Origin of the sequence: Rhodocaloribacter litoris (assembly GCF_011682235.2) — a bacterium.
GTDB classification, from domain to species: Bacteria; Bacteroidota; Rhodothermia; order Rhodothermales; family ISCAR-4553; genus Rhodocaloribacter; species Rhodocaloribacter litoris.
Genome location: NZ_CP076718.1, coordinates 2,953,786 through 3,011,456 on the forward strand (window position 1 = coordinate 2,953,786; position 57,671 = coordinate 3,011,456).

45 protein-coding genes and 1 tRNA gene (2 of these 46 only partly in view) are annotated in these 57,671 nt (G+C 68.4%); 23 read left to right on the plus strand and 23 right to left on the minus strand.

Annotation, left to right across the window (positions count from 1 at the left end):
• The 4 genes from GQ464_RS12290 to GQ464_RS12305 all read left to right on the plus strand — a co-directional run.
• A protein-coding gene (locus tag GQ464_RS12290; protein WP_166977919.1) for an alkaline phosphatase crosses the window boundary here: on the plus strand, positions 1-1,000 show its 3' portion. The gene continues 404 nt to the left of window position 1, outside the view; only the last 1,000 of its 1,404 coding nucleotides appear in the window; its start codon lies beyond the left edge, outside the window; its stop codon occupies positions 998-1,000.
• 104 nt (positions 1,001-1,104) lie between these two features.
• Positions 1,105-2,283: a lactate 2-monooxygenase gene (locus GQ464_RS12295; RefSeq protein ID WP_166977922.1), complete on the plus strand. Its 1,179-nt coding sequence runs from the start codon at positions 1,105-1,107 to the stop codon at positions 2,281-2,283.
• 69 nt (positions 2,284-2,352) lie between these two features.
• The gene (locus tag GQ464_RS12300) at positions 2,353-3,207 is read left to right on the plus strand and encodes an SDR family oxidoreductase (protein WP_166977924.1); all 855 of its coding nucleotides are present in this window, start codon (positions 2,353-2,355) and stop codon (positions 3,205-3,207) included.
• A gap of 104 nt (positions 3,208-3,311) precedes the next feature.
• The gene (locus tag GQ464_RS12305) at positions 3,312-4,718 is read left to right on the plus strand and encodes a nucleotide sugar dehydrogenase (protein WP_228350253.1); all 1,407 of its coding nucleotides are present in this window, start codon (positions 3,312-3,314) and stop codon (positions 4,716-4,718) included.
• 36 nt (positions 4,719-4,754) lie between these two features.
• On the opposite strand, the gene GQ464_RS12310 is transcribed toward GQ464_RS12305, so the two are convergent.
• The 4 genes from GQ464_RS12310 to GQ464_RS12325 form a co-directional block, all read right to left on the minus strand.
• Positions 4,755-6,230, minus strand: coding sequence for a capsule assembly Wzi family protein (locus tag GQ464_RS12310; RefSeq protein ID WP_166977399.1), 1,476 nt, complete (start codon positions 6,228-6,230; stop codon positions 4,755-4,757).
• An 89-nt stretch (positions 6,231-6,319) separates the two neighbouring features.
• A complete protein-coding gene (locus GQ464_RS12315; protein WP_166977397.1) occupies positions 6,320-8,038 on the minus strand; it encodes an Ig-like domain-containing domain in 1,719 nt (572 codons plus the stop codon).
• A gap of 115 nt (positions 8,039-8,153) precedes the next feature.
• Positions 8,154-8,714: a hypothetical protein gene (locus GQ464_RS12320; RefSeq protein ID WP_166977395.1), complete on the minus strand. Its 561-nt coding sequence runs from the start codon at positions 8,712-8,714 to the stop codon at positions 8,154-8,156.
• Positions 8,715-8,864: 150 nt separating this feature from the next.
• Complete coding sequence (locus GQ464_RS12325) at positions 8,865-10,172, minus strand: Glu/Leu/Phe/Val family dehydrogenase (protein ID WP_166977393.1); 1,308 nt, start codon at positions 10,170-10,172, stop codon at positions 8,865-8,867.
• A 381-nt stretch (positions 10,173-10,553) separates the two neighbouring features.
• Between GQ464_RS12325 and GQ464_RS12330 the strand changes: the two genes are divergently transcribed.
• The 3 genes from GQ464_RS12330 to GQ464_RS12340 all read left to right on the plus strand — a co-directional run bounded on the left by GQ464_RS12330 (position 10,554) and on the right by GQ464_RS12340 (position 14,092).
• Complete coding sequence (locus GQ464_RS12330) at positions 10,554-11,321, plus strand: TrmH family RNA methyltransferase (protein ID WP_166977391.1); 768 nt, start codon at positions 10,554-10,556, stop codon at positions 11,319-11,321.
• A 94-nt stretch (positions 11,322-11,415) separates the two neighbouring features.
• The gene (locus GQ464_RS12335) at positions 11,416-12,636 is read left to right on the plus strand and encodes an alanine dehydrogenase (protein ID WP_166977389.1); all 1,221 of its coding nucleotides are present in this window, start codon (positions 11,416-11,418) and stop codon (positions 12,634-12,636) included.
• An 85-nt stretch (positions 12,637-12,721) separates the two neighbouring features.
• Positions 12,722-14,092 (plus strand): Gfo/Idh/MocA family oxidoreductase, encoded by a 1,371-nt coding sequence (locus GQ464_RS12340; RefSeq protein ID WP_166977387.1) that lies wholly within the window; start codon positions 12,722-12,724, stop codon positions 14,090-14,092.
• 38 nt (positions 14,093-14,130) lie between these two features.
• Here GQ464_RS12340 and GQ464_RS12345 read toward each other — a convergent pair whose 3' ends face one another.
• From GQ464_RS12345 to GQ464_RS12355, 3 genes are all read right to left on the minus strand, one after another.
• A complete protein-coding gene (locus GQ464_RS12345) occupies positions 14,131-14,634 on the minus strand; it encodes an RDD family protein (protein ID WP_166977385.1) in 504 nt (167 codons plus the stop codon).
• Between the two features lie 106 nt (positions 14,635-14,740).
• Positions 14,741-15,688 carry a phytanoyl-CoA dioxygenase family protein gene (locus GQ464_RS12350; RefSeq protein ID WP_166977383.1) on the minus strand — a complete coding sequence of 316 codons (948 nt, stop codon included), beginning with the start codon at positions 15,686-15,688 and terminating at the stop codon, positions 14,741-14,743.
• 176 nt (positions 15,689-15,864) lie between these two features.
• Positions 15,865-16,797: an AraC family transcriptional regulator gene (locus tag GQ464_RS12355; protein WP_166977381.1), complete on the minus strand. Its 933-nt coding sequence runs from the start codon at positions 16,795-16,797 to the stop codon at positions 15,865-15,867.
• A gap of 250 nt (positions 16,798-17,047) precedes the next feature.
• On the opposite strand from GQ464_RS12355, the gene GQ464_RS12360 reads away from it, so the two are divergent.
• Together GQ464_RS12360 and GQ464_RS12365 are read left to right on the plus strand one after the other, a co-directional pair.
• Positions 17,048-18,088 (plus strand): zinc-dependent alcohol dehydrogenase family protein, encoded by a 1,041-nt coding sequence (locus GQ464_RS12360; RefSeq protein ID WP_166977379.1) that lies wholly within the window; start codon positions 17,048-17,050, stop codon positions 18,086-18,088.
• Positions 18,089-18,103: 15 nt separating this feature from the next.
• Complete coding sequence (locus GQ464_RS12365) at positions 18,104-18,859, plus strand: hypothetical protein (protein WP_166977377.1); 756 nt, start codon at positions 18,104-18,106, stop codon at positions 18,857-18,859.
• 356 nt (positions 18,860-19,215) lie between these two features.
• Here GQ464_RS12365 and GQ464_RS12370 read toward each other — a convergent pair whose 3' ends face one another.
• Together GQ464_RS12370 and GQ464_RS12375 are read right to left on the minus strand one after the other, a co-directional pair.
• Positions 19,216-21,234 (minus strand): ABC-F family ATP-binding cassette domain-containing protein, encoded by a 2,019-nt coding sequence (locus GQ464_RS12370; protein WP_166977375.1) that lies wholly within the window; start codon positions 21,232-21,234, stop codon positions 19,216-19,218.
• A complete protein-coding gene (locus tag GQ464_RS12375; RefSeq protein ID WP_166977373.1) occupies positions 21,231-22,178 on the minus strand; it encodes an SGNH/GDSL hydrolase family protein in 948 nt (315 codons plus the stop codon). The genes GQ464_RS12370 and GQ464_RS12375 overlap by 4 nt, the downstream gene beginning before the upstream one ends.
• Positions 22,179-22,310: 132 nt before the next feature.
• Between GQ464_RS12375 and GQ464_RS12380 the strand changes: the two genes are divergently transcribed.
• Positions 22,311-22,775, plus strand: a complete 465-nt coding sequence (locus tag GQ464_RS12380) for an META domain-containing protein (RefSeq protein ID WP_228350254.1) — start codon at positions 22,311-22,313, stop codon at positions 22,773-22,775.
• A gap of 96 nt (positions 22,776-22,871) precedes the next feature.
• Here the strand turns inward: GQ464_RS12380 and GQ464_RS12385 are convergent, their stop codons facing one another.
• Together GQ464_RS12385 and GQ464_RS12390 are read right to left on the minus strand one after the other, a co-directional pair.
• Positions 22,872-24,278, minus strand: coding sequence for an undecaprenyl-phosphate glucose phosphotransferase (locus GQ464_RS12385; RefSeq protein ID WP_166977369.1), 1,407 nt, complete (start codon positions 24,276-24,278; stop codon positions 22,872-22,874).
• Between the two features lie 151 nt (positions 24,279-24,429).
• Positions 24,430-25,332 (minus strand): ROK family protein, encoded by a 903-nt coding sequence (locus GQ464_RS12390; protein ID WP_166977367.1) that lies wholly within the window; start codon positions 25,330-25,332, stop codon positions 24,430-24,432.
• Positions 25,333-25,481: 149 nt separating this feature from the next.
• Between GQ464_RS12390 and GQ464_RS12395 the strand changes: the two genes are divergently transcribed.
• Both GQ464_RS12395 and GQ464_RS12400 read left to right on the plus strand, forming a co-directional pair.
• Positions 25,482-26,039 (plus strand): cyclic nucleotide-binding domain-containing protein, encoded by a 558-nt coding sequence (locus tag GQ464_RS12395; protein WP_228350255.1) that lies wholly within the window; start codon positions 25,482-25,484, stop codon positions 26,037-26,039.
• Positions 26,023-27,048: an AI-2E family transporter gene (locus tag GQ464_RS12400; protein ID WP_166977363.1), complete on the plus strand. Its 1,026-nt coding sequence runs from the start codon at positions 26,023-26,025 to the stop codon at positions 27,046-27,048. The genes GQ464_RS12395 and GQ464_RS12400 overlap by 17 nt, the downstream gene beginning before the upstream one ends.
• A 3-nt stretch (positions 27,049-27,051) precedes the next feature.
• Here the strand turns inward: GQ464_RS12400 and GQ464_RS12405 are convergent, their stop codons facing one another.
• Positions 27,052-27,714: a class I SAM-dependent methyltransferase gene (locus GQ464_RS12405; RefSeq protein WP_166977361.1), complete on the minus strand. Its 663-nt coding sequence runs from the start codon at positions 27,712-27,714 to the stop codon at positions 27,052-27,054.
• A 93-nt stretch (positions 27,715-27,807) separates the two neighbouring features.
• Entirely contained in the window at positions 27,808-28,980 is a 1,173-nt protein-coding gene (locus GQ464_RS12410) for a pyridoxal phosphate-dependent aminotransferase (protein WP_166977359.1), read from the minus strand.
• Positions 28,981-29,217: 237 nt separating this feature from the next.
• Here GQ464_RS12410 and GQ464_RS12415 point away from each other — a divergent pair, with 237 nt between their 5' ends.
• Positions 29,218-29,685, plus strand: coding sequence for a nucleoside deaminase (locus GQ464_RS12415; RefSeq protein WP_228350256.1), 468 nt, complete (start codon positions 29,218-29,220; stop codon positions 29,683-29,685).
• Positions 29,686-29,699: 14 nt separating this feature from the next.
• Here the strand turns inward: GQ464_RS12415 and GQ464_RS12420 are convergent, their stop codons facing one another.
• The 3 genes from GQ464_RS12420 to GQ464_RS12430 all read right to left on the minus strand — a co-directional run bounded on the left by GQ464_RS12420 (position 29,700) and on the right by GQ464_RS12430 (position 32,075).
• Positions 29,700-30,371: a metal-dependent transcriptional regulator gene (locus GQ464_RS12420; protein WP_228350257.1), complete on the minus strand. Its 672-nt coding sequence runs from the start codon at positions 30,369-30,371 to the stop codon at positions 29,700-29,702.
• Between the two features lie 157 nt (positions 30,372-30,528).
• The gene (gene xth, locus GQ464_RS12425) at positions 30,529-31,311 is read right to left on the minus strand and encodes an exodeoxyribonuclease III (protein WP_166977357.1); all 783 of its coding nucleotides are present in this window, start codon (positions 31,309-31,311) and stop codon (positions 30,529-30,531) included.
• On the minus strand, positions 31,308-32,075 hold the full coding sequence (locus tag GQ464_RS12430) for an aspartate/glutamate racemase family protein (protein WP_166977355.1): 768 nt from the start codon (positions 32,073-32,075) through the stop codon (positions 31,308-31,310). The genes xth and GQ464_RS12430 overlap by 4 nt, the downstream gene beginning before the upstream one ends.
• Positions 32,076-32,379: 304 nt before the next feature.
• Here GQ464_RS12430 and GQ464_RS12435 point away from each other — a divergent pair, with 304 nt between their 5' ends.
• The 9 genes from GQ464_RS12435 to GQ464_RS12475 all read left to right on the plus strand — a co-directional run bounded on the left by GQ464_RS12435 (position 32,380) and on the right by GQ464_RS12475 (position 43,063).
• Positions 32,380-33,450, plus strand: coding sequence for a DmpA family aminopeptidase (locus GQ464_RS12435; protein ID WP_166977353.1), 1,071 nt, complete (start codon positions 32,380-32,382; stop codon positions 33,448-33,450).
• Between the two features lie 139 nt (positions 33,451-33,589).
• Positions 33,590-33,663, plus strand: a tRNA-Gln gene (locus GQ464_RS12440).
• Positions 33,664-33,796: 133 nt separating this feature from the next.
• Positions 33,797-34,744: a ribose-phosphate pyrophosphokinase gene (locus tag GQ464_RS12445; protein WP_166977403.1), complete on the plus strand. Its 948-nt coding sequence runs from the start codon at positions 33,797-33,799 to the stop codon at positions 34,742-34,744.
• A gap of 42 nt (positions 34,745-34,786) precedes the next feature.
• Positions 34,787-35,431 carry a 50S ribosomal protein L25 gene (locus GQ464_RS12450; protein ID WP_166977351.1) on the plus strand — a complete coding sequence of 215 codons (645 nt, stop codon included), beginning with the start codon at positions 34,787-34,789 and terminating at the stop codon, positions 35,429-35,431.
• 115 nt (positions 35,432-35,546) lie between these two features.
• Positions 35,547-36,122 (plus strand): aminoacyl-tRNA hydrolase, encoded by a 576-nt coding sequence (pth, locus tag GQ464_RS12455; protein WP_166977339.1) that lies wholly within the window; start codon positions 35,547-35,549, stop codon positions 36,120-36,122.
• Between the two features lie 287 nt (positions 36,123-36,409).
• Entirely contained in the window at positions 36,410-38,518 is a 2,109-nt protein-coding gene (locus GQ464_RS12460; protein ID WP_166977335.1) for a sodium-translocating pyrophosphatase, read from the plus strand.
• A gap of 254 nt (positions 38,519-38,772) precedes the next feature.
• On the plus strand, positions 38,773-40,245 hold the full coding sequence (locus GQ464_RS12465) for an amidohydrolase family protein (protein WP_166977331.1): 1,473 nt from the start codon (positions 38,773-38,775) through the stop codon (positions 40,243-40,245).
• An 80-nt stretch (positions 40,246-40,325) separates the two neighbouring features.
• Complete coding sequence (locus GQ464_RS12470) at positions 40,326-41,696, plus strand: amidohydrolase (RefSeq protein ID WP_166977327.1); 1,371 nt, start codon at positions 40,326-40,328, stop codon at positions 41,694-41,696.
• A 32-nt stretch (positions 41,697-41,728) separates the two neighbouring features.
• Positions 41,729-43,063, plus strand: coding sequence for an amidohydrolase family protein (locus GQ464_RS12475; protein ID WP_166977323.1), 1,335 nt, complete (start codon positions 41,729-41,731; stop codon positions 43,061-43,063).
• Between the two features lie 7 nt (positions 43,064-43,070).
• On the opposite strand, the gene GQ464_RS12480 is transcribed toward GQ464_RS12475, so the two are convergent.
• From GQ464_RS12480 to GQ464_RS12510, 7 genes are all read right to left on the minus strand, one after another.
• Positions 43,071-44,462: a high affinity choline transporter 1 gene (locus GQ464_RS12480; protein WP_166977321.1), complete on the minus strand. Its 1,392-nt coding sequence runs from the start codon at positions 44,460-44,462 to the stop codon at positions 43,071-43,073.
• A complete protein-coding gene (locus tag GQ464_RS12485) occupies positions 44,459-45,793 on the minus strand; it encodes a type IX secretion system plug protein (protein ID WP_228350258.1) in 1,335 nt (444 codons plus the stop codon). The genes GQ464_RS12480 and GQ464_RS12485 overlap by 4 nt, the downstream gene beginning before the upstream one ends.
• On the minus strand, positions 45,790-48,102 hold the full coding sequence (locus tag GQ464_RS12490) for a hypothetical protein (RefSeq protein WP_166977319.1): 2,313 nt from the start codon (positions 48,100-48,102) through the stop codon (positions 45,790-45,792). The genes GQ464_RS12485 and GQ464_RS12490 overlap by 4 nt, the downstream gene beginning before the upstream one ends.
• 103 nt (positions 48,103-48,205) lie before the next feature.
• Positions 48,206-49,081: a DUF3078 domain-containing protein gene (locus GQ464_RS12495; protein WP_166977317.1), complete on the minus strand. Its 876-nt coding sequence runs from the start codon at positions 49,079-49,081 to the stop codon at positions 48,206-48,208.
• Positions 49,082-49,288: 207 nt separating this feature from the next.
• Entirely contained in the window at positions 49,289-49,468 is a 180-nt protein-coding gene (locus GQ464_RS12500) for a histone H1 (RefSeq protein WP_166977315.1), read from the minus strand.
• A gap of 151 nt (positions 49,469-49,619) precedes the next feature.
• Positions 49,620-50,318 (minus strand): amino acid kinase family protein, encoded by a 699-nt coding sequence (locus GQ464_RS12505; RefSeq protein WP_166977313.1) that lies wholly within the window; start codon positions 50,316-50,318, stop codon positions 49,620-49,622.
• Positions 50,319-50,417: 99 nt separating this feature from the next.
• Positions 50,418-55,223: a hybrid sensor histidine kinase/response regulator gene (locus GQ464_RS12510; RefSeq protein ID WP_166977311.1), complete on the minus strand. Its 4,806-nt coding sequence runs from the start codon at positions 55,221-55,223 to the stop codon at positions 50,418-50,420.
• Positions 55,224-55,543: 320 nt separating this feature from the next.
• On the opposite strand from GQ464_RS12510, the gene dnaE reads away from it, so the two are divergent.
• Positions 55,544-57,671: the 5' end (the start) of a DNA polymerase III subunit alpha gene (dnaE, locus tag GQ464_RS12515; protein WP_166977309.1), read on the plus strand. Its footprint extends 2,639 nt past the window's final position; 2,128 of the gene's 4,767 nt are visible here — the first part of the coding sequence; it begins with the start codon at positions 55,544-55,546; the stop codon falls past the right edge of the window.

Consider the following 57,671-nt stretch of genomic DNA (forward strand, 5'->3'; position numbering starts at 1 on the left):
GGCCACGAGCACCCTCACGCATGCCACCCCCGCCGCCTTCTCGGCCCACGTTCCGAACCGCGGCATGGCGGCGGAGATCGCGGCGCAGCAGATCACGAAAGGCATCGAGGTGCTTTTCGGCGGCGGGCGTGCCGACTTCCTGCCCGAAAGCGCGGGCGGGCGCCGCACCGACGGGCGCAACCTGCTCGAGGAGGCACGTGCCGCCGGCTATCACGTCGCCCTTACCCGGGCGGCTTTCGACAGCGTGACGGCCCCGCCCGTCCTCGGCCTCTTTGCCGGCAGCCACCTGGACTACGAACTCGACCGGGACCCGGCCGAACAACCCTCCCTGGCGGAGATGACCCGCAAGGCCCTCGACCTGCTCCGAAACGACCCCGACGGCTTCTTTCTCATGGTCGAAGGGAGCCGCATCGATCACGCCGGCCACGCCAACGACGCCGCCGCCCACCTGCACGACATCCTGGCTTTCGACGAGGCCGTCGCCGTCGCCCTCGACTTCGCCCGTCAGGAGGGCGAGACGCTCGTCGTCGTCACCTCCGATCACGAGACGGGCGGCCTCACGCTGGGCCGCAACCTCGATGGCCGGGGCGTCTATGCCTGGTATCCCGGGGTGCTGGCGCCCGTCCGGCACTCGAACGACGCCCTGGCCCGGATGCTGCGCGAGGGCGCGGACCCGGAAACGGTGCTCCGGGAGGCCGGCCTCGACCCCGCCACGCTCGATCCCGCAGACCGCCGGGCCCTGCTCGAAGCCGCCGAAGACGGGGACGCCCGCACCTTCCTCTCGCACTACAACGACCTCATCGCCCGGAGGGCCGTCATCGCCTGGACCACCGGAGGCCACACCGGCGTCGACGTGAACCTCTACGCCTTCGGGCCGGGCCACACCCGCTTCTTCGGCAACCACGACAATGCGGCCGTCGGCCGGCAGATCGCCGGGCTGCTCGGGTTGGACCTGCCCGCGCTCACGGAGAAGCTGCAGGCGCAAAGCGGGGCGGAATGAGCCCCGTTCCCGCCGGCCTTTTGTACTTGTAGCGGCCGTTTTGTAACCTCCCGGCGTGGGTCCGTCTCACCTGTGGCCGGCGCGTACACGCCGGGAGGAGCATCATGCCGGAGACTTCGCCCGCTTCGCCGGGGATGGAGCGACAGTTGCAGATCTACCTGGCCGGGATGCAGGGCCAGAAGCCGCCGCTTCCGGTTGCTTTCGAGGAACTGGAGCGGCTGGCCGCCGAGCGGATGAAGCCGGAGGCGTTTGCCTATGTGGCCGGCGGGGCCGGCGGGGAGGAGACGATGCGGGCGAACCGGGTGGCGTTCCGGCGATGGCGCCTGGTACCCCGGATGCTGCGGGACGTGGCCCGGCGCGACCTGAGCGTCGAACTGCTGGGGCGTCGCCTGCCGGCCCCCGTCCTGCTGGCCCCCGTCGGGGTACTCGGCATCGTTCACGAGGAAGGCGAGCTGGCGGTGGCCCGGGCCGCCCGCGACCTGGGCCTCCCTTTCCTCCTCAGCACCGTGGCCTCGAAGCCGATCGAGGCCGTGGCCGGGGTCATGGGCGAGGCCCCGCGCTGGTTCCAGCTCTACCCGGGCCGGCACCCCGAAGTTACGGCCAGCCTGCTCCGCCGGGCCGAAGCCGCCGGGTATGAGGCCGTCGTCGTCACGCTGGACACCCGGCTGCTGGCCTGGCGCGAGCGCGACCTCCAGCACGCCTACCTGCCTTTCCTCCACGGCGACGGGCTCGCCAACTACTTCACCGACCCGGTCTTTCGGGCCGCCCTCGAGGCGCCTCCCGAAGAGGACCCGGTTGCCGCCGTCCGCCTCTTTGCCGGCATCTTCTCGGACCCGGCCCTCACCTGGGGAGAGCTGGCCCGGCTCCGGGAGGTCACCCGCCTGCCGGTCCTGGTCAAAGGGCTCCTCCATCCGGACGATGCCCGCCAGGCCCTCGACCACGGGGTCGACGGCATCATCGTCTCGAACCACGGCGGGCGCCAGGTGGACGGCGCCGTGGCCGCCCTCGATGCCCTGCCGCCGGTCGTAGAGGCGGTACGGGGCCGCGTGCCCGTGCTCTTCGACAGCGGCATCCGCCGGGGCGCCGACGTGGTGAAGGCCCTGGCCCTCGGTGCGCAGGCCGTCCTGGTGGGGCGTCCCTACGTCTACGGCCTGGCCCTCGGCGGCGCAGACGGTGTCCGCGGGGTGCTGCTCAACCTGCTGGCCGACCTCGACCTGACGCTCGCGCTGTGCGGCTGCACGTCCGTCACCGAGCCGGGGCCGGATATCCTCGTCGAAGGCTGAGTTCTTTGCCCGGTGCCCACACCCCGACATCCCGGAACCGCCAACGCGCACCGTCAGCGCAGCCCGGACGTGCCTGCTTCCACCACCCGCTTCGTGCTCGTCACCGGAGCCTCCACCGGCATCGGCCGCGCCTGTGCCCTGGACCTGGCCGCACACGGCTTTTCCGTCTTCGCCACCGTGCGCCGCGCGGAGGACGCCCGCGCCCTGGAAGCCGAAGGCCTCCCGCATCTGCGGCCGCTTTTCCTCGATGTGACCGACGGCGCTGCCATCGCGGCTGCGGCCGGGACGGTGGGGACGGCCACCGGAGAGGCGGGATTGTGGGGGCTGGTCAACAACGCGGGCATCGTGCTGGCTGCACCGCTCGAAGCGATCCCGCTCGACGCCTTCCGCCGGCAGCTCGAAGTCAACGTCACGGGGCAGCTGGCCGTCACACAGGCTTTCCTGCCGCTCGTTCGCCGGGCCCGCGGGCGCATCGTGAACATGGGTTCCATCGGTGGAATCAGCGTGATTCCCTTCGTCGGGGCCTACTGTGCCTCCAAGTTTGCCCTGGAGGCGATCAGCGATGCGCTGCGCATGGAGCTGGCACCGTGGGGGATCGAGGTGGTGATCGTCGAGCCGGGTACGGTGACGACACCCATCTGGCGCAAAGGAGAAGAAGCCGCCGACGCGATCCTGTCCCGGATCGATCCGGGTGTGGTAAGCCTGTACCGGGAGGCGATGGAGCGTATGCGGCGGGTTGTCGCCGCCGCCGAGACGCGGGGCGCTCCCCCGGAGGTCGTGGCGGCCGCCGTACGCCACGCGCTGACGGCCCGGCGCCCGAAGACCCGCTATCTGGTCGGCCCGGTGGCCCGGATGCGCTGGGTGCTCCAGCGGCTCCTGCCCGATCGCCTTCGCGACCGCCTCCTGCGCCGGCTGCTCGCGTGAGGCCGGCAGGGAACATCGCCCATGCGAAAACGATTTGCCGCCGGGCATGACCCCCTCCTGCGAACCTTTCCCCGCAAGCTCAACCGGTACCGCCAATGACGCACATGGAACACCGGAACCCCCCGCTCGACGTCGCCGAAGCCCCCCCGCTTCCCGAGGCGGCGGTGGCCCTGCAACAGCGGCTCTCGGAGAAAACGGCCGTCATCGGGGTGATTGGTCTGGGGTATGTGGGGCTCCCGCTGGCGGTGGAATACGCCGGCCGCGGCTTCCGGACCCTGGGGATCGATCTCGATTCGGAACGCGTCCTGCGTCTCAATGCGGGACAGAACTACAACCCGGACCTCGACGACGCCCTGGTGCGCCGTCTCGTCGAGACGGGCTGCCTGCGGGCGGCGGACCACGTCGAGGGGCTCGCCGGGGCCGACGTGGTCTTCATCTGCGTGCCCACGCCGGTGACCGAGCACAAGGACCCGGACACGTCCTACATCCGCAGGGCGACCGAAGCGCTGGCACCGCACCTGCACCGGGGGCAACTCGTCGTGCTGAAGTCGACCACGTACCCGAACACGACCGAGGGGCTGGTGCAGCCGATCCTGGAGCGGGTCGCCCGGGAGCGGGGGCTGGTGCTGGGCCGGGATTACTTCCTGGCCTTCAGCCCGGAGCGCATCGACCCGGGCAACCGGCAGTTCACGACGGCCAACACGCCGGTGGTCGTGGGCGGGGTGACGGCCGCCTGTACGGAGGTGGCGGCGACGGCGCTGGCGCAGATCGTGGCGCACGTGCACCGGGTCTCGAGCCCGAAGGTGGCCGAGATGGAGAAGCTGCTGGAGAACATTTTCCGGAGCGTGAACATTGCGCTGGTGAACGAGCTGGCRCGGCTGTGCGACCGGATGGGGGGGGTGTCGGTGTGGGAGGTGATCGAGGCGGCCTCGACGAAGCCGTTCGGGTTCATGCCGTTCTACCCGGGTCCGGGGCTGGGGGGGCACTGCATTCCGATCGACCCGTACTATTTGTCGTGGCTGGCGCGGCGGTACGATTTCGAGACGAGTTTCATCACGTTGTCGGCGCGCGTGAACGAGGAGATGCCGTTTTACGTGGTGGAGAAGGTGGTCGAGGCGCTGGCGCGTCAGGGGGTTCGGCTCGCGGAGGCGCGCGTGCTCCTTCTGGGGGCGGCCTTCAAGAAGAACGTGGACGACACCCGTCACAGTCCTTCGGAGAAGGTGCTGGCGCTGCTTTGCCGGAAGGGGGTCGGGGAGGTGGCCTACAGCGACCCGCACGTGCCGGTGTTCCGGGTGCCGCTGGCCGAGGGGGTGCGTACGTTTGAGGGGATCGCGCTGACGGCGGAGGCGGTCGCGTCCTTCGATGTGGTGGTGCTGTTGACGGACCACGACGCGTTTCCGTATGATGAGATCGCCCGGCAGGCCCGCTACATCATCGACACCCGCAATGCGTTTGCCCGCGTCGCCAACCCGGCGGCGACGATCAAGGTGCTCGGCGGCGGGGCGTTCTGAGCGTTGCGGGGTGTTGCGGCCCGGTCTTTTGCGGTCTTAACGCGCCTGCGGGGGCCCGGGGCGCCACGAAAGACCGAGCAGGAGGCCGGCGCGTGTGGGGTAGACGTCCCCTGCATCGACGGCGACGGCCGCGAGCAGGTCGAGGGTCGGGGAGAGGGGCCCGCGTAGCTCGAAGAGCCAGGAGACCTGGTCGCGGCGGGGCGTCAGCAGGGTGGGCTCGCCGAAGCAGCCGTCATCGCCGCAGTTGTCCCGGGCGCCGTAGTTGCGGCTGTAGGTGAACAGGCTTCGGTAGGCAAAGCGCCGGGCGATCCGGCCTTCGAGGCCCAGGTGGTGGGCCACGACGATGTTGTTGACGACGCCGGGGCGTTCGCCGGCAGGATCGGGGAAGAACAGCGGCAGCCCGAGTGTGCGCCCGTAGTACGTCCACCCGCCCCGGTACAGAAAGTTGTTGTAGTAATTGTCGGCACCGTCGGGTTCGCCCGCATCGTACCGGGAGCCCTGGCGTTTGGAGCTGACGTGTTCCCACAGCAGCTTCCGTATGAGCCGGTCGCGTCCGGGCCATTGCAGGCTCAGGCCCCAGAGGCCGTCCCAGGGGTTCCGGAAGCGGGCGGCGGTGCTGGTGTCGATGAAGAACTGGCGGTAGGCCGTCAGGTGGAGGTGGGGCAGGCGCACGGTGAGGCCGAAGTCGTAGGAGGCGACGGTGTTGCCGAGGGCATTGACCACCTCGCCCCCCGGTGCCCGGCCGCGGTCGCCGGCACGGGCGAGCACGACGTCGACGAAGTCGCGGAAGCCGGAGGGCAGGCGGCCGAGGTCGGGATGCGTGCCGCCCCAGATGACGTAGTGGTTGATGCCGGCATAGGCGAGCACGGGGAAGTCCGCCGGGCCGAGGCCCCGCAGATAGAGGTACTTGCCGTGAAGGAACGCGCCGCGCACGAACCGGTCTCCTTCGAGCCAGCCGTGGCTGAAATAGCCTTTGGCGTGGATCAACTCGGTTTTGCCGGGCAGGACCAGGATGGGGATGTAGTCGAAGGCCAGGCTGACGGCGGGCACGGGGGTGGCGTTGGGCGAGAGGACCATCGAGCCGAGCGAGAGGGTGGAGTCCACGAGGCCGGCGGTGTGTGGGAGGCGCCCCGCCGTGAGCGTGAATGCGCCGTAACGGGCTTGCCCGTAGAGCCGGTGGAAGTGGAGCGTCTCGCCGGTGCCGCCGGCCCGGGCGGCGAGTTCGGCGCCGGCGGCGAACCGAAGGCGGGGTCCGGGAGCCGTGGCGTACCGTGCGTGAAGACGGGCCAGTCCCGAGGGCATCGTGCCGGTTCCCCGCCCGAGCAGACCCTGCCGGTTGGCGTGGAGCCAGAACGGCAGGCCGTCTTCGTAGGCCCCCACGCCCTCTACGATGAGGCCGTATTCGAGCGCCTGTGCCTGTCCCTGTTTCCCGCCCACCACCCATCCCGTGACGACGATCCAGGCGGCGAGGAAGGAACGTAGGCCTGGGACGAGCGGGGCTGTACCGTGCATGGGTGCGCAGGGGGTGGGGCCTGATCGTGTATTTCGGGAGGCGTTTCCCGGCATCGCAGCGAGGGGTTGTTCCCGGCGTTCGGGCGGGGTCATCGCACGCGGAGGGTGTCGCCGGCGACGGTTTCCCAGCGGGGGCGGACGGGGGGGAGAACGTCGGACCAGGTTACGGGTTCGGCGGGAAGGTAGGGATGGATCCGGCCGCCGTCCCACCGGCCGTTGCCGTTCCGGTCGAGAAAGGCACGGAAGCGGTAGGTCCTGTCGCCGGGCAATTCGCGGAAGATGAAGTAGCCGGTTCGGTCGGGGCGGGTGGTGCCTGCGGGTTCGGTCTGGGTGCATGCGGAGGTGCCGCCGGCCTCGTGGAGTTCGACGACGAGCGGGGCGGTGGTATCGGGTGTGACGTGGCCGCTGAGCTCGCCGAGTTCGTCGGGTTGCAGGGGGCGGAAGCGCCGGGAGAAGACCGTATCGGCGCCGAGGGGGCGGACGTCGACACGCACCTCGGCGCCTTCGGGGGGCCAGGCGGCCGGGTGGAGGTGGTAGGTGACGCCATCGCGGGTGGTGCGGGTGAAGGCGAGCGGCCGGCCGGCGGTGTCCTCCAGGGTCACCAGGGTGTGGAAGCGCGCGCTGTCGACGGGCTGGTTGAACCGGATGGCGGGGCTGTGCCCTGGAGGGAACGGGACGGCACCGTCCGGATCGGCATCGGCCGTGTCCGGCACGAAGCCCCGGAAGCGGAGGGTGACCGTGTCCGGAGACGTAGAGGGGACGAAGCGCAGGGGGGATTTGCGGGCGGGGTTGCCGCTGGTGTCGACGACGGCGCCCGTGTACAGCGTGTGGGGGCCGGGAGCGAGCGGGTCTGTGAGCACGATCACCTGGAGCGGGTCCTCCGGCACCTGGTACACGGCCCGGACGGCGCGGCGGGCGGCGGCGACCGAGTCGCGGACGATCCATCCTGCCGTGTCTGGCTGTGTCACGCGGCCCGCGTGGGCCAGGCGGACGGGCTCGGAGAAGAGAACGGCCAGGCGCCGGTTCGAGCGGGGACGGATGAGGCGGGGGACGGGGGGGATCGTGTCCAGCGTGGCGAGGCGCCACACCGCCGGCCCGGTACCGGCGTCGCTCGTATCCGGGATCAGGGCCGGCGCCGGCGGGACGGCAAACGGTTCGGACGGGTCGGGGCGCCGGTTGCGGTTCCGGTCCGCCAGTGCCACGACGAAGAGGGGTTCGGTGCTCAGGTATTCGAAGCGGAAGCGGCCCTCGCTGTCGGTCTGGGTGCGGTAGGCCGGGCGGTCCGGCAGGGGGGCCGGGGCCACCCCGCCCGGTGCCGGGTAAGCGTAGACGTCGAGGCCCGGCACGCCTTCGTCCCGGCAGGCGGCCAGCACGCGGCCGGTGAGCTGTCCCCGGTTGATGCGGGGACCCGTCGAAAAGGCCAGGGTGATCGGTGCCCGGAGGGCCACCCCGCGCAGATCCCGCAGGCTGTTGTCGATCGTCAGGACGTAGGTTGTGTTGGCCCGCAGCGGTTCGGGGAAGCGGATCTCGACGCGGCGGCCGTGCCAGGCGAGGTCGGGCGGCCGGTCGAAGTCTGGAGTGAGGGAGAAAGCCCGGGCGAAGGAGGCCTCGTCGACGTGTTCGGAGAACGTGATCTCGATCCGGTCCGCCGTCACGTTCACGGCACCGGCGGGCGGGTTCGCCGCCACGACGGCGGGCGGGGTCTGGTCCGGTGGACCGCCGGAGGGCGGCACCGGGGTGGCACATCCGGCCGGGGCCAGCAGGAGGAGCAGGCAGGCAAGGCCGAGCAGACCGGTTTTCCCCACCATGTTGGTTCCGTTTCGATGATTTCCGGCCGCGGGTTTTTCGTAGGACACGTTCCTGGCCGCTTTGCTTCCCGTGTACCCTCTTTTCGTTGTGGCGCGGGCAGGGCGTGCCGGTGGCTCAGCCCCCGTCGTCGGCCCGTTCGCTGCGGAGCGTGAAGAAGAGGTAGATGCCCACGGCGGTAGCGGCGGTGATGACGACCGGCTCCAGGTAGCGGCGGAGCCATCCCGGGGCGGGCGGTTCGGCGCGGGTTTCGGGAAAAGCTTCCGTTTCCACGCGGGGCAGGGCCTCGCGCGGGATGACGTCGGTCCGGGTGTCCTGGCACCGGGCTTCGCGGAGGAGCCGGCCGTCGGCGCCGGAGAAGGTGTAGCGGAGCGCCAGCGTTACGGAGCGGGCCAGGCGGCCGCCGTTCGCTTTCTGGTACGCCACGCGGGCCGTTTCGACGGTGTACCGGAGCCCGGGCAGCCCGCCGGCGCCCGGGGCTCCGGGCAGGAAGACGGTGCGCCCCTCCGCCTGCCAGCGGTTGACGAGCGCCGTGCGCAGGTAGGGCATCGTCTCCGGCGCCTCCAGCACGAAGGCGCGGGCCGTGTCCGGCACGGCGGCCAGGCATTGCAGGGCGACGGCCTCATACAGCGCCAGGTTGGTTTCCTGTGCGCGGGCCGATCCCCCCCATCCCAGCACGAGCGCCAGGCCCCATGCTATGCACAGTCGTCGACGGATGGGTTTCGCGGAAGCTGGAGAGGGAAACGGAGGAGCCGGACGCGGGCTGCGTCCGGGTGGATCCCTTTCGGGCCGGGTCAAAATCCGAATCCAGCGTCGAAAATCCAACCGTCAGGCATAGATGCCGCGCAGGCGCAGGGCCGTGGCGACCTTGTCGATGGCCAGCACGTAGGCTCCGATGCGGAGTGTGACGCCGTACTTCTCGGCGGCCTGGTAGACGTTGTCGAAGGCCGCACGCATCATCCGGTCGAGCCGGCGGTTGACGCGGTCGAGCGTCCAGAAGTAGCCCTGGCGGTCCTGGACCCATTCGAAGTAGGAGACCGTGACGCCGCCGGCGTTGGCCAGGATGTCCGGGATGACAAGGCAGCCGTTCTCCTTGAGGATGTCGTCGGCGGCGGGCGTCGTCGGGCCGTTGGCCCCTTCGACGATGATTTTGGCCTTGACCTGTGGGGCGTTGTGCCGGGTGATCTGGTCCTCCTTGGCGCAGGGTGCCAGCACGTCGACCTCGAGCGTGAGCAGCTCCTCGTTCGAGATCGGCTGGGCTTCAGGGTAGCCCTGGAGCGATCCCTTGTTCCGGGACGCGTATTCGATCATCGCATTGATGTCCAGGCCGTTCTCGTTATAGTAGCCGCCGGAGAGGTCGCTGACGGCCACGACCTTGCAGCCCTGCTCGGCCAGGAGCTGGGCCGCGATGGAGCCGACGTTGCCGAAGCCCTGCACGGCCACGGTGCAGTCGGCCGGGCGCAGGCCGAGCCGCTCCAGCGCCGCGAGCGTGACGGTCATCACCCCGCGGCCGGTGGCTTCGCGCCGGCCCAGCGAGCCGCCGAGGATGATCGGCTTACCCGTGACGACGGCGTTCTCGGTGCGGCGCACGTGCATCGAGTACGTGTCCAGAATCCACGCCATGATCTGCGCGTTCGTGTTCATGTCCGGCGCGGGGATGTCACGGTCCGGGCCGAAGACGTCGAGCAGGTTGGCCGTGTAGCGGCGGGTGAGGCGTTCGAGCTCGCCCGGGCTCATCTTGCTCGGGTCGCAGACCACCCCGCCCTTGCCACCACCGAAGGGGACCCCGACGACGGCGCACTTCCACGTCATCCAGGCCGCCAGCGCCTTCACCTCGTCGACAGTCACGTCCGGCGCATAGCGAATGCCGCCCTTGGAAGGCCCCAGGACTTCGTTGTGGATCACGCGGATACCCTCGAAGACCTTGATGCGCCCGTCGTCCATGATGACCGGGACGGCGGTGATGTGCACGCGCGAGGGCGTCGTGAGGTATTCGTAGAAACCGGGATCGAGCTCGAGGATCTGCGCGGCCACGTCGAAGCGTTTGACCATCGACTCGAACGGGTTCTCGCGGTCGCGGATCGGCGCGGGCTCTTTGTAGATCGCCCGCTCGTATACGTTGCGGTTAAAGGGCATGGGAGGAGAAAGACTGTGGGTTGGGTTGGAAGGGAAGCCGAAAGGTTTGCGGTGCGCGCTGAAGGTTAAACGTTGCGCGTTGCGTGTTGTCGTGTCGGGTGAAGGAGGGGCCGGCGCGACGGCGGGGGCGAGGCCGGAGGGGTGGCTTCGGGAGGGCCGGTGCTCCGGAGGTACGCCGTGCAGCCGGCCGGGTCTCGGGAAACGTTGCTGGCTCGTGAATGGGAATCGGAAGGGCTTCCGGTGGGTTTTTACGTCAATCTACGCACGGAAGCCGACAGGCGGATGCGAAAAGCATTCGAATCTTTGCGCGCGGCACGGCCCCCGGCCCGTCGCCCCGCCTATCTTTGTTTCGCACGAACGAACCCGACAGGATGGGAGACGATGACGAACCGCCGCCGGAAGGAGATCGCGTCGCTGGTCCACCGGAAATACCGGGAGCGGCTGGGACAGTTTTGCGTGGAGGGGGTGCGCTCGGTGGAGGCGGCCGTGGCGGCGGGGGCGCCGCTCGTCGAGCTGGTCGTCGGGGAGGCGGCCCGGGCGGACGACCGCGTCCGGGCGCTCCTGGAGCAGGCCGGCGTGCCCGTGCACGTCCTGCCGGACCGCGAGGTGGCCCGCCTCTCCGACGTGCAGGCGAGCCAGGGGGTGCTGGCCGTGGCCCGCACGGTGCTCGTGCCCGAGACGACGCTCCACACGCACCGGACCGTCCTCGTGCTCGACGGCCTGCAGGATCCCGGCAACGTGGGGACGAACCTGCGCACGGCGGCCTGGTTCGGCGTCGAGGCCGTGCTCGCCGGGCCCGGCACCGCCGACTTTTTCAACCCGAAGGCCGTCCGTGCCGCCATGGGCGGGTTGTGGGACGTGCGCCTGGCCCGCACCGCCGACCTGCCCGCCGCACTGGAGCGCCTCCGCCGGGCCGGCTTCGCTCTTTACGGCGCCGATCTCGACGGCATCGAGGTGCACGCCTGGACGCCCCCCTTCCCCTCGGCCCTCGTGCTCGGCAGCGAGGCGCACGGCCTCACGCCCGGCGTGGCCGCCTGCCTGGACGCCCGCGTGACCGTCCCCGGCCACACGGCCCGCCGCGGCGCCGAGTCGCTCAACGTGGCCGTGGCCGCCGGGATCCTGATGGCGCAATGGTTTAAGTCCTCATAAGAAATGACCCGATTCCATGGCAGGGCGCTGCCCATTGCCCGGAAAACCTTATATTCACAGAACTGCACCTGCCTTGCAATTCGAGTGGAGGCGTATGGAGGTTCCAGCCCTGCAGAGTTTTGCCCTCGAAGGAGGGCTGCTGACCATGGAGAAGCCGCTGCGGGTGGGGGAGCGGCATACCTCGCTGCGCATCGGCATTCCCCGGGAGATCTCGAACGAGGAGCGACGCGTCTCCCTGGCGCCCAGTGGGGTCAGTACCCTCGTGGCGAACCGGCACGAGGTCTACGTGGAAAAGGGCGCGGGCGAGCAGGCCCACTTCAGCGACGAGCGCTATGCCGAAGCCGGTGCCGAGCTCGTTGAAAACTCCGCCGACCTGTACAGCAAGTGCGAGCTGATCGTGAAGGTGGGACCGCCGTGCGAGGAGGAGCTGAGCCTGCTGCAGGAGAAGCAGATCCTCATCTCGGCGCTGCACCTGGGCGACACCTCGCCGGCCTTCCTGCGCCGCCTGATGGAACTCAACATCACCGGCATCGGGTTCGAGTTCATCCGCGAGGCGGACGGCACGCTGCCCATCGTCCGGATGATGCACGAGATCATGGGCTCGATGGCGGTGCAGATCGCCGCGCACTACCTGGAAAGCGGGGGCGGCGGCAAGGGGGTCATGCTCGGCGGCATCTCGGGCGTGCCGCCCTCGACGGTGGTCATCCTCGGTGCGGGCGTCGTGGGCGAGTGGGCCGCCCGCACGGCCCTGGGCTTCGGGGCCCACGTCATCGTGCTGGACAACGACCTGAGCGCCCTGCGCGTGATGGAGCATTACCTGGACCGCCGCATCACCACGGCCATGGCCACCGAGCAGTACATCCGGCAGGCCGTCGCCCGTGCCGACGTGGTCATCGGCGCCATGATGGCCGTCGGGCAGCGGGCGCCGGTCGTCGTCACCGAGGACATGGTGGCCGCCATGCGCCCCGGCTCGGTCATCGTCGACGCCGTCATCGATCAGGGCGGGTGCATCGAGACGAGCCGACCGACGACCCACTCGGAGCCCGTCTTCGTCAAGCACGGGGTCATCCACTACTGCATCCCCAACATGCCGTCGAACGCCGCCCGCACGGCCACCTATGCGCTGACGAACGTGCTCGTCCCCTACCTCCTGAAGATCGGCGAGGCCGGCTCGATCAACGAGGCGCTCTGGCGCGACGTGGGCCTGCGCAACGGCACCTACGTCTACCGCCGCCACCTCACCAAGAAGAGCCTGGCCAACATGTTCGGCATGCCCCACCGGGACATCGAACTGCTCATCGCCTCAGGTATTTGAGGCGCCTCGCTCCGGCCGGTGTCCCCGCCCGGGTGGCGCCGGCGGCCCGGAGCGGAACGGACCACCCGCGAACACAGCGAGACACATGGACCGACGAACGTTCCTCAAGGCCGGTGCCGTGGCCGGCGTCGGGGCTTCCGTGGGCGGGGCGCGGGCCTTCGGGCAGGAGGCCCCCGCCGTACTGCGCCGCCGGAGCGACCAGACGGTGCGGCTGGGCTTCATCGGCGTGGGGCTGCGCGGCCGCGAGCACCTGCGCCTGGCCCTGCACCGCGACGACGTGCACGTCGCCGCCCTGTGCGACATCGACCCGGACGCCCTCGCCCGGGCACAGGCCCTCGTCGCCGAAGCCGGCCGGCCCGCGCCACCCGTCTTCACCGGCGACGACTACGCCTTCCTCGACCTGCTGGCGATGGACGCCCTCGACGCCGTCATCATTGCCACCCCCTGGCTGTGGCACGTGCCGATGGCCGTGGCCGCCATGCGAGCCGGCAAATACGCCGGCCTGGAAGTCCCCGCCGCCGTCACCCTCGACGAATGCTGGGACCTGGTCGACACCTACGAGGCGACGGGCGTGCCGTGCATGATCCTCGAAAACGTCTGCTACCGCCGCGACGTGATGGCCGTGCTCAACATGGTGCGGCAGGGGCTCTTCGGCGAGCTGGTCCACCTCGAATGCGGCTACCAGCACGACCTGCGCCACGTCAAGTTCAACGACGGCCGGCAACCCTACGGCGGCGGCGTCGAGTTCGGCGAGAAGGGGTTCTCCGAGGCGAAGTGGCGCACGCTGCATTCGGTCCACCGCAACGGCGACCTCTATCCCACGCACGGCGTCGGCCCGGTGGCTACGATGCTCGACATCAACCGGGGCAACCGCTTCGTCTCCCTCACCTCCACCGCCACCAAGAGCCGGGGATTGCACGACTACATCGTCAAACAGGCGGGCCCGGACCATCCCAATGCGAAGGTGCGCTTCAAACTCGGCGACGTCGTCACGACGGTCATCCGAACGCAAAACGAGGAGACGATCGTCGTCCGGCACGATACGAACCTGCCCCGTCCCTACTCCCTCGGCTTCCGTGTCCAGGGGACCCGGGGGCTGTGGATGGACCTGAACCGGTCGATCTACCTGGAGGGCGAAAGCCCGGCGCATCAATGGGAGCCGGCGCAGCCCTACCTGGAGCGCTACGACCATCCGCTCTGGCAGCGATATGCCGCCCGGGCCGAAGGAGCCGGGCATGGCGGGATGGATTTCTTCGTGCTCCACGCCTTTGTCGAGGCCGTCAGGCAGGAGGCCCCGCCTCCCCTCGACGTTTACGACGCGGCGGCCTGGAGCGCCGTCAGCCCGCTCTCGGAGCAGTCGATCGCCGCCGGCGGTGCCCCCTGCTTCTTCCCCGACTTCACGCGCGGGCAGTGGATGAAACGCCGCCCTGCCTTCGCCCTCGACGGGATGGGCTGAGGCCGGTGCGGGGTACGCGCCCGGCCCGCCGTCGCACCTCATCCCGTCGCGTCGATGACCTGGGTGCCGGCCAGTTCGTCGCCCCAGCGACGGCCGCCGGGGTCGGTGACGACCCGGTAGGCTTCGTAGACGAGCAGGGTGAGGCCGGCCACGCCCAGCACCCAGGCCAGCCCGGCGAACGAAATGGAGCCCAGATAGCCGAGCGTCCACATCCAGTTGCGCCGGACCGAGGTTTCCAGGTCCACCGGGGCGCCGTCGAGGCGGATCGGGCGGAGCTTCATGAGCCGCTTGCCGATCGAGCGCCGGTCCATCCAGTCGAGGGTGAGGCCGTCGCGGACGAGGAAGTAGAGGGCGCCGACCAGGCCGCCCAGGGATGCGGAGACGAGGCCGACGAGGGCCACGCCCAGCCCGGCCAGCACGGCGTCGATGAGGTGAGCCAGAAAGCGCCGGCCCAGGTTTGCCTTCGGATAGGGCGTGGCCTCGCGTAACGGTCCGTCGTCGAAGACGGGCTCTTGCTCGGCGGAAAGGTCTCTGGGTTCCATCGGACAGGGGAGAATGAGGCAGGGTGTTCGGGTAGCCGGTACGAGGGCGCGAGACTTTCGTTGCGATTCCGTCCTGGCGCCCGGGACGATCGCCGTGCCCGCGGCCTCAATCGTTCCAGGAACGGAGGCCGAGCAAACGCTCGCCGAGTTCGCTCAGTCGTGCGGGTTCGTAGCGCGTCTTCTCCCATCCCCGTGGATCGCCCGGAAAGGCCACCCCTTTCGGTGGCTCACGCTCCCGCCATGAATGGATCCGCCAGGCCCTTCTCTCCGCATTGCTTTCGTCGGCCGGATACATCGAGATGTACTGTGCCATGCGAACCCGGTTTTTGGAGGTGTTCGGCCTGATCCCGTGGGGCAGCAGCGAGTTGAAGATCAGCAGATCCCCCGCCTTCATCGGGATGAACTTCGTTTCGAAGCCGGTCGTGTCGGGTTTGTAGGGGTCCCGGCCCGGGGGCTGGGCGGCGAGCCACGTCTCCAGCGTGCGGAACAGTTCCGGCACACACTGAAAGCCGCCGACCTCGGGATCGGTGTCGACGAGGGAGAGCACGCCCTGGACGTTGACGGGAAGGGGATCGGCGGAGGTGTCGACGTCCCAGTGGATGAACCCCTCGAAGGGCCGATGGCTGTGGTTGGGGGGGTTGAGGTTGGCCCGGTCGATGGTGACCCAGAGGTCTTCCCGGTCCCAGATGTCGACGAAGGCGTCGTAGACGCGCGGGTATTGCCGGTTGTCCCAGAGGTACTGGTGATGGTAGATCTCCACCATCCCGCTGTTGTTGAGCTCCTGCATCCGGTGGGCTCTCCGATCCGTTCGGTCCCACGTCGACGGATCTCCGGGGTCCATCTCCTGGAACGCCCACAGGAGGTTCTTGAGTCGCTCCACGTGATCGGGGGGGACGGCGTCGGGGATCACCACGTAGCCCCACGTCGTCCAGGTTTCCCAGTCCGATTCGGACAGCACGCGCCGCGGCAGTTTCTTGCGGATGTCTTTGAGGGGCACGTCGAGCACCTGCGACGGATTCCCCTCGTGACCGATGGCAGGGAGCGGTTTTTTCATGGCAGGCCGGGGGAGTATGGATGCACCGTCTTGGCCTGCGCGTGACGTATGGCACCGTCGAAAGCGCAGGTGTTTGGATAATAAGCATTTCTTTCGAAGATGTCTGCCATGCCCGGTGGGATTCACGGGGCGTGTGCATCGGCGGGAGGGCCGGTGCGACCCGGCCATGCTCGTCCTCACCGTGAGGCGGTCGCAAGGCGCCGGCGCATCCGCTCGACGTCGCGCATGGGCGGGGCGCTGAAGAGCCGCTTGTAGTCCCGGCTGAAGTGGGCGGCGTCGTTATAGCCGACGCGGTAGCCGGCCGTCGTGGCGTCGAGGCCCTCCATGAGCATCAGCCGCCGGGCCTCCTGCAGCCGCAGCTGTTTCTGGAACTGGAGCGGGCTCATGCCGGTGGCGGCTTTGAAATGCTGGTAGAGGGCCGAGGTGCTCATGCCCAGCTCGTCGGCCAGCTCCGGGATCTCCAGCGGCCGGTCGAAGCGCGTGCGGATCAGGTCGATGGCGCGGGCCATGCGGTGGTACTGGCCGTTGAGCATCACCAGGTGGCGGAGCCGCACGCCCTGCGCCCCCTGGAGCAGGCGGAAGATGATCTCGCGCGTGATGAGCGGCATCAGCACGGGCGCGTCCTCCGGTGCCTCCACCAGCCGCACCAGCCGGAGGACGGCCTCCAGCAGCGGCAGCCCGAGCGGGCTCACGTCGAACGCCGACGCCCCGGCGCCCTCCTGCGCCGGCAGGTAGCCGGCCTCGACCATGACCGCGCTGATCGTGCGGGGGTCGAGCGGCAAGCGCAGGCTCAGGTACGGCGCCTCGGCCGTGGCCTCGACGACGTGGCTGGCCACGGGCAGTTCCAGCGTGGCGATCAGGTAATGGTGGGGATCGTAGCGGTAGCGGCGGCTGCCGACGAGCACCTCCTTGGCGCCCTGCGCGATGACGCAGAACGCCGGCTCGAACAGGCTGTGATACAGCTCGGTGGGGGCCGATATCCGGAAGAGGCCCAGCCCCGGGACCGGCTCGCGTCGCCCGTCTTCCGGGACGGCCCGCAGGAGCCGCTCCACGATTTCCTGCCGGTAGGCCTCCGCCAGCTCCTCGGCCCGTGTGTCGTTCGATGGCATGATAGGGTTCGGGTTGAATGGATCGTTGCGGCAAGGATAACGATGCCCGCCCACAAAGGCACGTCGTTTGGAGGATCATACAATAATCAGCGAGAATCGTTCTACCGGGCACGCCTCCGTGCGGGTTATACTGAAACACCTTGAGAGGGCCGCTGAGCGGAGGGGTTTTTCCGCTGTGCCCGCTACGGGCGGGCCGGAAGACCCGGGCTGAAGCCTGCGGCCGCACGTGTTTCGGAAAAAAACGACGACGATGCGCGCGACGATTCTGCACGGAGCGAAGGACGTTCAACTGGAACGGCTCCCCGACCCGAAGATCCAGGAGCCCACGGATGCGATCATCCGGGTGCTTGTCTCCTGCATCTGCGGCTCGGACCTCTGGCCCTACCGGGGCTACGACCCCGTCCCCGACGAGGGCCGGCCGATGGGCCACGAGGCCGTGGGTGTGGTGGAAGACTTGGGCAGGGACGTGCGCACGGTGAAGCCGGGCGACGTGGTCCTCATGCCGTTCGCCTTCTCCGACGGCTCCTGCCCCTTCTGCCACGAAGGACTGACCACGGCCTGCATCCACGCGGGCTTCTTTGGCTACTCGCCGGAGGTGGGCGGGGCGCAGGCCGAGGCGGTGCGCATCCCGCTGGCGGACGGCACGCTCTACCCGGTGCCCGTCTCCGAGGGCGACCGCGCGCTGCTGCCGCACCTGCTCACGCTCACCGACGTCCTGGGTACCGGCCACCACGCCGCCGTGACGGCGCGGGTCGGCCCGGGCAAGACCGCCGCGGTGATCGGCGACGGCGCCGTGGGGCTCTGCGGCGTGCTGGCGGCGAAGCGCCTGGGCGCCGAGCGCATCCTCCTGCTCGGCCACCACGACGACCGCATCGCGCTGGGGCGGGCCTTCGGCGCCACGGACGTGGTGACCGAGCGCGGCGAGGCGGCCGTCGAGCGGGTGCGGGAACTCACCGGCGGGTTCGGAGCGCACGCGGTGCTGGAGTGCGTGGGCACGGAGGAAGCGGTGGAGACGGCGGTGCAGATCGCGCGGCCGGGTGGGGCCGTCGGACGCGTCGGCGTGCCGCACCACGCGGGCATCCCGGCCGGCGTCACCTTTTTCAAGAACGTGACTGTGGCCGGCGGCCCGGCCCCCACACGCGCCTACATGCCGGACCTGCTGCCCGACGTGCTCGAGGGCCGCATCGACCCCGGCCGGGTCTTCGACGTGACGCTGCCGCTGGACCAGGTGGCCGAGGGCTACCGGGCCATGGACGAGCGCCGCGCCCTCAAGGTGATGCTGACGCCCTGAACCAGGAACCGAATCATGGCCACACGACGCCGACTTGTCGGAATGCTGGCGATGTGCGTGCTCGCCGGCCCGGTGCTCCGTGCGGGGGCGCAGGAGGCCCCGGCCGGGCTACCGGTGCACGGGGCCGTGAGCGTCACCAACAAGGGCATTTCGTTCGTCCCGGCGTTCTCGCTGGGACGTCCGGCGGTCGTCTTCAACGGGTCGGCCGGGCGCCGGCTGCGGTTCGAGCCGGAGCTGCGGTTTGCCCTGGAGGACGGGACGCCGTGGTCCTTCCTTTTCTGGTGGCGGTACGACCTGCACCGGGCCGGGCGGTGGCAGGTCCGCCTGGGCATGCATCCGGCGCTGTCCTTCACGAACCGGACGGTGGAGACGGGGAGCGGCACCGAGGAGATGATCGTGGCCCGGCGGTTTCTGGCGGGCGAGCTGGCGACCCGGTACGCGATCGGCCCGCACCTCACGGCCGGGGTGTACTACCTGTATGCCTACGGATTCGAACCGACGGTGCCCACCCACAACCATTTTCTGTCGTTTCAGCCCGGCCTGAACGGGGCGTTGTTCGGCGGCCGGCTGCGCGCCGGGGTGAACCCGCAGGTGTACTACCTGCGGCTGGACGATGAGGACGGCGTCTACGTGGCCTCGACCCTCTCGCTGGGCACCCCCGCCCTGCCGGTCTCGCTGGGCGTGCTGGTCAACAAGATCATCGACACCCGCATCGCCGGGAGCGAGGACTGGCTCTGGAACGTCAGTCTGGTGTATGCCTGGCGGTTCTGAAGGAGGGTATATAGCGTTGGTCCATGTTATTGAGGGCGTCATGGCGCAGCGCGCTGTAGCCGCACCCTTCACGGGTGCGCCCCCTGGCCCACAGGAGAGCCCGGGCCGACGGGGCACGCAACGCGTCCAGACATGCGGGCAGCCCGGGCTAAAGCCCGCGGCTACGTGTGGGCAGCCCGGGTTAACGCCTCCGGCTACAAGCAACAGCGCTGTAGCCGCACCCTTCACGGGTGCGCCCCCTGGTCCACAGGAGAGCCCGGGCTAAAGCCCGCGGCTACGTGTGGGCCGTTCGCTCGGGGCAGCCATGCCCTGCATGCCCCTGACCTCTGCTAGACCATCGAGACAACGGGCGAGCGCTATCCTTCCCGCATCGCCACGGCCTCGGCGACGGCTTCCCACTTCGCGTAGAGCGCCTCCAGTTCGGCGGTGACGGCGTGGAGCGCCTCGGTGGTGAGCCGGGCGCGGTCGGCGTCGGTGTAGAGGGCCGGGTCGGCCAGCGTGGCTTCCAGTTCAGCCTTGCGTTCCTCTTTCTCCAGGATGGCGGCCTCGGTCTCCTCGTAGGCCCGGCGGAGCTGGTAGTCGTTCAGCAGCGTGTAGTCCACCTGCCCGTTGCGCGGCCTCGCCTCGGCACGGCGGCGGCGTTCCTCGGCCTCGCGGCGTTTCTGCTCCTTCGTCTTCGGCCCCGAGCCGCCCGGCGTGGACGCGGCCTTGCCGGCGGAGGGGGCCGGCTCCCGCTCGAACCGGCTCGCCGTGCCGTGGGTGACCTGCCACTGGTATTCCGAATAGTTGCCGAGGTAGGCGCGCACGGTCCCGTCTTCCACCCGCCACACCTTGTTGATCACCTGGTCGAGAAAGTGGCGGTCGTGGCTGACGACGACGAACGTGCCGGTGTACTGGCGCAGGGCCTCGATGAGCACGTTGATCGACTGGATGTCGAGGTGGTTCGTCGGCTCGTCGAGGATGAGGAAGTTGGCGGGGGTGAGGAGGGTGCGGGCCAGGGCCACGCGGCTCTTCTCGCCGCCCGAGAGGACGCCCACGGGCTTGAAGACGTCGTCGCCGTGGAAGAGGAAGGCGCCCAGGAGGGTGCGCAGTTCCGTCTCGCTCTGCCCCCGGGCGTGCTCGCGGAGGGCGTCGAGCACGGTGTGGTTCGGGTTGAGCGTCTCGGCCTGGTGCTGCGCGAAGAATGTGAGGGTGACGTTGTGGCCGAGCGTGCGCGTGCCCGCGAACGGCTCGGTGCCGTTGAGGATGCGGGCCAGCGTCGACTTGCCCGCGCCGTTGCGGCCGATGAGGGCGATCTTGTCGCCCCGCTCGATGGTCAGCGGGCCGGCGTCGTCGAAGACGCGGAGGGGGCCGTCGGGCGTCGCGTACGTCTTCGAGAAGCGGGAGAGTTCGAGCACCACCCGCCCCGAGCGCGGCGGCTCGGGGAAGCGCAGGTGCATGGCAGCCTCGTCGCTCGGCGGCGGGGGCACGCGCTCCAGCTTCTCCAGCATTTTGATGCGGCTCTGCACCTGCCGGGCCTTCGTGGCCTTGTACCGGAACCGCTCGATGAACCGCTCCGTCTCGGCGATCATCTTCTGCTGGTTCTCGTAGGCGGCCCGCTGGCGCTCGCGCTCCTGCTCGCGCTCCCGGAGGTAGAACGTATAGTTGCCCGCATACTCGGTGATGCGCCCCCGCGAGAGCTCGGCGATGGTGGTCACCATGCGGTCGAGGAAGTAGCGGTCGTGCGAGACGATGACGACCGTGCCGGGGTAGCTCTTGAGGTAGCCTTCGAGCCAGTCGATGCTGTCGATGTCGAGGTGGTTCGTTGGCTCGTCGAGCAGGAGGACGTCGGGGCGGCGGAGCAGGAGGCGGGCCAGGGCCACGCGCATGCGCCAGCCGCCGGAGAAGGTAGCCAGGGGGCGGTCGAGGTCGTCCGGGGCGAAGCCGAGACCGGCCAGGACGGCTTCGGTGCGGGGGACGATCAGGTGGGCCTCCCGGGCCGTGAGCTCGGCGTGGACGCGGTCGAAGGCGTGGAGCAGCCGGGTGTAGGCCTCGCTCGTGTGGTCCGCCTCGGCCTCCATGGCCCGCATCAGCCGCTCCTCCTCGGCCTGCAGGGCCAGTACCTCGTCGAAGGCCGTCAGGGCTTCCTCGCGCACACTGCGCCCGCTGCCGCCCTCCTCGGCGTCCTGGGCCAGGTAGCCGATCGTCGTACCGCCGGTCACGACCGTGCCCTCGTCCGGTGCCTGCACCCCGGCGATGACGCGCAGCAGGGTGGACTTGCCCGCGCCGTTGGGCCCGATGAGGCCGATGCGCCGGTCGAGGCGGATCGTCCACGTCAGCCCGTCGAGCACGCGCTGCCCGCCGAAGGAGAGGGAGACGTTGTGGAGCTGGATCATGGTATCGTTTCGAGGAAACGGGCCAGGAGGGCGTGGCCGCGTTCGGAAAAATGGATGCCGTCGCCGTAGAGGTAGAGGGTTTCCGGCTTCCGGGTGTGTGCCAGGAGGAAGGGCGCGGCGTCGTACACCGGGATGTCGCGGAGATGTTTCTTCAAGACGTCCTGCGGGTGGAAGAGGCCGGGCTCGCCGGCGCGGCGAAGCTGGTATTCGTAGGGGAGCAGGACGATCTCGAGGCGGAGACCCCGGGTATCAGCGAGCCGGTGCAGGGTGTCCAGGCCGGCCAGGGCGGCTTCGAGGGCGGGGCCGTCGTAGAGGCGGCGGTCGTGTTCGAAGTAGGTACGGGGGCGGTCGGCGAGGTGGGCCTTGAGCCAGGCATAGGTGCGGACGTGACGCCGGAGGAAGGTGAGGACGGGCCCGGCCAGCCGGCGCACTCCGGCGTTCGGGTCGGTGGTGGCGGGGGCATAGGCATCGTTCAGGCACCAGAAGACCGTCACCCGGTGGAGGTTCAGGTCGTCGCGGGCGAGGAGGGTGCGGAGCACGGCCCCGTAGTCGTGCACGTCGTACCCGATGAGGGAGGGGTTGAGGACGTTCAGCGTGTCGAGGCGGGCGGCCAGGCGGCCGGCGAAGGTGCTGTCCGGATCGACGCCGGGCCCCATCGTCACCGAGTCGCCCAGCAGCAGCCAGCCGGGGCGGCCCGGCGCGATGCCGGCGGTGTAGTGCCAGAACCCCTGCCCGTTCACGCGGAAGCGGGCCCCGTTGCTCGTGCCCTCGGCATGGGGACGCAGGCCGGGCGTTGCGCCGTAGACGCTGTCGGCCAGCAGGCGCCGGTCCGTGCCGTTCGGGCGCACCTCCGGCACGGCGAGGCGGACGGCTCCCTCCACGGCCGCCAGCAACAGCAGCAGCACGGCCAGGTTGATCGTGAGAATCCGAAGCGTCCGTGCCATCCGGTAACCGAGACGAGGGGTCGATGCGGGGGCGCCTACGCCGGGTGCCGGAGCGGGGATCCGGGAAGAAAACGGGAAACGGGGTGTCTATAAGGGGAAGGCCTTCCTCGCTCGAATCCGCTTTCCCGTGCCATGCACCGGCCATGCGCTCGCCTGCTTCTGATGTTGCTCCTTCTGACGGCCACGCTCCTGCCCGCCTGTGACAACCTCGAGCCGAGGGTGCGCGGTGCGTCGAAAGACCTCGAAGGCACCACGTGGCGACTCGTCGTGTTCCAGGACCCCGCGGGCTCGAAGCGTGCCTTCCGGGACGGCGAAGTCTATACGCTCTTCTTCGACGCCGGCGCACGGTTCGGCGGCCGGGCCGACTGCAACAGCTACGGCGGAACGTACGAGGCCGGAGACGGCACGCTGAAGATCCGCGAGCTCTGGACGACGAAAGTGCTCTGTCCACCCGGCTCCCACGGGGAGGATTATTACGCGGCCCTGAGGAATGTGCAGGCCTGTGAGGTGAGGGGCGGGCGGCTGCGCCTGGGCTTCGGGGGCTTCGGCGTGCTGGTCTTCGAACCACAGCCGGTTCGCTTCGAGGGCGAGGATTGAAGGGTTCCGCTCGGAAGGGCTTCGCGCGGCGCGTTATGGCCGTATGGCGTCGACCGGCCGGTCGACGCGAACCCCGCCCGGAACCCGAACCGTCCGTCAGTACGCGTTCTCGTTGACGAAGCCTTTCCAGAGCGTCATCAGCATGATCTTGAAGTCGAACTTGAGCGACCAGTGCTGGATGTAGTAGAGGTCGTACTCGATGCGCTTTTCGAGGGAGGTGTCGCCGCGCCAGCCGTTGACCTGGGCCCACCCGGTGATGCCGGCCTTCACCTTGTGGCGGAGCATGTAGCCGGGCACGCGCTCGCGAAACTGCTCGATGAAGACGGGCCGCTCCGGGCGGGGGCCGACGACCGACATGTCGCCCTTGAGCACGTTGATGAACTGGGGAAGTTCGTCGAGCGAGGTGCGGCGGAGGAACTTGCCCACGGGGGTGGCGCGGTCTTCACCGGGCCGGGCCCAGACGGCCCCCGTCTTCGCCTCGGCGTCGACCGGCATCGAGCGGAACTTGAGCATCTGGAAGGTGTGGCCGTTGAGGCCCATCCGCTCCTGCCTGTAAAAGACCGGTCCGGGTGAGGAGAGCTTCACCGCCACGGCGATCACGAGCATCAGCGGGGCCGCGAGCACGAGCACGGTCGCCGAGAAGACCACGTCCACGACGCGCTTGAGGAAGCGGCGGAACTCCATCGGGGCCTCGTCGATGAGGTGGATCACCGGCAGGCCGTCCACGTCCGTGACGCGGCTGTTGAGGATGTTGAACTGGAACAGGTCGGGGACGAGGCAGACGTGGGCCAGGCGCGTCGAGAGGGCGTTCGTGAGGTGTTCGATGCGGGCGGCGGCCGTCAGGGGCAGGGCCAGGTAGACGTAGTGGATGGGCGTCCCCGCCGCCTCGTACCGGTCGACGAGGGCGGCGGCCTCCCCGGTGGTGCCGAGGATGTCGGGGCCGGTCTTGTGATCGTCCAGAAAGCCGACGACCTCGAAGCCCATCCAGGGATACTGGCGGAAGGCCTGTTCCAGGCGGCGCCCCACCTTGCCCGCCCCGACGATGAGCACGCGCCGCCGGTACTTGCCCCGTTGCCGGGCCCGTCGCAGCGCCGCGTAGAGGGCGATGCGAAGCGCCACCATCAGCGACGGCGTGATCATCCCGAACAGGATCATGTGGAGCCGGGAGAAATACAGGTCCCGGTAGAACGAGAGCGTGGCCGCCAGCACCAGCAGGCCCAGGCCGACCGCCTTGGCGACGCTGTAGATGAGCCGCGTCAGCCGCTGGGCGCGGTCCGGTGCGTAGAGGCCCGAGGCCCAGAAGACGAACGATGAGACCAGAAGCACCCACGGCAGAAAGCCCAGGTAACGCGAGAACGGGGGTACCTCCGGCGGGGGAAGCACCCCCAGCACGCGCAGCAGGTCGAAGCGGATGAAGAAGGCGGCGATCCAGCCGACCGCGACGAGGACGAAATCCGCGAAGAAAAGCAGGCGCTGAAACAGCCGGCTCTGCTCTTGCAGCATGGCGCTGTATCCACAGGTGAAACACGACTCGGACGCGTGTGCGTCCCGGACAGGGGTCGTAGCCTACTTCATACGCGCCGGAAAGCCGTTTTGCCTCTGAAGGATGTGCGAAAACCGGGGACCGGTCTTTCGGAAGATAAGACATTTTTCGTCACGCCGCCTCCCGTGCCAGCGCCAGGGCGCCCAGCACACCGGCCCGGTCTCCCAGGGCCGGGGGGACGATGTAGGCGTCGATTCCGTCGGCGAGGGCGTCGTGGGCGACGTAGCCGTTCAGGATCTGCCGTACCCGGTGCCGGATCATCGGGAAAAGCTGCCGCTGGTGCATGACGCCGCCTCCCAGGATGATCCGCTGCGGGGAGAGGGTGACGATGAAGTTGACCAGGCCGTAGGCAAGGTAGTGGGCCTCGATCTCCCAGGCCGGGTGGTCGGGGGGCAGCTCCGCACCGGCACGTCCCCAGCGGGCCTGAAGCGCCGGGCCGCTGGCCATCCCTTCGAGGCAGGTCCCGTGGAAGGGACAGTGCCCCGCGAAGTCGTCGCCCGGGGCGCGGGGGACGAACACGTGCCCCATCTCTGGATGGACCAGCCCGTGCAGGCGCTGCCCGCCCACGAGCCCGCCCCCGCCGATGCCGGTGCCGACGGTAAGGTAGATGAAGGTGTCGAGGCCGCGGGCGGCACCCCACCGGTGCTCTCCCAGCCCCGCGGCGTTCACGTCGGTGTCGAAGACGACGGGCACGCCGAGGGCACGGCGGAGCACGCCGGCCACGTCGGTGCCCGACCAGTTCGGCTTCGGCGTGCGCGTGATGAAGCCGTAGGACGGGGAGGCCGGATCGGGATCGACCGGGCCGAAAGACCCCACCCCCACGGCAACGGGCCGTTCCGGCTGTTCCTGAAAGAAGGCGACGGTGCGGGCCAGGGTTTCCTCCGGGGTCGTCGTGGGAAAGCGGGTCAGGGCGCGTACGTCGTCCGGGCCGGTGCCGATGGCGCAGACGAACTTGGTGCCCCCTGCCTCGACTGCACCGTAGACCGGGGAGGAAGGGGATGCCGTGTCGGTCATCGGATCGGTTTACGTTGCCGTGTGGGTGTCGTATGTTCCGGTAAAGGGCGGTACGGGGAAAACGGGCATCTTGCCGCCGTGACCGCGCCGCGTCGGCCCCTGAATATAAGGACCAGCATCCGGAAAGGATGTAACGGGCAGCCTTCGTGATGAACAGTATCTGGGACAATTTCTTCCGGCGCGGGCCGGGCAGGCCGTCCATGCACGACCTGCTCCGGGGCATTCCCCTTTTTGCCGATCTCAACCGGAAAGAGCTGGATGCCGTCGAACGGATCCTGTATCGCCGGGAGTATGCACCGGGCGAGGTGGTCTTCCGGCAGGGAGAGCCCGGGGTGGGCATGTATATCATCGAGCAGGGGCGCGTGTGCATCATCCGGGAACCGTCGGGGCACGTGCTCGCCACGCTCGGCGCGGGCGACTTCTTCGGCGAGATCGCGCTCCTGAACGAGACGCCGCGTTCGGCCACGGCGCGGGCCGAGACGGCCGCCACGCTCTGGGGGTTCTTTCAGCCGGAGCTACTCGACCTGCTCGAACGCAACCCCCGGCTCGGGGTGAAGGTGCTCCTGCCGCTGGCTCGCATCACCGGGCAACGGCTCGTGCGGGCAGACGAGGAGCTGGCCGCGCTGGAGGATCGGCGGTTCATGCCGGAGGGGGGCGAGGTGCCGGCCGCGGCGCCGGAAGGAGGACCGCATGCATCCGTGGGTTAAGGGCGGGCTCGCCCTGCTGGCCGCTGCGACGGTGGTCTTCGTGCTGGTCGCCGCCGGCGAGGTCATCGAGCTGGTGGTGATCGCGTCGCTGCTGGCCTACCTGCTCAACCCGCTGGTGCGCCGGCTGGAGGCCGCCGGGCTGGGCCGCACCCCGGCGACCTCGCTCGTGTTTGCCGGCGTGCTGGGCGTGGCGGGGCTGCTGCTCGCCGGGGTATGGCCGGCCGTGCTGGCGCAGGTGCAGGCCGTCCGGGGCATGCTCACCCCCGAGCGGGTGGCGGCGCTCGTCGGCGAAGCGGAGCGGTTTCTGGAGGCCCGGCTGGCTTTTGCCGGCATCGGCAAGGGCAGCCTGACAGGCCCGCTCCGGGAAGCCGTCGTCGACTATGCCCGCAGCGCGGTGACCTACGTCCCGGGCCTGCTCGGCCTGCTGGCCGACCTGGTGATCATCCCGTTCCTCCTCTTTTTCCTGCTCAAAGACGGGCGGACCCTGCGCAAAAGCCTCATCGCCTCGGTACCGAACCGGTATTTCGAGTTCGCCCTGAACCTGCTTCACCGGATGGACCGGCAGCTCGGCAACTACCTTCGCGGCAAGCTGGTGGCCTCGCTGGTGGTGGCCGTGCTCTCGACGGTGGCGCTGTGGGGGCTCGGCGTCGAGGCCTACCTGATCCTGGGCCCCCTCAACGGGCTGGCGAACCTGATCCCGTACGTCGGCCCGCTGGCGGCGGCGGCGCTCACGGTGGTCGTGGCCCTGCTCGGCGGTGCCACGCCGGGGACCGTCGCCGGCATCGTGGTGGCCCTGACCCTCGTCCAGGTCGTCGACAACGTGCTGCTGAACCCGCTGGTGGTGGCGCGGAACGTGGCGCTGCACCCGGTGACGGTGCTCCTGGCCGTCATCGTCGGTGGCCAGTTCTTCGGGGTGCTGGGCCTGCTGCTGGCGGTTCCGGCGGCCGCCGTCGTCAAGGTGACGCTGCAGGAGGTGGTGCGGAACGCACGGCGCTACGGCTTCTGGTGAGGCTCAGCGCTTGCGGGCCAGCGTCACGCCGTCGGCCAGGGGAAGCAGGCTCAGGTCGATCCGCTCGTCGTGGTGCAGCTTGTCGTTGAAGGCCCGCATCCGCTCCGTGACCGGGTCGGTGACGGAGGGGTCGGCGACGCGCCCGTCGCGCAGCGTGTTGTCGATGACGGCCAGGCCGCCGGGTCGCAGCAGCCGGAGCGTGCGCTCGTAGTAGGCGTCGTAGCTTTCTTTGTCGGCATCGATGAAGGCGAAGTCGAACGTGCCGGCCTGCCCGTCGTCGAGCAGGGCGTCGAGCGTCTGCAGGGCCGGCGCCAGGCGCAGGTCGATCTTGTGCGCGACGCCGGCGGCCTCCCAGTACTTCCGGGCGATGGCGGTATAGGTTTCGCTGATGTCGCACGCGAGCAGGGTACCGTCTTCGGGCAGGGCCCGTGCCACGGCGAGTGCGCTGTAGCCGGTGAAGGTGCCGATCTCGAGTGCCCGCCGCGCACCCATCAGGCGGACGAGGAGGGCCATGAACTGTCCCTGCTCCGGCGCAATCTGCATCTCGGCTTCGGGCAGCCGGGCCGTCTCGGCCCGCAGCCGCCGCATCACCTCGGGCTCCCGGAGCGAGTGGTCGAGCAGGTAGTCGTACAGGGTGTCGGTGAGGGGCAGGGTGCGGTTGGACATGACCGGTGGGGTTTCGGGTGGCGGGTTGCGGGGGAGGCTCGGGAAAGTGGTGGCGTGCAAACGTTCGAGGAGCGAAGTGGAACGCTCCCCGTTTCAACCGAAGGCGTCCCGGAGGCGGCGGCAGGCTTCTTCGAGGACGGGCAGCTCTTTGGCGAAGCAGAAGCGCAGGTAGTAGCGCCCGTCTTCGGGGTTGGCGAAGAAGGCCCGGCCGGGCACGGTGCCGATGCCGGCTTCCCGGATGAGCGTCTCGTACGCCTGCAGGTCGTCGGCGAAGCCGGGGCGGGTGCGTGCCAGCGGGGCAAAGCCGGCGAGCACGTAGTAGGCGCCCTGCGGCCACGGCACGTCGAAGCCGATGGCTTCCAGCGTCTCACACAGGAGCCGGCGCCGGGTTTCGTAGGCGGCCTGCATCTCCGCGAAATACGTTGCCCGCATCGAAAACGCCTCGGCCACGCCGTGTTGCAGCGGCGTCGGGGCACAGATGTAGAGCAGATCGCCCAGCAGCCCCATCCGGGCTGCAAGAGGAGCCGGGGCCACGGCGTAGCCCAGCCGCCAGCCCGTCATGTTGTACGTTTTCGAGAAGCCCGAGAGGGTGATCGTCCGCTCGTAGGCCCCCGGCAGGGCCGCCAGCGACACGTGCTCGCGCCCGTCATAGAGCATGTATTCGTAGATCTCGTCCGTGATGGCGAAGAGGTCGTATTGCCGGAGCACGGCGAGCAGGCGTTCGAGCTCCTGCTGCGTCCACACCTTGCCGCTCGGGTTGGCCGGGGTGTTGACGACGACGGCCTTCGTGCGGGGTGTGATGGCCCGTTCGAGCGCGTCGAAGTCGAGCGTCCAGTCCGGTGCATGCATGGTGACATAGACCGGCACGGCGTCGATCAGGCGGAGCAGCCCCCGGTGGTAGCCGTAGAACGGCTCGATCAGGATCACCTCGTCGCCGGGGTTGAGCAGGGCCAGGATCGCCGTCATGTAGGCCCCCGTCGAGCCGACACTGACGACGACCTCGTCCACGGAGGTGGCGGGCAGGCGGTTGTAGGAACGTACCTTCTCCAGGATGGCCGCGCGCAACGGCTCGATACCGGCAAAATGCGAATAGGTGGAGGCGCCGGCCTCGATGGCCTCGCGGGCGCCGCGCCGGATCGGCTCGGGTGTGGGCAGGTCGCAGATGCCCTGGCCCAGGTTGATGCCGCCCGTGGCCTCGATCATCTTCGAGACGGCGCGGATGAAGCTCTGTTCGAGGTTCTCGGTGCGTGCGGCAAGGGGCTTCATGCAGGGAGGGAGGCGGCTGGTTCGGTGGAGGATCCAATATACGCCAGGATCGGGAGGAGCGCGTTAACGATGAGGAGCCGCTCGGTGCGGGGCGCACGCCGGCCGGAAAGAACCGGAGCGCCCGGCGTACAAACGTTCCCTGAAACCTGAACGGGCTTGCACGTTGAAGGAAGGCACGCCGTTACACGGAGCCGCGGGACGCGGCCTGACGCAACACGCAACACGCTACGAGGCAAGATGAACGAGGCTTTCATGCGCGAGGCCATCGCGATGGCCGTGGAGAACGTCCGGACGGGGCGAGGCGGGCCGTTCGCCGCGCTCGTGGTGCGCGACGGCGAGGTCGTCGGGCGCGGGACGAACCGGGTCACCACCACGCACGATCCCACGGCGCACGCCGAGATCGTCGCCCTCCGGGAGGCCTGCCGCCGGCTCGGCGTCTTTCATCTGACCGGCTGCGAGCTGTACACCTCGTGCGAGCCGTGCCCGATGTGCCTGGGGGCGGCCTACTGGGCTCGCCTCGAACGCATCTACTATGCCGCCACACGCCGGGAGGCCGAAGCCGTGGGGTTCATCGATGCGCAGCTGTACGAGGAGCTCTGCCGTGCGCCCGGCGAGCGCCGCCTGCCGATGGTGCCGCTCCTGGCGGAGGAAGGCCGCCGCCCCTTCGAGGCCTGGCAGGCCTGTGAAAACCGGGTGGATTATTGACGGCCCGCCAGGGCCTATTCGGCCGGCACGGCAAAGACCTGCCCGGCGACTTCGTGCCCGATGATCTCTTGCCGTCCTTCCACGCGCACCGTGATCGGCCCGTTGAAAGGGGCCTTTTCGACGATCTCGACCCGGGCGTGCGGCAGGAGTCCCAGCGTTTCGAGATAGGTGAGCAGCTCCGGGTCGCCGTCGGCCACGCGGCGGACGACGACGGTGCGGCCCGCCTCGAACCCGGCCAGCGGGTGGCCCGGCGGCTCGGCGATCCGGCCGTCCCGTGTGGGGATCGGGTCTCCGTGCGGGTCGTGCGTGGGGTAGCCGAGCATCTCCTCGATACGGCTTTCGAACTCCTCGGAGATGTGGTGTTCGAGGTGCTCGGCTTCCTCGTGCATCTTGTCCCACGAATAGCCCAGGATCTCTTTAAGATAGGTTTCCAGCAGGCGGTGGTGCCGGATGATCTCGAGCGCGATCTTTTCGCCCGCTCGCGTCAGCGTGACGCCTTTGTACGACTGGTATTCGGCCAGCCCCATCTGGGCCAGTCGCTTGATCATGTTCGTGACCGAGGCCGAGGAGACCTCCAGCGCGCGGGCGATGTCGGTGGTGCTGGCGGCCCCGTCGCCCTGGAGTTTGTAGATCGTCTTCAGGTAGTCTTCGACGGCCTGGCTGAGCAGCGGCGGACGATCGGGCATGATGGCGGCGTGTGGGCTGGCTTCTGAGCGGGCCGGTGTGCGGATAGGCCTCCGGCCTCGACAAAAAACCCCCGGTTCCTGCATTTGATCCGGTGTTCGTGGGGTGTGTACGCGCGGGCGTTGCCTTCGTGCCGGGGCGGTGGGGGCCTTGCCGGTCTCAGGCGAAGACGGCCACGACCGGTGCGTGGTCGGAAGGTTTGGGCCCCTTGCGGGCGTCGCGGTCGATGGAGGCACCGGTGCAGCGTGCGGCCAGCGGGTCGGTGGCGAAGAGGTGGTCGATGCGCAGGCCGTCGTTCTTCGGAAAGGCGAGGTTGCGGTAGTCCCACCAGGAGAACGGTCCGGGTCCGTCGTGGTGGAGACGCACGAGGTCGACGAGGCCCCAGGCGGTCAGGTCGGCGAGGGCGGCGCGGGCTTCCGGGTGAAAGAGCACGCTGTCGCGCCACCGGTCCGGCCGGGCCACGTCCCGCTCCTCGGGAGCCACGTTGAAGTCGCCGGCCAGGAGCAGGGGCCGGCGGGGGGTGGCGTGTCGTTCGAGGAAGGTGCGGAGCCGGCGGAGCCAGGCGAGCTTGTGCGCCCACTGGTCGCTGCCGACGACGGCGCCATTGGGCACGTAGACGTTGAGGACGTGCAGGTCGCCGAAGCGGGCGGCGAGGAAGCGGGCTTCCCGGTGGGTGCGCGCCGAGGCGTCGTCCTCGTCGTCGAGGTGGTCGATCACCGCGTCGGCCGGGGTGCGGCTCAGGATGGCGACGCCGTTGTAGGTCTTCTGCCCGCGCACCGCCGCCGCATAGCCGGCCGCTTCGACGGCTTCGTACGGGAAGGCGTCGGTCGGCGTCTTGATTTCCTGGAGGCAGACGATGTCCGGTTCGTGGTCGCGCAGCCAGGCCAGCACCCGGTCCAGCCGGGCCCGGATGGAGTTGACGTTCCAGGTGGCGATCTTCACAGGGGTTTCAGTTTTTCGGGGTAGGTTTCTCGGATGAGGGCGCGGGCCAGCGCCAGCGTCGGGTCGATCAGCGGCGTGCCGTCGAGCTCGGGTTCGGGAAGCGCCAGCGGCAGTTCGGTGCAGGCCAGCAGGACCGCCTCGGCGCCCTGTTCCCGCAGGTGCTCGACGGCGCTGACGAGGCTCTGCCGTGCGATCATCGAGACGGGGTTCATGTGGGCCTTCAACCCGTAGGACGGGTCATAGATGGTCCGGTGTACGATGGTTTCCTGCACGTTTTCGTCGGGCAGGATGGCTTCCAGGCCGGCGGCTTCGAGGGCGTCGGCGTGGAGGCGGGTGCGGTAGGCGCCGAGCGTGGCCAGGACGCCGATGCGGGTGCAGTTGCCGTGCTCTTCGCGCAGGAACCGGATCGTCTCGTCGATCATGTTCAGCAAGCGGAGCCGGGGGGCTTCCTCGCGGAGCCGGGCCAGCACGGCGTCGAAGATGCGAGGGGCATGGGCGGTGTTGCAGGGCATCCCGGCGACGACGGCCCCCAGCCGGTCGAGTGCCACGGCCATGGCGGCGATGGCCTCGGCCGGGTTCTCGTCGGAGCGGCCGAGCAGGAACGCGGTGCGGTCCGGGACGCGGGCCGGATACGAGAGCAGGGCTACGGGAAGGTGGTCGGCGTCGGCACCGGCCTCGGTATGGTCGAAGATCTTTCGGACGAGGTCGAGGCCGGCGTACGGTCCCATGCCGCCGACGACCCCGATGATCTTTTCATTTTCCATGGTCACGGGTGGGGAAACGGGCGCCGCCCCCGGAAAGGAAGGCCGCCCTTCCGGCGAGGCCCGGGGTGGAGGCACGGCGGCCCGTGTGGAAAGAAAGCCCGTTAAGTATATTGAAGTCCCGTTCCCGCGTCAAATTGGAGGGCGGGTCCCGGAACATCGTTCGACGTTGCCTGTGAAGATGCGTTTGCTTTTCCTTCTGCTGTGTCTGATTGTCTGGGGATGCGTGCAGCCGCCGGCCGTGCGGGCCCAGGTGTCCGTTTCCTGGAACAACGTGCAAGGCGGCACGCATACGCCGCTTCATGACATGGAGCCTGTAGACCGACCCCGTGCCCGCGAGGTGGGCGTGGCGCCCGGCATCCTGCCTCCCGGCCCGTTGAATGCCATCACCGACGTGGCCGGGGTGCGGGTGGGCCACGTGACGCTCGTCGAGGGCGCGGACGTCCGGACCGGGGCCACGGTCGTTCTGCCGCACGGGGGGAACCTGTACCAGGACAAGGTGCCGGCCGGGGTGGCCGTCGGCAACGGCTTCGGCAAGCTCATGGGGGTGACGCAGATCATGGAGCTGGGAGAGATCGAGACGCCGATCGTGCTGACGAACACCCTGTCGGTGCCCCAGGGGGCCGAGGCGGTGCTCGACTACACGCTGGCCCGGCCGGGCAACGAGGCCGTGCGTTCGGTGAATGCCGTCGTGGGGGAGACGAACGACGGCTTCCTGAACAACATCCGGCGGCGGGCACTCCGGGCCGAGCACATCCGGCAGGCCCTCGCACGGGCCGACACGGGCGCGGTGGCCGAAGGCAGCGTCGGCGCGGGCACGGGGACCGTCGCCTTCGGGTGGAAGGGCGGCATCGGCACCAGCTCCCGTCGCCTGCCCGAATCCCTCGGGGGCTATACCGTCGGCGTGCTCGTGCAGGCGAACTACGGCGGGGTGCTGAAGATCCTGGGCGTCGAGGTGGGGCGGGCCCTCGGCCGGTATTTCCTCCAGGACGCACTCGAACGGGGCGACGCCGACGGGTCGATCATGATCGTCGTGGCCACCGACGCGCCGCTTTCGGACCGCAACCTGACGCGGCTGGCCCGGCGGGCGCTGCTGGCCGTGGCCCGCACCGGCTCGCCCATGACCAACGGCTCGGGGGACTATGCCCTCGCCTTCTCGACGGCGCCTTCGGTCCGTCGCACGCCGGAACGGCGGGCCGGGGTGGCCACGTACGCCGAGCTGCCGAACGACCGGATGTCGCCGCTGTTTCAGGCCGTCGTCGAAGCCACGGAGGAAGCCATCTACAACGCCCTTTTCAAGGCCACCACCGTCACCGGGTACCGGGGAACCGTGGAGGCGCTGCCGCTGGAACGGGTGTTGCCGCTGCTGGAGAAGTGACGGGTACCGCCGCACCCCTGTGGGTTTAAAGTCTCTGCGAAACCGTGCCCCCGGCGCCCGCGGGGGACCCGATCGGCCGGTGCCGGGTTTGACAGCCGTGCGACGAAATATTTATCTTGAAAGACTTGACGGCAGACATTGCCCGGTCGTCTAATGGCAGGACAGCGGCCTTTGGAGCCGTATGTGGAGGTTCGAATCCTCCCCGGGCAACCAGCGCAGCACGGGATGCGCCGGGCGGTTCGTCACCGTGCGGGTCGGCCTGGCTTCAGGGCGTCGTGCCGTCCCGCTTTCATGGCAGCCCGGGGCCGGCCGGCGGGCCGGCTACCCGCTCTTTTCCCACAGTGACATGTTCTCCACCGATCGAAAGCAGCCCATCGCGATCTTCGCCGGCCGCTCGAATCCAGCCCTCGCGACCCGCATCGCGGCAGCCTACGGGTGCGAGCTGGGGAAGATAGAGATCAAGGACTTCGCCGACGGCGAGATCTACGTTCACTACGAGGAGTCGATCCGGGGATCGGACCTGTTCATCATCCAGAGCACCCATCCGCCGGCCGACCACTGGATGGAGCTCTTGCTGATGATCGACGCCGCGCGCCGGGCCTCCGCTGCACGGATCACCGCCGTCATCCCCTACTTCGGCTATGCGCGCCAGGAGCGCAAAGACCAGCCCCGGGTCTCGATTGCCGCCAAGCTCGTGGCCAACATGCTCGAGACCGCCGGCATCGACCGGGTGCTGACGATGGACCTGCACGCCTCCCAAATTCAGGGTTTCTTCGACGTGCCGGTGGATCATTTGTACGGGTCGGCGGTCTTCATCGACTACTTCCAGCGGTTCGATCTGTCGAACCTGGTGGTGGTGGCCCCCGACGTGGGCGGCATCAAGATGGCGCGGGCCTACTCGCGCCGGCTGGGCGCCGAACTGGCCCTGATCGACAAGCGCCGGCCCCGCCAGAACGTCGCCGAGGTGATGAACATCATCGGGGAGGTCAAAGGCAAGAACGTCCTCCTGATCGACGACATCATCGACACGGCGGGAACGCTCACGAGCGCCGCCGCCGCCCTGCGCCGGGCGGGTGCCCTGGAGATCATGGCGGCGTGTACCCACGCGCTGCTCTCGGGGCCGGCCTACGAACGTATTGAAAACTCGGAAATCAGCACCTTGATCGTGACCGATACCATCCCGCTGCGGCGCCCGTCGGATAGGATCAAGGTCGTCAGCGTGGCCGAGCATTTTGCCGACGCCATCAACCGGATCTACACCGACGACTCGGTCTCGACGCTGTTTATTCCGTGAGGGACCGCCGCGTCCCTCCGCATCCAACCACGCGTGATACCCATGGACGTTATTACCCTTGAAGCCAAGCCGCGCCCGGTGGGCGCCCGGACGGCCCGTACCCTCCGCCGCAACGGCCAGGTGCCGTGTATCCTCTACGGGCACAACGTCGAACCCGTCGCCTTCGCGGTGCCGGAGCTGGCCCTGCGCCCGCTCGTCCACACGGACGAGTTCCACCAGGTGGAGGTCCGGCTCGACGGCAAGACGTGGCGGTGCATCATGAAAGCCATCGACTTTCACCCGGTCACCGACCGGCCGGTGCACGCCGACTTTCAGGTGTTGCAGGCCGGGGAGAAGGTCACCGTCACCGTGCCGATCCAGTTTCACGGTACGCCCAAGGGGCAGAAGGACGGAGGCGTCCCGCGGGCGATCCTCCATGAGGTCGAGATCGTCTGTCTCCCGGAGGACATCCCCTCGCACATCGACGTGGACGTCTCCGGCCTGGGCATCGGCGACGTGTTGCACATCGGCGACCTGGATATGCCCGGGATCGAGTTTCACACGGCGCCCGAACAGACGATCTACCTGGTGACGGCGCCGCGCGTCGTCGCGGAAGGCGCGGCGGAAGAGGAGGTGCTCGGCGTTCCGGGCGAGGAGGCCGCCGAAGACGAGACGCCGGAGGCGGCCCCGGACGAGGAGGAAGAATAACCTGCCGCCTGCGCGTGCGGCCGGAGGTTTTTCCGGAAGCGTGAGGAGCCGTGCCTGTGCAGGCCGGGTTCCTTGCGCTTTCGCATGAAAGGGAGTGCTGCCCCGGGAGAAGGCCATGCCCCGTACCAGACGCTTGATCATCGGGCTGGGAAATCCGGGGGAGGCCTATGCCGGGACGCGGCACAACGTCGGCTTCATGGTGGCCGACGCCGTGGCCGAGAAGACCGGCCTCCGCCTCGAGCCGGCACGCGGGAACGTGCTCCTCGGGTGGGGGAGCTGGCGCGGCTGCCCCTTCGGGGTGGCCAAGCCGATGACCTACATGAACCTCAGCGGCCAGGCCGTGCAGGCCCTCGTGCGCCGCTTCGGCCTCGATCCCGGCGACCTCCTCGTCGTCTATGACGACCTGAACCTGCCCCCGGGCAAACTGCGCCTGCGCCCGGGCGGCAGCGCCGGCGGGCACAACGGCGTGCAGGACATCATCGACCGCCTCGGTACCGACGCCTTTCCCCGCCTGCGCCTCGGCATCGGCCATGACTTTCCGCGGGGCGGGCAGGTCGACTACGTGCTCGCCCCCTTCGATCCGGAACAGCAGCGCCTCATCGAGGAAGTGCTTCCCGTCGCCTGCGACGCCGCCCTCACCTTCGTCACCGACGGGCTCACCACGGCCATGAACCGCTTCAACCGGCGGTGAGCCGCTCCTTCACCCTTCACATGCCGGCCGGCGGTTGAATAATGCGTTAAGGCTGTCAATAATGCGTTAAGTATTAACCATAGCGGCGTTGCGTGCAATATTTTTAGCGGCTCCTCCGTGACTCCGGCGAGGGTGGCTGTACATCCGATGCCTGTGGCGAGCGGGGGCGTGTAGCAGCTTCTGGAGGGGGAACGACGGTGACCGGCCGGCTCCCTCTTTGTGTTTTCGGCCCTGCCGGCCGAACCTCCGGGAATCCATCATCAACGCACTGAGACGGATCCATTTCCATGAATACAGACCTGATCACCTATCTGGTGCCCGTTGCCGGGTTGATTGCGCTGGGGTATGCCTTTCTCCGGACCCGCTGGATCAACCGGCAGGAACCGGGTACCGACACCATGCAGGAGATCGCCGCGGCCATCGCCGAAGGGGCCAGGGCTTTTCTGCGGCGCGAGTACCGGGTGCTGGCCGTGTTCGTCCTGGTCGTGGCCGCGCTGCTGGTTTTCGCCAACCTGGGCAACCCGGAGTCCTCGCCGCTGGTGGCGGTCTCCTTCGTGGCCGGTGCGCTCTGCTCGGCAACGGCCGGCTTCATCGGCATGAGCGTGGCGACCCGGGCCAACGTCCGCACGACGAACGCCGCCCGGACGGGGCTGGGGCCGGCGCTCAACGTTGCCTTCTCCGGCGGGCTGGTGATGGGCCTGTGCGTCGTCGGCCTCGGCGTGCTCGGCCTCGGCGTGCTCTTTGTCGTCTACAACAGCCTCTACGGCGACCTCTGGGACTTCAGCCGCGTCATCAACGTCATCTCGGGCTTCTCGCTGGGAGCCTCCTCCATTGCCCTCTTCGCCCGCGTCGGCGGCGGCATCTACACGAAGGCCGCCGACGTGGGGGCCGACCTGGCCGGCAAGGTGTATGAAGGCATCCCGGAAGACGACCCCCGCAACCCGGCCACCATCGCCGACAACGTGGGCGACAACGTGGGCGACGTGGCCGGCATGGGCGCCGACCTCTTCGAGAGCTACGTCGGCTCGATCATCGGAACGATGGTGCTCGGCGCGGCCTTCCTCTCGGTCCCGGCCATGGAAAGCGAGGGCGTCGGGCCGCTCTCGGCCGTGCTGCTGCCGCTGGTGCTGGCCGGCATTGGTATCCTCGTCTCCATCGGCGGCTCCTTCTTCGTGAAGGTGAAGGAAGGGGGCAACCCGCAGAAAGGGCTCAACACGGGTGAGTTCGGCGCGGCGGGCCTCATGGCCGTCCTCTCCTACTTCATCATCGACTGGATGCTGCCCGCCGAGTGGACGCATAGCAGCCCCATCAGCCCGTTCTCGGAGTACTCGTCGATGGGGGTCTTCTGGGCCGTGCTCATCGGGCTGGCCGCCGGCACGCTCATCGGGCTCGTCACGGAATACTATACCTCCACACACACGAAGCCCACGCTCGATATTGCCCGGCAGAGCGTCACCGGGGCGGCGACGAACATCATCGCCGGCCTGGGCGTCGGGATGTTCTCGACCGGCATCCCCGCGGTGATCCTGGCCCTGGGCATCATCGGAGCCTACGCCTTCGCCGGGCTCTACGGCATCGCCATCGCGGCCGTCGGGATGCTCTCCGTGACGGGCATCCAGCTGGCCGTCGACGCCTACGGGCCGATCTCGGACAACGCCGGCGGCATCGCCGAGATGTCGCACCTGCCGCCCGAGGTCCGCGAGCGGACCGACAAGCTCGACGCCGTCGGTAACACGACCGCCGCCATCGGCAAGGGGTTCGCCATCGGCTCGGCCGCGCTGACGGCCCTTGGCCTCTTTGCGGCCTTCATGCAGCAGGCCCGCATCGAGCGGATCGACGTCTCGCAGCCGACGATCCTGGCCGGACTGCTCATCGGGGCCATGCTGCCTTACGTCTTCAGCGCCATGGCGATGGCTGCCGTGGGCCGCGCCGCCGCCGACATGATCAAGGAGGTGGGCCGCCAGTTCAGCGAGATCGTCGGCCTGCGTGAAGGGAAAGCCAAGGCCGAGTATGCCCGGTGCGTGGACATCTCGACGAAGGCCGCCATCCGGGAGATGGTCGCCCCCGGCCTGCTGGCCCTCGTGGTGCCGGTCACCATCGGTTTCATCTCGAAGGACATGCTCGGCGGCCTGCTGGCAGGCGTGACCGTCTCGGGCGTGCTCATGGCCCTCTTTCAGGCCAACGCCGGCGGTGCCTGGGACAACGCCAAGAAGCGCATCGAGGCCGGCCTCACCCTCGACGGGCAGACCTACGGCAAGGGCAGCGACGCCCACAAGGCGGCCGTGGTCGGTGATACCGTGGGCGACCCGCTCAAGGACACCAGCGGCCCGAGCCTCAACATCCTGCTGAAGCTCATCGCCGTCGTGGCTCTCGTCATTGCCCCGCTGATTGCCTGAGGGCCCGGGCACGACACGTTTCGGACGAGGCGCCGTCCCGCGGGGGCGGCGCCTCGTTTGTTCTGCGGCCAGGCGGTGCCCCCACGCCGGGTACATACGGGCCGGGCCTGCACCGCACGTGATGGCCTGCCGCCGGCCGTTCATAAAACGCGGCGTGCCGTTCGTGGCGGCACCGTCCCCTTTACCTTGCCTGCAGGATTAGGGCTTCTTACCTTCGAAGGTTCACGATCCGTCTTCTCGATTCAGGAGTTTTCATGATCGCTTCTCATTGCCTGGTCACCCGCTCGAACGCAGGGCGGCTGCTTGCGGTGCTGGTACCCGCCCTGCTCCTCGGCGTGGTGCCGGTGCGGGCCCAGGAGGCGGGTGACGACCTGCCGCGGGTCACCCGCACCCATGCCATCACGAACGCCCGCATCGTGCAGGCGCCGGGCCGCGTCATCGAGCGGGGCACCGTGGTCATCCACGATGGGCTCATCGTGGCCGTCGGTACCGACGTCGAGATCCCCTTCGACGCCGAGCGCCTCCCGGGCGACTCGCTCGTCGTCTATGCCGGCTTCCTCGACGGCCTCTCGCATGTGGGCATCCCGAAGCCCAAAGCAGATCAGAACCGCGAACGCCCGGACGACCCGGGCAACCCGCCCGACGATTACGCCGGCATCCAGCCCCAGCAGGATGCCCGTACGATGCTCGAGCCCGGCGACAAGTCGGTCAAGGACCTGCGGGCGGCGGGCTTCGGGGCCGCCCTTACCGTGCCCCACGGCCGGATGCTCCCCGGCTCGGGCGCGCTCGTCCTGCTTCACGGCGACGACCCCGATGCAATGGTCCTGCGCGGCGATGTGGCCCTCTTCGCCCAGTTCCAGGGTGCTCTCGGCGTCTACCCCGCCACGCCCATGGGCGTCATGGCGAAGATGCGCCAGCTCTACCGCGAGGCCGAACGTCGCCGCCTGATCCAGCAGCGCTACGACACCGACCCCGCCGGCCTCGAACGGCCCCCCTACGACGACGTCCACTACGCCTTCTTCCCCGTCATCGAAGGCAAGAAGCCGGTCCTTTTCTACACGGATGAAGCCCTGGAAACGTACCGGGCGCTGCGCCTCCAGCGCGACCTCGGCTTCCCCCTGATGCTGGCCGGCCTCAAGCAGAGCTTCGACCAGATCGACGCCCTGAAGGAGGCCGGCGTGCCCCTTTTTCTCACGCTGGACCTGCCGAAAGAGCCGAAGAAGGAAGCGAAGGCCAAACAGGACTCGGTCGAGGCCGAGATGGCGGCGCAGTACGACCCCACGCTCCGCACGGCCACCTACCGCGACCTGGAGGCCGAGCGCCGTAACCTGGAGGCCCGCCAGCGGGAAAGCCGCGAACGCTACCTCAAGAACGCGGCAATGCTCCACGAGGCCGGCCTCCGCTTCGGCTTCTCGACGATGGACGTCAAGCCCGCCGACATCCACAAGAACCTGCGCCTGATGATCGAACACGGGCTGCCCGAGGACGCCGCCCTGGCCGCCCTCACCACCGATGCCGCCGCCCTGCTCGGCGTCTCGGCCATGCTCGGCACCGTCGAGCCCGGCAAGATCGCCAACCTGGTCGTCACCACGAAGCCCTATTTCGACAAGGACGCGAAGATCCGGTACGTCTTCGTCGACGGCGTCAAGTACGAATACGATACGAAGGAGAAAAAGGAAGCCTCCGGCAAAGAGCACCCAACCGAGCCCTCCAGCCCGGAACGCTAACGCTTCGCTGTGTCAAACGCTCAACCTTTTCAGACCGCGTTACGCGGCCCCAGAGCGCTCCTAGCCAGACGTCAGGTCTCATGAAAAAGCCAGCCTTCTTTCTCGGGTTCGCCCTGCTGATGGCGACGGCCGTCACGGCCCAGCCCCAAACCGGCAGCGTGCTGATCAAGAACGCCACCGTCCTCACCGTGACAAACGGCACCCTGGAGAACACCGACGTGCTCGTGCGCGACGGCAAGATTGCCCGTATCGGCCAGGGGCTCTCGGCACCGGGCGGCGTGGAAGTGGTCGATGCCACCGGCAAGTACGTCATGCCCGGCATCATCGACGCCCACGCGCACATCGCCCTGAGTGCCGTCAACGAGGCCACCGACCCCGTCACGGCCATGGTGACGATGGAAGACGTGGTCAACCCCTACCACATCGGCATCTACCGGGCGCTGGCCGGCGGCGTGACCACCTCGCACCTGATGCACGGCTCGGCCAACGTCATCGGGGGGCAAAACGAGACGATCAAGCACCGCTGGGGCTACACGAACCCGGACGACCTGCGGTTCGAGGGGGCACCCCGCACCATCAAGTTCGCCCTCGGCGAGAACCCCACGCGCGTACACGGCAACCGGGGCGGCGGCTCCGGCAAAGCCAAGGTGCCCGCCACCCGCATGGGCGTCGAGGCCGTCCTCCGCGACGCCTTTGAGCAGGGACTGCGCTACAAGGAGGCCTGGGAGCGGTATGAGGCCGAGCGCCGCCGCAACCCCCGCGCCGTCCCGCCCCCCTACGACCTGCGCCTCGAAACCCTCGCCGACATCCTGCGAGGCGACATCCTCGTCCACTGCCACAGCTACCGTGCCGACGAGATCCTGATGCTCCTGCGTGTGCTGAAGGACTACGGCATCGAGAAGGTCACCTTCCAGCACGCCAATGAGGCCTTCAAGGTGGCGCCCGAGCTGGCCGCCTTCGGCGCCTACGCCTCCGTCTTCTCCGACTGGTGGTCGTACAAGTTCGAGGTCTACTACTCGACGGCCTACAACGCCGCCATCCTGACGCGCAACGGCGTCGTCACGTCCGTCAACTCGGACTCGGGCGAGCTCAACCGGCATCTCTACCACGAGGCCGCCAAGAGCCAGCGCTACGGCGGCCTGACCGACGACGAAGCCCTGGCGCTCATCACCATCAACCCGGCCCGCCAGCTCGGCATCGACGACCGCGTCGGCTCCATCGAAGTCGGCAAGGACGCCGACCTGGTCGTCTTCGACGGGCACCCGCTCTCGGTCTATGCCATCCCCGTGATGACCTTCGTCGACGGCGTCCGCTACTTCGACCGCGAGCGCGACCCGGACGACATACGTCTCCACGTCGATCCCGAGGCCGCGGTCGACGCCAGCCGGTTCGTCACCGACGAGGACTGGCACGCGCTCGAAGCCACCGCCGGCTGGCTCTTCCAGTTCTGACCCGCCTCCGACCACGCGAACCCTTCCCTGCCATGAATCTGCTGCTCACGCTTGCGGTCGGGCTCCTGCTCCAGCTCCAGCCGACCGACGACGTGCCCAAGGGGTACCAGGGCACCTTTGCCATCACCAACGCCCGCATCGAAACCGTCGCCAACGGCACCATCGAACGGGGCACGGTCGTCATCCGGGGCGACCGGATCGAGGCCGTCGGCCCGGATGTGGCCGTCCCGGCCGGCGCCGAGGTCATCGACGGCACGGGTATGACCGTCTACCCGGGGATGATCGACAGCGGCACGCACCTGGGCCTGGCCGAGATCGGCGCCGTGGACGAGACGAACGACTATCGCGAGGTGGGCGACCTGAACCCGCAGATGGAGGCGCTCACGGCCGTCAACCCGAACTCGGTGCTGATCCCCGTCACCCGCGTCAGCGGCGTCACCACGGTCATCGCCGAGCCCTCGGGCGGGCTCTTCCCGGGCGTGGCGGCCCTCATCAACCTGGTCGGCTACACCCCGGAGCAGATGCACGCGGGCGGCGTGCGCCTGATGGTGCTCGAGTTTCCCACTACCGGCCGGCGCGGCTTCTTCGACCGCCGCTCGGACGAGGAGATCGAGAAGGCCGCCGAGAAAGCCCTGAAGAAGCTCAACGACATCTGGGACCGCGCCGTCCTCTATGCGAAGATCGACTCGGCCTATCATGCAGCAAAGAACCCGCCGCGTAAGCCCGAGCATGTGCCCGAGATGGAGGCCCTGCTGCCGGTCGTGCGCGGCGAGATGCCGTTGATGATCAAGGTGAACCGGGAGAAGGACATCCTCAACGCGATCGAATGGGTGAAGGAGCGGGGCCTCAAGAACGTCGTCTTCAGCGAGGTGGCCGAGGGATGGCGCGTGGCGGACAAGCTCGCCGAGGCGGGCATCCCCTGCCTGGTGGGGCCGGTGCTCTCCATCCCCACGCGGGATTCCGACCGCTACGACAAGGCCTACGCCAACGCCGGGCTGATGCAGCAGGCAGGCGTGAAGGTGGCCCTGCGCACGGGGGAGGCGGAGAACGTGCGTAACCTGCCCTTCAACGCGGGCTTCGCCGCCGCGTACGGGATGGGCCGTGAAGAAGCCCTGCGCGCCGTGACCCTCAACGCCGCCGAAATCTTCGGCATCGCGGGCGATTACGGCTCCATTGAGCCGGGCAAGAAAGCCAACCTGTTCGTGGCCGACGGCGACCCCTTCGAGCCGAAGACGCAGGTTCATCACGTCTTCATCGACGGCTTCCGCATCCCGATGACGAACCGGCAGATCGAGCTCTACAGGGAGTTCCTCCACCGCGACGAAGGCCGGCTCCAGCCCGTGGAGGTCCGCCCGGCGAGCAACTGACCGGGCTTCACACACGGCGCGACATGGCCGGGACGCTTCGCAGGCGGTGTTCGACGGCGGCCGTGCTCAGGTAGGCCAGGAGGGCGGCCGCCAGGGAGGTGACGTAGGGGTAGGGCGCGTCCACCACATACGCCCCGCCGATCCATACGGCCACGCCGGTCACGAGGGCCGCCAGGGCGCTCCAGGCGCCGCCGATGCGCGTGAACAGCCCGGTGACGATCACCACGAAGAGGCCCGCGCTCCCGAAGGCGGACGCCTCCTCGACCAGCGCATAGACGCCGTCGGCGTAGAGCGCCATCACATAGGCCACCAGGCCGAAGACGACCACGCCGCCCCGGGCCAGCAGCACCTTGCCGCGTTCCGAGAACGCCGGCCGTAGCGGCACGATGAGGTTGTGCGAGACGAGGGAAGAGGCCACCAGCAGCGCGCTGTCCACCGTCGAAAGGATGGCCGAGACGAGCGCGCCGGCGAAGAGGGTGTAGAGGGCCACCGGCAGGTAGCGCCCGGCCAGCAGCGGCAGGAGCTGATCGGGGTGTTCGAGGCCGGGCAAGAGCGTGGTGCCGAGCAGCCCCATCGTCACGGGGATGAGGCCGACGGCCAGGTAGAGCCCGCCCGCGACGAAGGCCGAGCGCCGGGCCACCCGCGGCGAGCGGGCGGCGATGACGCGGGCGACCAGTTCCGCCGCCAGCACCGAGCCGCACACCGGGATCGCCCAGCCTTCGACGACGGCCAGCCAGGGCGTCTCCGGCCCGCCGAAGAGCCGCAGCCGCGCCGGGTCGACGGCGGCCAGCGCCTCGAAGCCGGTATCCCGCCACACCATGACGAAGAGCACGACGAGGCCCGTCATCAGGGCGATTCCCTGCACGAGGTCGGTCCACGCATCGGCCAGCAGCCCGCCGAAGACGGTGTAGGCGACGACCACCAGGGCCGCCAGCGTGATCGTGAAGGTGATCTCCAGCCCGGAAGCCGCGGCGAGCACCTGTCCGAAGGCCCGGACCTGGGCGGCCGCCCACAGCAGGGAGGTCGGCACCATGAGCACGACGGCCAGGCGCTCCACGCCCGCCGTGTACCGCTGCCGGAAGAAGTCGGCCAGCGTGGTGAGCTTGCGCCGCCAGAGGGGGACGGCGAAGACGGCCCCCATCAACAGGATGCACAGGCCATAGCCGAACGGGTCGGCCGTGCCGCCGGCGAGCCCGTCCACGTAGATCGAACCTGCCGCGCCGATGCACGTCTCGGCCCCGAACCACGTGGCAAAGATGGTGAAGATGGACAGGCCGTACCCCAGGCTGCGCCCGGCCACCAGGTAGTCGGCTTCGGTGCGGATCCGCCGCGCCACGTACGCGCCGATGCCGAGCTGGGCCAGCACGTAGAGACCGATGCCGAACAGGACGGGGTTCAACGCACCAGGATGTGGCTTACGGCGATGAGCCGGTCGGTGTGCAGAGAGAGGTCGGAAAAGTATACGAACACGCTGTAGAGATTTTCCAGCCGGGGCGTGGCACCGGTTTGCGCCCGGCGGATGCGGCCGTCCGAGACCACGTAGCGGTATTCATACCGTCCCTGTTTCAGCAGCACGCGGCCTTCGTAACGCCGTCGTTCCGGGACCCATTCGAGGCGGTGTTGCGGGTCTACGGCAAAGCCGTTGAAGCTGCCCGAGAGGATCACGTCGCCTGCGACCGGCAGTTCGTCCGGCGGGACGTAGGCGAAGCGTGCCTCGACGTACTCGGCCTGCAGGCCCGGTTCGGCCAGCCCGCGCACGGCGGCATCGACTACGATCTGGCCGTTGAGCAGCGGATCGAGCCCGGAGCCGGCGAAGCGGGCATAGTCCGGCTCGATGAAGACCTTGAACGGGATCGAAGTCAGGTCCGTCCGTTCGATGCGGCCGCCGACGCGGAGGTCGCCGAGGTCCACGAAGTAATCGGCCACGGCGGGTTCGAAGGCCGTCCCGGGCGGCAGGAAGAACTGGAGGGCCGGTTGATCGGCCAGCATGGGCCGGTCGGAGCAGCGGGCCGCGTCGAGCTGTCCGTTCCGGACGAAGCAGGTCGTATAGTTGAAGGCGTTGCTCTGCAGGGCGGGCGGAGGGGTGAAGCGGGCCACCGGTTGCACGGCCGGATAGGCGAAGCCGGAGAGCATCACGTTGTCGAGCTCGACGTCGACGGGGGTGGCCTGTTCGGAGACGAAGAAGACCCGTTCGAAGAGCACCTCGTCTTCCATTCCCTGCTCGGTGACCCGGAGGATATAGTTGCCGCTGATTTTGAACTCGATGCTCCGGTTGGGGAAACGATAGCGGTAGTGGGTGTAGGGAATGCCAGTGTTCTGTGAAGGCTGGTAGTCGAGGAGGTCGTCCCGCTGGAAGGAATCCAGGTATTCGGTGGGGGAGAGGTCGCGACGCCAGGTGCGGTTGGCGTGGTAGAAATAGACGGAGAGGGGGCGTCCGCGTGTCTCCAGCAGGTCGAAGGCGACGGTGATGGTCTGGTTCGATCCCAGGGTGATGATGGGCAGGGCCTGTTCGTCGCCGGTGCGATATACCTGGATGGTGCGCACGGTTTCGGCGGCCGGTGCCAGGTTGCCGTGCGGGCTCGGGGTCAGGTCGTCCCGGGTGTGCGCCTCCTCCGGGGGTTCCCGTCGGGCCTCGTTTTCCTGCCGGCGGTCGCCGGTTTTCTCGCTGCCGGCACACCCGATCATCAGTACCGCCAGGATCAGGCTGTACCGGCACAGGCGATGGTTCATGGTTTTTTCGGGATCGTTTCGGGGAAAGGGCCCCGGGTCGGCGCGAAAACCCGTCCCGGCTGTGTTGCCCGCCATTGCACCCGGTCGGCGAAGTCGGCCAGTCGTGCGGCGGCATTCAGGTCGCCGGCGGCGCGGAAGGCCCGGGCGGCCTGCCGGGCTGTTTCGGCGGCGGCCTGCAGGTGGCCGGCGCGGTGCGCGAGGTGGGCCAGCCAGACCTGGTGCTGCCGCCGGAGGAGCGCGCAGCGGGCCGGCGTCGAGGCGGGGATGCGGTCGGGAGGCGTTGTACGCAGCAGGGCGGCCGCCTGTTCGTACCGGCCGCTTTCTGCCCAGCGAAGCGCCGCCAGGATCCCTGCTGCCGGAATTGCTCCGCGATATTCCTCCAGCCGCGCCGCCTGCGTGGCGGCTGAATCCGGCGAGGTTAAGATTCGGACAAGGGCAGGGTGCGGGGCAAGGGATTTCCGAATGACCACCAGCGCGGCCGCTTCGTGGGCGTAGGACGGCAAGGCCTGCAGGGCTGTCTCATAACGGGCCTTCGCCCGGGCCGTGTCGCCCAGCAGGGTGTGGGCGTCGCCGAGGTGGCGTGCCAGCGCGGGCAGACGGGGCAGGGCGGCGAGCGTGTCCAGCCGGGCGACGACGGTGCCGGCGGCGCGCCGTGCCAGCTGGAGGGTGGCCCAGGCGTCGAGGGCCGGGGGGTAGGCCGGCTGCCGGGCCAGCGCCGCCTCCAGCCGGGCGAGCGCCTGCGCCGTGTCCCCCCGTGCCAGGGCCTGTATCCCTTCACGGGTGTGCCGCACGTGGAACGGCACGTGGTGGGGACACACCTTCTCAAAAAGCGACGGCACGGCGAAACGCCGCTCGGCCAGCGGGGCCGCCGCCCGGGACACCACCGGCATGGCCAGCAGGTATGCCTGCCACTCTTGGGCCAGCACCCGCGCCGGCTTTCCGTAGACCGCCTCGAAGTTTGCCCGGGCGTAGACCTGCCGAAAAGCCGCTGCCCCGTAGGTATCGATCAGGTAGCGCACGAACGAGCCCATGGTGGTGTAGGAGACGGCGCTGCGGCCTGTCCAGAAACCCAGCGGGGAAAGGCGGGGGGCCAGGGTTTCCGCCAGCGCGAGCGCACCGGGGTTGCCGCCCGTGCGCCGGAGTGCCGCCGAGAGGACCTGTTCGTGGGGGGTGGGCAGGCCGTCCGGCGGCTCCATGGCCACGGCAAAGCCCTCCACCAGTCCCACCGACAGCGAGGCCCGCAGCCCGGGCAACCCGAACGACCGGGAGAAGACATGCGCCAGCTCATGCGGAAAGGCCGTTTCGAACTCGTCCAGGAGCACATGGGTCTGCGGACGTGCCAGCCACACCGGCGCCACGTTCGTGCGGCGGGCACCCGTCAGGCGCGCCTTCGTCTCCGGGTCGGGATAGAGGTAGCTCGCGATGCGCTCCGGCACCTCCACCCCCAGGCGTTCGGCGAGCCGGGCATACCGGTATTCGTGCACCTCCGCCAGCCGGGCCAGTTCGTCTTCCGTCAGAGAGGCAGGGTCATAATAGAGATCGAAGTGCGTCGTGCGGTATACCCCGCCCAGGGCGCGTTGCAGCACCTGCCCGGTCGTGTTGATCCCCAGGGGGCCGGCGAACAGGTAGCCCAGCCCGAGGAGCAGGGCGAGCCCCCCGGCGACGACCCCGTGCGGGAAGCCGTCGTCCGGCAGCCGGCCCCGCCGCACCCGCAGCGCCCGGCCCGTCACCAGCAGCAGCCCGGCCCAGCAGAGCGACAGTGCGCGGAAGGCAAAGAGGCCGGAGCGGATCGCCAGTTCCTCATCGTAGAGGGGACCCAGGATGCCTCCGAAGACATGGTTGTACACGTAGAACTGCGGGTGCAGTCCCAGGTCGTAAAGCGGCGTCAGCACGGCCACCCCCAGCCCGGCGAGCACGAATACCAGCCGCTTCCGGCGCAGGTGCGTGCTGCTTACCGTGTAGGCGAGCGCTACCGCCAGCACCACGCTCACGACCGGAAACAGCACAAAAAACAGCAATCCCGTCGCATAATCGCAGTTAGGCACCCACAGAAGCGTCAGCGTCAGCAGGGCCCAGGGGACGGCGAGTGCCGCCAAGTGCCCGCCCAGCACCCGCCGCACCGGCGCCCCTTCCTCGAACCAGCCGACCGCCGACAGCCCGGCGACGAAGAAGCCTGCCAGCGCCACCACCGCCGCCGACTCGACGTGCAGCAGGTTGAACAGCGGGATCGGCCATAGCGCCACCCCCAGGCCCCCATAAATCCCCAGTACCGGCCTCAGCCGGCGCTGCACGTCGTCCGGTACGCGCATCGCTTTCCCGCATGCAGAGGTGGACTGCCTGTGGCGTCGGGCGTGGCGAACGACAGCCCTGCCATAGGCAACACGCAATACGCGCTACCTTCCGGCAAGGTGCTCAGAGCAGGGCATACGAGATCCCGACCGCCAGCACCTCTTTCAACTGGAACCGGTCGCTCAGGTCCTTGTCCAGCAGGGCCACGAACTCGAAGTTCACCTGAAGCCAGGCATTCACCTTCATGTTGACCAGGTTTTCCCAGAGAAAGTCCGGCGTTTCCGGCTTGTTGAAGGAGGCAAAAAGCCCGAGGGTCGATTTGTAGCGCACGTTTTTGAACACCTCCCGGTTCAGTTCCGAGACCGCCTCCATGCCCAGTTCGAACCGCACGGCGTCGGCCGGGTCGACGCCATAGAGCACCCGCAGCCGCTCGATCAGCACGATGGTCTCTTTGGCCGCCACGCCGATGCGCTGCGTGAACCAGTGGTTGGGGTCGTAGGTCAACCCGATCGACTGCTGCAGGATGGCCGGGCTGAAGAAGTCCGAAACCTTGACGGGTGGTTTGCGCGGCGCTCCCACCGGGTTTTTTTCAAAGATCGGGTCTTTGTCGAAGTTGAACCCCTCTGCAAACTGCGTGCGGATGGAAGCCGCCACCGTGGGACTGAAGAGGCTGAAGAAGCCTTCCCCCTGGTAGGAGAGGTTGGAAGCCAGCCGGATGACATCCTCGGCTTTGCGGAAGTCGAGCGTGTCCTGCTTGACGACGCCGATCGTCAGCCGGAGGGTGTGTTTCTGGGCCCACCGCCCGTTCGTCCGCCGGGCCTCTCCGTTGAGCCCCGTACTGAGCGCCAGCGAGTTGACCCCGCCCCCCTGCCAGTTGTTGAAGCCTGCCTGGGTGGCCGAAAGGGTGGCGATCAGGTCGGTTTTCCAGCTCCGGGACGTGTCGGGCTTTTGCGCCGGTTGCCCGCGTGCCGGCAACAGCGTCATACCCAGTATCAACATCCAGAGTGTTCGTTGCACCATGAACCTTTTCTGATGTGTACTCCTGTTTCGACGGAAAGCCGTGCGTGGCACAGGGGTGCGTTCGCCAGGCGGACCGGAGGGGGCGGGAGGCTGCTCCGATCGGATGGAGCCGAAAGGTAACACCACAAAAAAGGCCGTGCGGTACTCCGGCACGGCCTTTTTTGTCAAAAAACCGGGAAGGTTGCTTCAGGCGTCCTGGTTTTTGCGCTCCTGGATGTCGACACGGATGTCCTGCGCCATCTGCTTCAGTTCCTGCATGGCTTTGCGCACGCGTGTTCCGGCCGCCTTGTTGCCCTTCTCATAGAACTTGTGGAAGTCGGCTTCCAGGCTTGCCACGAAGTCGCGCAGTTGCTCGAATTTACCCATGTGTATGTCCTCCTGAGGTTTTGGGTGATAGCTGGCCAAGACGATGTGAGGGATTCAAAGCCGGTGGCTTTGCTCAAAAGCGGGAAAAACATACTGCACAGAAACGCGGCTGTCAAGCAAATTGCCCGCATTTCGGCCTGAAATCCCATTTTTATCGGGCGGTGTGGCGCACGCGGGTGCCCTGCAGCCCTTCGCGGTGCACGAAACCGACGGGGCTGGTGAGCCAGACCTCGGCGGCGGTTTCGACGAGGGTGCGTACCGGTGCGGGGTCGGCGACCACGCCGGTGGCTTCGAGTTCGGCGGCCGGCAGCACATCGCGGAGGCGTCCCTGCTCGACGACGCCGGGGCGGTTGGTTCGGGTGAAAAACACGATTCGGAGCGGTTCGTCGGCCAGTTGCCGGGTCAGGGCTTCGACGGCGAGGAGGAGCGGCACCTCGCCACCGGCCGCCTGTGCCGCGATTACGGGCACGGCCCGGCGGCGGGCCAGGTCGCGCACCCAGCGGGCACCCGGGGCCGTGACGCTTCCGTCGGCATCGCGCCGCAGCAGGCCCCGGTCCGATCCCTGCAGGCCGACAGCCGGCACCCCGGCGTCGGTCAGGAGCCCGACGATGCGGTGCGTTTCCATGCGGAGGAGGCGTTCGACGAGGTCCGGCGGAGGCGGTTCGTCGTCCGCAAAGCGCCCTTCGGCTTCAAGCCAGCTCTGGAGCCGGTTCCCGCTGCCGTGGACGAGGAGGGTGTGAGGCATGCGGGGGCCGGCGCCGGCGAGTGCCCGGCCCAGCCCCTGCCAGAACAGCGGGTTGGCCTGGTGTTCCGGGTCGATGTAGAGTACGTGGAGGGGCAGCCTCGTCACAAGCAATCCCGGAGAGGTGGAGGAGCAAACGTTTCGGCTCAGGTCATGAACGCTACCTGCCCTGCCGGGTTGCAAGCCGGGGGTGTTCGGTTGCCGTCGTCAGGGGGTCCGGCCTGCCTGTGGTGCGACGGTCCCGTCCGGGTACGGGCTGCGGCCACCGGCCTCCCGATCGGGGGGGGTGAGGTAGGACCGTATGGCCTGCCGGGCGCGCTCGAAGCGGGCGAAGACGGTTTCGAGGTGTTGCGCCAGCCATTCGGCCGATTCGTACCCGGCACCGGCTTCAAGCTGTTCACAGGCTCGGGCCAGTTCCTCGGCGCCGCACGTTCCGCTGCTGGATTTGAGCGTATGCGCCAATCGTTCGAGGGCTTTCCGGTCAGCCTGTTCGAGGGCTTCCCGCATGGCGGCGAGCTGTTGGGGGGTTTCTTCCAGGTAGCTGGAGAGCACCTCCCGGATGAAGTCCACATCGTGCCCGGTGGCTTCCTGCAGCCGGTCCAGGTTCAGCACGTTGCCGGTTGCGGGTGCGTGCCGAGTGGCGGCGTGGGCCACCGGGGGGACGTCGGCTGCTGGTTCGGCCTTACGTTGCACGACGGTTTCGGCCCGTACCAGGGCATCACGCAGCGCCTCGACCCGCACCGGCTTGCTGATGTAGTCGTCCATGCCGGCCTCCAGGCAGAGCTGCTGGTCCTGCCGGGTGGCGTTGGCCGTGATGGCAATGATCTGCGGCTGCCGGTCCGGGGCATAGTCGGTCCGGATACGCCGGGTGGCTTCCAGCCCGTCCATTTCCGGCATCTGCACGTCCATCAGGATGACGTCGTAGGGGGAGCGTTTGAAAGCGTCGAGCACCTCCAGCCCGTTGGCCACGGTGTCCGCGCGGTAGCCCATCCGTTTCAGAAACTGCTGGATCACCTTCTGGTTGACGAGGTTGTCCTCGGCCAGCAGGATCCGCAGCGACCGGGCTTCTCCGGAGCCAAACGGATCGTCCTGTTGTGCTGTGACGATCTCCTGGTGCGGATCGAGGGCCCGGCAGAGCACCTCCAGCAGGCGTTTTTGTTTGATGGGTTTCGTGAGCCAGGCCACCAGGCCCATCGCCGGGGTGTCGGCACGCTGGCCCATCGAGCTGAGGATGACGAGCGGCAGGTTGTGCGTGGCGGGTCGCAGGCGCAGGGCCCGGGCCAGCATTAGCCCGTCCATTTCCGGCATCTGCATGTCCAGCAGCGCGACGTCGAACGTTTCACCGGCGTCGAGGCGGGCCAGGGCGGCGGCGGCCGAGGCCACCGCCTCGACGTGCATCCCCCACCGGGCCAGTTGCAACGTCAGCATGCGGCGGTTGACCGGGTGGTCGTCCACGACCAGCGCCCGTCGTCCGGCCACCTGTGTGGGGCACGGCGGCGGCTCCGCCGGCCGGATCGCCTCCAGCACCACCGTGAAGTGGAAGGTGGAACCGGCGCCTTCTTCGCTCTCGACCCAGATGGTGCCGCCCATGAGCTCGACCAGGCGCTTGCTGATGGCCAGGCCGAGCCCCGTGCCGCCGTAGCGCCGCGTGGTGGAGGCGTCGACCTGGCTGAAGGACTGAAACAGCCGGTCGATCCGGTCGGCGGGGATGCCGATGCCCGTGTCGCGCACGGCGGTGTGCACCCGGTAACGTCCTTCGCCCAGCGGTTCGGCATCGAGGTGGACGCTCACCTCCCCCGCGTCGGTGAACTTGACGGCGTTCGAGAGCAGGTTGGTGAGGATCTGGCGCAGGCGGGTCATGTCGCCGCGGACGGTCACCGGAACACCTTCTTCGATCACGTAGGCCAGTTCGAGCCGTTTCTCCACGGCTTTCGTTGCCACCAGGTCCAGCGCTTCCTCGACCACCTCGTGCAGCGCGAAGTCCTGTTCCTCCAGCTCGATCTTGCCCGCTTCGATCTTGGAGAAGTCGAGGATGTCCTGGATGATGGCCAGCAGCGTGTTGCCGCTGTTGCGGATGACCTCGACGAACTCTTTCTGCTCGGGGGTCAGCTTCGTGTCGAGCAGCAGGCTGGTCATGCCGATGACGCCGTTCATCGGGGTGCGGATCTCGTGGCTCATGTTGGCCAGGAACTCGCTCTTGGCCCGGGCCGCCTCGAGGGCCGCCTCCCGTGCCGCCACCAGCTCCTCTTCGAGGGCCTTGCGCTCGGTGATATCTGTGTCTATGATGACCAGCTTCGTGACTGTCCCCTGGTCGTCGGTGATGGGGCTGAGCGTGGAGGAGACCCAGATCTCCGTGCCGTCCGGTCGGTGCAGCTTCGATTCGAACACGCTGGAGGCCTGCTCTTCCACAGCCCGGCGGATCGCCTCCTCCAGCGCCGGGTTCCTGTAGATGTCCCGGAGGTTCTCGCCGATCTTCTGCCGGAGTGTCTCGAGCGTATAGCCCGAGGCGCGTGTCAGGGCTTCGTTCACCCATTCGACGCGTCCCGTGGTATCGGCGATGATGACGACGTTTTGCGTCTCCCGCACCACGAGCGAGAGGAGCTTCAGCTTCTCGTTGGCCGCTTCGACTTTTTCCTTTTCCTGCTGGAGCTCTTTCGTGCGGGCAACGACCATGGCTTCGAGGTGTTGCCGGCTCTGCCGCAGGTTGCGTTCGCGGGCGACGATGAGGCCATAGGCGCCGCCGACGCCCAGCAGCGCCATCAGCAGGTAGAACCAGCCCGTCTGCCAGAAGGGTGGGGTGATCACGAAGCTGAATGTCGCCGGCACCTCGTTCCAGACCCCGCTGCCGTTGACGGCGCGGACGCGGAACGTATAGGCTCCCGGCGGCAGGTTGGCGTAGGTGGCCGAGGTCTCATGGGTGATCGGGGTCCAGGCCTCGTCAGCTCCGACGAGCTGGTACTGGTAGGCTACCTCGCGCGGCTGGGTGAGGTTGATACCCACGTAATCGAACGTGACAGAGTTCTTGTTGTAGGGCAGGCGCAGGCCAGCCGGCAACGAGGTGCCCGGCTGCACCCCTTCGGCATAGGGGGCCCAGCTCACCTGACCAAAGAACAGGCGTACGTCCGTGATCAGAATGTGGGGCGGGTACGGGTTTTCCAGCCGCTGCCCCGGCGTGTACCGGATGACGCCTTTGACGGTGCCGAACCAGAGTTGTCCCTTGCGGTCGCGCAGCACCGAGCCGGCGTTGCACTCGCGCCCGACGAACCCCTCGGCGACGCCGTAATGCTCCAGCACCACCTCGCCGGTGCCAGCGTACTGGTCCAGGTCGAGCCGCGTCAGGCCCTGATTGGTGCAGAACCACAGGTGCCCCTGCGGCCCGCGTACCATGCTCATGATGTGGTCGTCGACGAGGCCGTCTTCGAGTGAGATCGGGCGGAAGAAGGGTCCACCGGGGCGGCTGGGCGGGATGAAGTGGGCCAGTCCCCCGCCATAGGTACCCAGCCAGAGCCCTCCGCGTCCGTCCGGCCGGATGGCGCTCACGTCGTTGCCAGGTAACCCGTCGTCCGTGGTATAGGTAGTGAAGCGGCCGTCGGCATAGTGGGCCAGTCCCTGGCGGGTGCCGATCCAGAGCGTGCCGTCCTCGGCCAGGTAGAGCGCGTTGACAGATTGGGCGGGGAGGCCGTCTTCCTCCGTGAACGATGTCAGGTGTCCCTGTGCGTACCGGTAGAGCCCGGCGTTGCCCGTGCCAATCCACAGCGTTCCCCGGTCGTCCCCGGCCAGGGCCCAGACGCTGGCCTGCAGCCCGGGCAGTTGCCGGAAGCGGTGCCCGTCGTAGCGGGTCAGCCCGGCGCCCGTTCCCAGCCAGAGCGTTCCCGAGGCATCTTCGAAGAGGGCAAAGACGGTGTTGTCGGTGAGGCCGTCGGCCGTCGTGAAGGTGGTGAACGCCTGCCCGTCGAAGCGGGAGACCCCGCTCCCGCTCGTGCCGAACCAGATATGCCCGTGCCGGTCTTCGAGGATCGCCCAGGTGCCGTCCTCGGCCAGGCCGTGTTCGCTGTTGAAGAGCAGGAAAGGGGAAGGGGAGAACCGGGCCAGGCCCATCCCGTCGATGCCGATCCAGAGGTTACCCTCCCGATCCTCGTGGAGCGACATGACGGGTTTGGCCAGGCCGTTCTCCCGTCCGAAAGAGGTGATCGCATCGCCTTCGATGCGGAAGAGACCCTGGCTCGTCCCGACCCACAGGCGGTCCCGTCGATCGACCCACAGCGCGCTGATGCGCAGCTCGGCGAACAGGTCCGGCCGGAAGGCGGTGAGGGACGTCCCGTCGTAGACGGCCAGGCCCTTGCCGGTAGCCATCCATATCCGTCCGCTGCGGTCGTGGGCCAGCGCGTGCACCGATGCGTGCGGCAGCCCGTCCGCTTCCGTGAAACAGGCCAGCCCCGCCGCGTCGTAGCGGCAGACGCCGGCCGGCGTCCCGATCCAGACGGTCTGGCCGGCCTCCAGCAGCGCCAGGGCCTTCTCGTCTGGTAACCCGTCTACCGGCATGACGGCGGTGGTATCATCCGGAACCCACCGCACGACTCCCTCCGTCTCGGTGGCGAACCACACGGTGCCGGACCGGTCTATGAGCACGGCGTAGACGCGCTGCGGGGCGATGCCCAGATCCACGTCGGTAAACGCACGCCCGTCGTATCGGCTCACGCCCTGGCCGGTGGCAAGCCAGAGCCGGCCTGCGGCATCCTCCACGATGTCGTAGATGAGGCCGGAAGGGAGACCGTCCCGTTTGGAGAAGTTGGTGAAGACACGCCCGTCGAACCGGCTCAGCCCGCCTCCGAACGTGCCGATCCAGAGGTAGCCGTTCCGGCTCTGGTGCATGGTGATGGGTTGCGACTGCGCCAGCCCATCCTCGATGGAGTAGATGTCGAACTGGTAACGCTGCGCCTGGGCCGGCTGAAACATCCCGGCCAGCAGCAGGCCGAGGCAGCCGAACCGGCACAGCGCTCTCACAACGCGCATGATCTCCTTCCTGGCGACTGGGTAGGTAAGGGGGGACCGGAGGCTACCCGCTCACGGAAAAAAGCACGCCGCAGGGGAAAACTTGACCGCCTTTTCCCGCTTTTCCCGTTGCTTCCGGTCGTCACCGGGGGCAAACAACAATCACGCCCGGTTCGTTCTGAGCCGGCCGTGAAGACCGTGCACAAGATATCCACACCGGTGGACTTGTCGCTCCGTGTTTTGGATTTTTGACTTCCGCTGTCAGGTTCCGGGCTTCACGTTTGGAATAGGCGGAACCTGCCACCCGCAATGCCACCCGCCATTCGAATTTCTCTGTCCGCATGCGCGAATTCAGCCATCTCCACTGTCACACGCAGTACTCGTTGCTCGACGGGGCGGCGCGCATCAGCACGTTGCTGGAAAAGGCCGCCGCGCTGGAGATGCCGGCCGTCGCCATCACGGACCATGGCAACCTGTTCGGCGTGCCCGAATTCTACACGGCGGCCAGAAAGCTCGGGGTACAACCCATCATCGGGTGCGAGTTCTACATCACCCCCGCGGGCATGGCCGACAAGAGCGACCGCACCCGCTACCACCAGGTGCTGCTCGCCAAGAACCTGGAGGGCTACCGCAACCTGATCCGCCTCTCCTCGCTTTCCTACACCGAGGGCTACTACTACAAGCCCCGCATCGACAAGGCGACGCTGCGGCGGCACAGCGAAGGGCTCATCGCCACCACGTGTTGCCTTCAGGGCGAGGTGCTGCAGACCATCCTGCACCGGGGCGAGGAGGAAGCCCGCCGCGTCTTCGAGGAATACCTGGACATTTTCGGCGAGGACTATTACATCGAGATCCAGGATCACAACATCGCCGATCAGAAGAAGTGCAACGCCGTGCTATTGCGCTGGGCCCGGGAGTACGGCGTCAAGGTCGTCGCCACGAACGACGTGCACTACGTGGAGGAGGAAGACGCCGCCGCGCAGGACGTGCTGCTGTGCCTGCAGACGGGCAAGGACCTCTACGACCCGAACCGGATGCGCTTCGAAGGCACCCAGTTCTACTTCAAGACGGCCGCCGAGATGGAGGCCGCGCTGGCCGACCTGGAGCCGGCGGTGCGCACCGAGGCCCTCGTCACCACGAACGAGATCGCCGACAAGTGCAGGCTGGAGCTGCCGATGGGCCAGCTCCTGATGCCGCACTACCCCATCCCGCCCGCCTTCGGCGACGACATGAACGCCTACCTGCGGCACCTCGTCTTCGAGGGGGCCCGGCGGCGCTACCCCGAGATGCCGCAAACGGTCGTCGAGCGGCTCAACCACGAGCTGGCGATCATCGAAAAGATGGGCTTCGCCGGCTACTTCCTCATCGTGCAGGACTTCACCACGGCCGCCCGGAAGCTGGGCGTCTCGGTGGGGCCGGGGCGCGGCTCGGCCGCCGGCAGCGCCGTGGCCTACTGCCTGGGCATCACCAACATCGACCCGCTCAAATACGACCTCCTCTTCGAGCGCTTCCTCAACCCCGAGCGCGTCTCGATGCCCGACATCGACATCGACTTCGACGACCGCGGCCGCGGCCGGGTCATCGACTACGTGGTGCAGAAGTACGGGCGCGAGAACGTCTGCCAGATCATCACCTTCGGCACGATGGGCGCCCGCTCGGTCATCCGCGACGTGGCCCGGGTGCTGGGCATCCCCCTCGCCGAGGCCGACCGCATCGCCAAGCTCATCCCCGAGGGGCCCAAGGTGACGCTCGAGACGGCCCTGAACGAGGTGCCCGAGTTCCGCAACCTGCAGAACGACCCCAACCCGCAGATCCGCAAGCTGCTCCACTACGCGCGCGTGCTCGAAGGCTCGGCCCGCCACACGGGCGTGCACGCCGCCGGCGTCATCATCGCCCCCGGTAAGGTGAGCGAGTACGTGCCCGTGGCCGTGGCCAAAGGCAAGTCCGGAAACGACGACGTCATGACCACCCAGTACGACGGCAAGTGGGTGGAGTCGTTCGGGCTGCTGAAGATGGACTTCCTCGGCCTCAAGACGCTCACCGTCCTGAACGACGCCCTGGCGCTGATCAGGGAAAACCACGGCGTCGAGATCGACCTGGATCGGATCCCGCTCGACGACCCCGAGACGTTCGCGCTCTTTCAGCGGGGCGACACGGTCGCCATCTTCCAGTTCGAATCCTCGGGCATGCGCGAGTGGCTGCGCAAGCTGCGGCCGACGAACATCGACGACCTGATCGCGATGAACGCTCTCTACCGGCCCGGCCCGATGGACCTGATCCCCAACTACATCGACCGCAAGCACGGCCGCGAGAAGGTGGAGTACCCCCACCCGATGCTCGAAGAGATCCTCAAGCCCACCTTCGGCATCCCGGTCTACCAGGAGCAGGTGATGCAGATGGCCCAGGTGATGGGCGGCTACACGCTGGGACAAGCCGACATTCTGCGGCGCTGCGTCACAGGCGACACCC

Coding starts and splice junctions, on each gene's coding strand:
- GQ464_RS12295 (WP_166977922.1), top strand. CDS start 1,105: ATGCCGGAGACTTCGCCCGCTTCGCCGGGGATGGAGCGACAGTTGCAG.
- GQ464_RS12470 (WP_166977327.1), top strand. CDS start 40,326: ATGAAAAAGCCAGCCTTCTTTCTCGGGTTCGCCCTGCTGATGGCGACG.
- GQ464_RS12315 (WP_166977397.1), bottom strand. CDS start 8,038: ATGGTGGGGAAAACCGGTCTGCTCGGCCTTGCCTGCCTGCTCCTCCTG.
- GQ464_RS12435 (WP_166977353.1), top strand. CDS start 32,380: ATGGAGCCTGTAGACCGACCCCGTGCCCGCGAGGTGGGCGTGGCGCCC.
- GQ464_RS12390 (WP_166977367.1), bottom strand. CDS start 25,332: ATGACCGACACGGCATCCCCTTCCTCCCCGGTCTACGGTGCAGTCGAG.
- GQ464_RS12365 (WP_166977377.1), top strand. CDS start 18,104: ATGGCCACACGACGCCGACTTGTCGGAATGCTGGCGATGTGCGTGCTC.
- GQ464_RS12325 (WP_166977393.1), bottom strand. CDS start 10,172: ATGCCCTTTAACCGCAACGTATACGAGCGGGCGATCTACAAAGAGCCC.
- GQ464_RS12310 (WP_166977399.1), bottom strand. CDS start 6,230: ATGCACGGTACAGCCCCGCTCGTCCCAGGCCTACGTTCCTTCCTCGCC.
- GQ464_RS12345 (WP_166977385.1), bottom strand. CDS start 14,634: ATGGAACCCAGAGACCTTTCCGCCGAGCAAGAGCCCGTCTTCGACGAC.
- GQ464_RS12340 (WP_166977387.1), top strand. CDS start 12,722: ATGGACCGACGAACGTTCCTCAAGGCCGGTGCCGTGGCCGGCGTCGGG.
- GQ464_RS12420 (WP_228350257.1), bottom strand. CDS start 30,371: ATGCCCGATCGTCCGCCGCTGCTCAGCCAGGCCGTCGAAGACTACCTG.
- GQ464_RS12380 (WP_228350254.1), top strand. CDS start 22,311: ATGCACCGGCCATGCGCTCGCCTGCTTCTGATGTTGCTCCTTCTGACG.
- GQ464_RS12405 (WP_166977361.1), bottom strand. CDS start 27,714: ATGTCCAACCGCACCCTGCCCCTCACCGACACCCTGTACGACTACCTG.
- GQ464_RS12350 (WP_166977383.1), bottom strand. CDS start 15,688: ATGAAAAAACCGCTCCCTGCCATCGGTCACGAGGGGAATCCGTCGCAG.
- GQ464_RS12450 (WP_166977351.1), top strand. CDS start 34,787: ATGGACGTTATTACCCTTGAAGCCAAGCCGCGCCCGGTGGGCGCCCGG.
- GQ464_RS12355 (WP_166977381.1), bottom strand. CDS start 16,797: ATGCCATCGAACGACACACGGGCCGAGGAGCTGGCGGAGGCCTACCGG.
- pth (WP_166977339.1), top strand. CDS start 35,547: ATGCCCCGTACCAGACGCTTGATCATCGGGCTGGGAAATCCGGGGGAG.
- GQ464_RS12495 (WP_166977317.1), bottom strand. CDS start 49,081: ATGTTGATACTGGGTATGACGCTGTTGCCGGCACGCGGGCAACCGGCG.
- GQ464_RS12395 (WP_228350255.1), top strand. CDS start 25,482: ATGAACAGTATCTGGGACAATTTCTTCCGGCGCGGGCCGGGCAGGCCG.
- GQ464_RS12485 (WP_228350258.1), bottom strand. CDS start 45,793: ATGAACCATCGCCTGTGCCGGTACAGCCTGATCCTGGCGGTACTGATG.
- GQ464_RS12445 (WP_166977403.1), top strand. CDS start 33,797: ATGTTCTCCACCGATCGAAAGCAGCCCATCGCGATCTTCGCCGGCCGC.
- GQ464_RS12360 (WP_166977379.1), top strand. CDS start 17,048: ATGCGCGCGACGATTCTGCACGGAGCGAAGGACGTTCAACTGGAACGG.
- GQ464_RS12465 (WP_166977331.1), top strand. CDS start 38,773: ATGATCGCTTCTCATTGCCTGGTCACCCGCTCGAACGCAGGGCGGCTG.
- GQ464_RS12385 (WP_166977369.1), bottom strand. CDS start 24,278: ATGCTGCAAGAGCAGAGCCGGCTGTTTCAGCGCCTGCTTTTCTTCGCG.
- GQ464_RS12510 (WP_166977311.1), bottom strand. CDS start 55,223: ATGCGCGTTGTGAGAGCGCTGTGCCGGTTCGGCTGCCTCGGCCTGCTG.
- GQ464_RS12335 (WP_166977389.1), top strand. CDS start 11,416: ATGGAGGTTCCAGCCCTGCAGAGTTTTGCCCTCGAAGGAGGGCTGCTG.
- GQ464_RS12460 (WP_166977335.1), top strand. CDS start 36,410: ATGAATACAGACCTGATCACCTATCTGGTGCCCGTTGCCGGGTTGATT.
- GQ464_RS12415 (WP_228350256.1), top strand. CDS start 29,218: ATGAACGAGGCTTTCATGCGCGAGGCCATCGCGATGGCCGTGGAGAAC.
- GQ464_RS12400 (WP_166977363.1), top strand. CDS start 26,023: ATGCATCCGTGGGTTAAGGGCGGGCTCGCCCTGCTGGCCGCTGCGACG.
- GQ464_RS12370 (WP_166977375.1), bottom strand. CDS start 21,234: ATGATCCAGCTCCACAACGTCTCCCTCTCCTTCGGCGGGCAGCGCGTG.
- GQ464_RS12500 (WP_166977315.1), bottom strand. CDS start 49,468: ATGGGTAAATTCGAGCAACTGCGCGACTTCGTGGCAAGCCTGGAAGCC.
- GQ464_RS12490 (WP_166977319.1), bottom strand. CDS start 48,102: ATGCGCGTACCGGACGACGTGCAGCGCCGGCTGAGGCCGGTACTGGGG.
- GQ464_RS12375 (WP_166977373.1), bottom strand. CDS start 22,178: ATGGCACGGACGCTTCGGATTCTCACGATCAACCTGGCCGTGCTGCTG.
- GQ464_RS12430 (WP_166977355.1), bottom strand. CDS start 32,075: ATGGAAAATGAAAAGATCATCGGGGTCGTCGGCGGCATGGGACCGTAC.
- GQ464_RS12475 (WP_166977323.1), top strand. CDS start 41,729: ATGAATCTGCTGCTCACGCTTGCGGTCGGGCTCCTGCTCCAGCTCCAG.
- GQ464_RS12330 (WP_166977391.1), top strand. CDS start 10,554: ATGACGAACCGCCGCCGGAAGGAGATCGCGTCGCTGGTCCACCGGAAA.
- GQ464_RS12410 (WP_166977359.1), bottom strand. CDS start 28,980: ATGAAGCCCCTTGCCGCACGCACCGAGAACCTCGAACAGAGCTTCATC.